Source organism: Metapseudomonas boanensis, from assembly GCF_018704125.1.
Classification (GTDB): Bacteria; Pseudomonadota; Gammaproteobacteria; order Pseudomonadales; family Pseudomonadaceae; genus Metapseudomonas; species Metapseudomonas boanensis.
Genome location: NZ_JAGTIS010000016.1, coordinates 56,571 through 98,656, shown reverse-complemented (window position 1 = coordinate 98,656; position 42,086 = coordinate 56,571). Strand labels below are relative to the sequence as shown.

The 42,086-nt window shown below is 62.5% G+C and carries 37 protein-coding genes, 2 pseudogenes and 1 riboswitch; of the genes and pseudogenes, 14 read left to right on the top strand and 25 right to left on the bottom strand.

All coding sequences use genetic code 11. The features are described 5' to 3' along the window. Positions 1 to 370: 370 nt before the first annotated feature. Positions 371 to 1,206: pseudogene (locus J7302_RS22330) on the bottom strand (alpha/beta fold hydrolase). Here J7302_RS22330 and J7302_RS26685 point away from each other — a divergent pair. After that, a pseudogene (locus J7302_RS26685) lies at positions 1,175 to 1,763 on the top strand (hypothetical protein); the annotation flags it as partial. The pseudogenes J7302_RS22330 and J7302_RS26685 sit on opposite strands and share 32 nt — an antisense overlap. Here J7302_RS26685 and J7302_RS22320 read toward each other — a convergent pair. The 4 genes from J7302_RS22320 to J7302_RS22305 all read right to left on the bottom strand — a co-directional run bounded on the left by J7302_RS22320 (position 1,740) and on the right by J7302_RS22305 (position 9,829). Then, complete coding sequence (locus J7302_RS22320; RefSeq protein ID WP_215379851.1) at positions 1,740 to 4,463, bottom strand: LuxR C-terminal-related transcriptional regulator; 2,724 nt, start codon at positions 4,461 to 4,463, stop codon at positions 1,740 to 1,742. The pseudogene J7302_RS26685 and the gene J7302_RS22320 overlap by 24 nt on opposite strands. Before the next feature lie 148 nt (positions 4,464 to 4,611). Further along, positions 4,612 to 5,979 carry a DUF1329 domain-containing protein gene (locus J7302_RS22315; RefSeq protein WP_215379849.1) on the bottom strand — a complete coding sequence of 456 codons (1,368 nt, stop codon included), beginning with the start codon at positions 5,977 to 5,979 and terminating at the stop codon, positions 4,612 to 4,614. A gap of 31 nt (positions 5,980 to 6,010) precedes the next feature. Continuing rightward, on the bottom strand, positions 6,011 to 7,903 hold the full coding sequence (locus J7302_RS22310) for a DUF1302 domain-containing protein (RefSeq protein ID WP_215379847.1): 1,893 nt from the start codon (positions 7,901 to 7,903) through the stop codon (positions 6,011 to 6,013). A 243-nt stretch (positions 7,904 to 8,146) separates the two neighbouring features. After that, complete coding sequence (locus tag J7302_RS22305) at positions 8,147 to 9,829, bottom strand: fatty acid--CoA ligase (protein WP_215379845.1); 1,683 nt, start codon at positions 9,827 to 9,829, stop codon at positions 8,147 to 8,149. A 181-nt stretch (positions 9,830 to 10,010) separates the two neighbouring features. On the opposite strand from J7302_RS22305, the gene J7302_RS22300 reads away from it, so the two are divergent. Further along, positions 10,011 to 11,186 carry a thiolase family protein gene (locus J7302_RS22300; RefSeq protein ID WP_215379842.1) on the top strand — a complete coding sequence of 392 codons (1,176 nt, stop codon included), beginning with the start codon at positions 10,011 to 10,013 and terminating at the stop codon, positions 11,184 to 11,186. Between the two features lie 463 nt (positions 11,187 to 11,649). Here J7302_RS22300 and J7302_RS22295 read toward each other — a convergent pair whose 3' ends face one another. Further along, positions 11,650 to 12,279 (bottom strand): LysE family translocator, encoded by a 630-nt coding sequence (locus J7302_RS22295; protein ID WP_215379838.1) that lies wholly within the window; start codon positions 12,277 to 12,279, stop codon positions 11,650 to 11,652. 82 nt (positions 12,280 to 12,361) lie between these two features. Here J7302_RS22295 and J7302_RS22290 point away from each other — a divergent pair, with 82 nt between their 5' ends. The 5 genes from J7302_RS22290 to J7302_RS22270 all read left to right on the top strand — a co-directional run bounded on the left by J7302_RS22290 (position 12,362) and on the right by J7302_RS22270 (position 17,543). Continuing rightward, on the top strand, positions 12,362 to 13,324 hold the full coding sequence (locus J7302_RS22290; protein WP_215379835.1) for a 2-hydroxyacid dehydrogenase: 963 nt from the start codon (positions 12,362 to 12,364) through the stop codon (positions 13,322 to 13,324). Positions 13,325 to 13,373: 49 nt separating this feature from the next. Then, positions 13,374 to 14,372 carry a class I SAM-dependent methyltransferase gene (locus tag J7302_RS22285; RefSeq protein ID WP_215379832.1) on the top strand — a complete coding sequence of 333 codons (999 nt, stop codon included), beginning with the start codon at positions 13,374 to 13,376 and terminating at the stop codon, positions 14,370 to 14,372. 103 nt (positions 14,373 to 14,475) lie between these two features. Next, positions 14,476 to 15,936: an amino acid permease gene (locus J7302_RS22280; protein WP_215379865.1), complete on the top strand. Its 1,461-nt coding sequence runs from the start codon at positions 14,476 to 14,478 to the stop codon at positions 15,934 to 15,936. 47 nt (positions 15,937 to 15,983) lie between these two features. Continuing rightward, a riboswitch (yybP-ykoY riboswitch) is annotated at positions 15,984 to 16,092 on the top strand. Between the two features lie 235 nt (positions 16,093 to 16,327). Continuing rightward, complete coding sequence (locus J7302_RS22275) at positions 16,328 to 16,909, top strand: TMEM165/GDT1 family protein (protein WP_215379863.1); 582 nt, start codon at positions 16,328 to 16,330, stop codon at positions 16,907 to 16,909. A gap of 190 nt (positions 16,910 to 17,099) precedes the next feature. Beyond that, positions 17,100 to 17,543 carry an ester cyclase gene (locus J7302_RS22270; protein ID WP_215379826.1) on the top strand — a complete coding sequence of 148 codons (444 nt, stop codon included), beginning with the start codon at positions 17,100 to 17,102 and terminating at the stop codon, positions 17,541 to 17,543. Positions 17,544 to 17,553: 10 nt separating this feature from the next. On the opposite strand, the gene J7302_RS22265 is transcribed toward J7302_RS22270, so the two are convergent. Continuing rightward, positions 17,554 to 18,537, bottom strand: a complete 984-nt coding sequence (locus J7302_RS22265; protein WP_215379821.1) for an NAD-dependent epimerase/dehydratase family protein — start codon at positions 18,535 to 18,537, stop codon at positions 17,554 to 17,556. Positions 18,538 to 18,637: 100 nt separating this feature from the next. Next, a complete protein-coding gene (locus tag J7302_RS22260; protein ID WP_215379818.1) occupies positions 18,638 to 19,453 on the bottom strand; it encodes a M48 family metallopeptidase in 816 nt (271 codons plus the stop codon). A 173-nt stretch (positions 19,454 to 19,626) separates the two neighbouring features. Here J7302_RS22260 and J7302_RS22255 point away from each other — a divergent pair, with 173 nt between their 5' ends. After that, positions 19,627 to 21,768 carry a methyl-accepting chemotaxis protein gene (locus J7302_RS22255; RefSeq protein ID WP_215379815.1) on the top strand — a complete coding sequence of 714 codons (2,142 nt, stop codon included), beginning with the start codon at positions 19,627 to 19,629 and terminating at the stop codon, positions 21,766 to 21,768. A 152-nt stretch (positions 21,769 to 21,920) separates the two neighbouring features. Here the strand turns inward: J7302_RS22255 and J7302_RS22250 are convergent, their stop codons facing one another. Genes J7302_RS22250 through J7302_RS22240 form a run of 3 tightly spaced genes read right to left on the bottom strand, consistent with a single transcriptional unit; the run spans position 21,921 to position 23,000 of the window. Then, positions 21,921 to 22,535: an SOS response-associated peptidase gene (locus tag J7302_RS22250; protein WP_215379813.1), complete on the bottom strand. Its 615-nt coding sequence runs from the start codon at positions 22,533 to 22,535 to the stop codon at positions 21,921 to 21,923. A 22-nt stretch (positions 22,536 to 22,557) separates the two neighbouring features. After that, positions 22,558 to 22,818: a putative signal transducing protein gene (locus J7302_RS22245; RefSeq protein ID WP_215379811.1), complete on the bottom strand. Its 261-nt coding sequence runs from the start codon at positions 22,816 to 22,818 to the stop codon at positions 22,558 to 22,560. After that, positions 22,818 to 23,000, bottom strand: coding sequence for a CPXCG motif-containing cysteine-rich protein (locus J7302_RS22240; RefSeq protein ID WP_215379809.1), 183 nt, complete (start codon positions 22,998 to 23,000; stop codon positions 22,818 to 22,820). The genes J7302_RS22245 and J7302_RS22240 overlap by 1 nt, the downstream gene beginning before the upstream one ends. Before the next feature lie 105 nt (positions 23,001 to 23,105). Here J7302_RS22240 and J7302_RS22235 point away from each other — a divergent pair, with 105 nt between their 5' ends. Further along, positions 23,106 to 24,269: a 1-acyl-sn-glycerol-3-phosphate acyltransferase gene (locus tag J7302_RS22235; RefSeq protein ID WP_394359107.1), complete on the top strand. Its 1,164-nt coding sequence runs from the start codon at positions 23,106 to 23,108 to the stop codon at positions 24,267 to 24,269. 61 nt (positions 24,270 to 24,330) lie between these two features. On the opposite strand, the gene J7302_RS22230 is transcribed toward J7302_RS22235, so the two are convergent. The 4 genes from J7302_RS22230 to J7302_RS22215 form a co-directional block, all read right to left on the bottom strand. Continuing rightward, a complete protein-coding gene (locus J7302_RS22230; protein ID WP_215379861.1) occupies positions 24,331 to 24,618 on the bottom strand; it encodes a hypothetical protein in 288 nt (95 codons plus the stop codon). 394 nt (positions 24,619 to 25,012) lie between these two features. After that, a complete protein-coding gene (locus J7302_RS22225) occupies positions 25,013 to 25,786 on the bottom strand; it encodes an enoyl-CoA hydratase (protein WP_215379804.1) in 774 nt (257 codons plus the stop codon). 34 nt (positions 25,787 to 25,820) lie between these two features. After that, a complete protein-coding gene (locus tag J7302_RS22220; RefSeq protein ID WP_215379801.1) occupies positions 25,821 to 26,762 on the bottom strand; it encodes an iron-sulfur-binding ferredoxin reductase in 942 nt (313 codons plus the stop codon). After that, positions 26,755 to 27,882 carry a GGDEF domain-containing protein gene (locus tag J7302_RS22215; protein WP_215379797.1) on the bottom strand — a complete coding sequence of 376 codons (1,128 nt, stop codon included), beginning with the start codon at positions 27,880 to 27,882 and terminating at the stop codon, positions 26,755 to 26,757. The genes J7302_RS22220 and J7302_RS22215 overlap by 8 nt, the downstream gene beginning before the upstream one ends. 219 nt (positions 27,883 to 28,101) lie before the next feature. Between J7302_RS22215 and J7302_RS22210 the strand changes: the two genes are divergently transcribed. After that, positions 28,102 to 29,625 (top strand): fumarate hydratase, encoded by a 1,524-nt coding sequence (locus tag J7302_RS22210; RefSeq protein WP_215379794.1) that lies wholly within the window; start codon positions 28,102 to 28,104, stop codon positions 29,623 to 29,625. A 131-nt stretch (positions 29,626 to 29,756) separates the two neighbouring features. Beyond that, positions 29,757 to 31,655, top strand: a complete 1,899-nt coding sequence (locus J7302_RS22205; protein ID WP_215379791.1) for an acyltransferase family protein — start codon at positions 29,757 to 29,759, stop codon at positions 31,653 to 31,655. 107 nt (positions 31,656 to 31,762) lie between these two features. Here the strand turns inward: J7302_RS22205 and J7302_RS22200 are convergent, their stop codons facing one another. Next, entirely contained in the window at positions 31,763 to 32,641 is an 879-nt protein-coding gene (locus J7302_RS22200) for a carbon-nitrogen hydrolase family protein (RefSeq protein ID WP_215379789.1), read from the bottom strand. Further along, positions 32,638 to 33,228, bottom strand: a complete 591-nt coding sequence (locus tag J7302_RS22195) for a GNAT family N-acetyltransferase (RefSeq protein ID WP_215379787.1) — start codon at positions 33,226 to 33,228, stop codon at positions 32,638 to 32,640. The genes J7302_RS22200 and J7302_RS22195 overlap by 4 nt, the downstream gene beginning before the upstream one ends. A gap of 113 nt (positions 33,229 to 33,341) precedes the next feature. Here J7302_RS22195 and J7302_RS22190 point away from each other — a divergent pair, with 113 nt between their 5' ends. Then, complete coding sequence (locus tag J7302_RS22190; protein WP_215379784.1) at positions 33,342 to 33,740, top strand: nuclear transport factor 2 family protein; 399 nt, start codon at positions 33,342 to 33,344, stop codon at positions 33,738 to 33,740. A 4-nt stretch (positions 33,741 to 33,744) separates the two neighbouring features. On the opposite strand, the gene J7302_RS22185 is transcribed toward J7302_RS22190, so the two are convergent. From J7302_RS22185 to J7302_RS22155, 7 genes are all read right to left on the bottom strand, one after another. Continuing rightward, positions 33,745 to 34,047, bottom strand: coding sequence for a ribbon-helix-helix domain-containing protein (locus J7302_RS22185; RefSeq protein WP_215379782.1), 303 nt, complete (start codon positions 34,045 to 34,047; stop codon positions 33,745 to 33,747). A 116-nt stretch (positions 34,048 to 34,163) separates the two neighbouring features. Beyond that, on the bottom strand, positions 34,164 to 34,745 hold the full coding sequence (locus J7302_RS22180) for a DJ-1/PfpI family protein (RefSeq protein WP_215379779.1): 582 nt from the start codon (positions 34,743 to 34,745) through the stop codon (positions 34,164 to 34,166). 302 nt (positions 34,746 to 35,047) lie between these two features. Next, positions 35,048 to 36,205, bottom strand: coding sequence for a phospholipase D-like domain-containing protein (locus tag J7302_RS22175; protein ID WP_215379859.1), 1,158 nt, complete (start codon positions 36,203 to 36,205; stop codon positions 35,048 to 35,050). Further along, positions 36,202 to 36,786: a YceI family protein gene (locus tag J7302_RS22170; protein ID WP_215379776.1), complete on the bottom strand. Its 585-nt coding sequence runs from the start codon at positions 36,784 to 36,786 to the stop codon at positions 36,202 to 36,204. Before J7302_RS22170 ends, J7302_RS22175 begins: the two co-directional genes overlap by 4 nt. 286 nt (positions 36,787 to 37,072) lie before the next feature. Then, positions 37,073 to 38,122 carry an alkene reductase gene (locus J7302_RS22165; RefSeq protein ID WP_215379773.1) on the bottom strand — a complete coding sequence of 350 codons (1,050 nt, stop codon included), beginning with the start codon at positions 38,120 to 38,122 and terminating at the stop codon, positions 37,073 to 37,075. A gap of 15 nt (positions 38,123 to 38,137) precedes the next feature. Further along, complete coding sequence (locus tag J7302_RS22160) at positions 38,138 to 39,301, bottom strand: MFS transporter (protein ID WP_215379771.1); 1,164 nt, start codon at positions 39,299 to 39,301, stop codon at positions 38,138 to 38,140. A 44-nt stretch (positions 39,302 to 39,345) separates the two neighbouring features. After that, positions 39,346 to 39,654, bottom strand: a complete 309-nt coding sequence (locus J7302_RS22155; RefSeq protein WP_215379769.1) for an ArsR/SmtB family transcription factor — start codon at positions 39,652 to 39,654, stop codon at positions 39,346 to 39,348. A 130-nt stretch (positions 39,655 to 39,784) separates the two neighbouring features. Here J7302_RS22155 and J7302_RS22150 point away from each other — a divergent pair, with 130 nt between their 5' ends. Then, complete coding sequence (locus tag J7302_RS22150) at positions 39,785 to 40,366, top strand: acyl carrier protein phosphodiesterase (protein WP_215379767.1); 582 nt, start codon at positions 39,785 to 39,787, stop codon at positions 40,364 to 40,366. 71 nt (positions 40,367 to 40,437) lie between these two features. Continuing rightward, positions 40,438 to 41,307 carry a universal stress protein gene (locus J7302_RS22145; protein WP_215379765.1) on the top strand — a complete coding sequence of 290 codons (870 nt, stop codon included), beginning with the start codon at positions 40,438 to 40,440 and terminating at the stop codon, positions 41,305 to 41,307. A 7-nt stretch (positions 41,308 to 41,314) separates the two neighbouring features. Here the strand turns inward: J7302_RS22145 and J7302_RS22140 are convergent, their stop codons facing one another. Next, positions 41,315 to 42,085: a lysophospholipid acyltransferase family protein gene (locus tag J7302_RS22140; protein WP_215379763.1), complete on the bottom strand. Its 771-nt coding sequence runs from the start codon at positions 42,083 to 42,085 to the stop codon at positions 41,315 to 41,317. Position 42,086 lies beyond the last annotated feature (1 nt).

The window sequence follows — 42,086 nt, the reverse complement described above, 5'->3', positions numbered from 1 at the left end:
GAGGTGCTCGCGGCAGCGAAAAAGAGCGTGAAGCGCAACGGATCTGGGTGTTATGGATCGAGTGGACGCTTTCAAAAACGGCAGGCGCTGAAGTTAGCCAGAAACGCATGGCTACTTCAGACCATCCCTAAATGCGAGATATTGCGGCCACGGGCGCAGATGCGTCGCGTAGTAGAAGAGCTGGACATCCTGAAAAGAGCAGCGCGGCACTTTTGCCAGGCGCCAGAATGAAGTGCCGCTTTAGAAAGGAGCATCGCTATCTTGACGTAATTACTGCGATGAGACGGAGAGAAACCTCAAGCCAGATCCTGCTGGCGTCCCCGCCGCAGGCTCAGCCCAACCGACGAGCCAATCTCTCCGCAGGAGCACTTCAGCCCAGCAGGAAGCGCATGGCATCCGCCGACGCCTGCTGCGGAATCTCTTCCATGGGAATGTGCCCTACCCCCCAGGTAAATTTTCACCTGAAGACCGGTCAGGTCGCGCTGCCAGAGTGGCACGTGCTTGAGTGAAATCCAGCGGTCACACTCACCCCACATCAGCAGCGTCGGCGCCCGGATGTTCGCCACCCGCTCGCCGCTGCAATCCAGCTCCTCGCGATTGACCTTCAGCAGCACCCGAAAGATTGCCATCATCGCCCACCGGCTGCCCGGGCGGGGGCTGAGGTCGTAGTAACGATCGATCACCCCTGGCTTGATCCGCCCCGGCTGGCGGTAGACTTCCTTGGTGCCCTGAGCGACCAATGCACGCGGCATCCTCATCGGCATGGCAACGGTCGCCCCGGTCAGCGATCATCCAAGATGCCTTGCGCATCTGGTGGCCGGCCGGGTCAATCAGCACCAGCTTCTCAACCTGCTGCGGTCGGGCCAGGGCAAAGTTCCAGGCGATGTAACCACCGAGCGAACTGCCGGCGATCGAAGCCCTGGTCACGCCAAGGTAGTCCAGAAGCAGGCCGAGGACGCCGATCATGCACTCGCCGGAGTATTCGCCGTTGCGCCTGGGCCCTGTGAGGTCGAAGCCGGGAACGTCGAAGCGGATGATGCGGTAGTGCGGGGCAAAGGCTTCGCCCCAGCCGTCCCAGCTGTGGAGCGAAGCGACCACGCCGTGGATCAATACCAGCGCCGGCTTGTCCCAGCAGACTTCGTCGCGGTAATGGACAGTGGAGCCATCCAGCTCGATGAAACACGAACCGCGATCGGCGCTGGCCATCCTCCTTCTGTTGCTCGCTCAGCGCGTGCCGGCCGCCGAGCTGTTCTACCTCGGCCAGAAGATTCCCGACATCCAGCGCCCTTAGGACAGCGCAGATTACCGGCAGCTGATCGCGGCCCTTCAGGAGATCGATGAAACCCAAGTTGATGCCCTGCCCCGCCGCAACGGTGAGCTCACCGGGTCGATCTACCCGCGGATGGTCAGCGAGGAGAACTTCTGGCCGCCGCTGAACATTTATACGCCTCTTGAGCTACGCCAGTTCAATCGCGAAGACCTGGTGCTTTACAGCGAGGAACTGGCAAAACGGATGCCCGAATTGTTCGAGCATCTGGGTAGCGACGTGCGAGGGCAACTGTTGGCGCAGGTCGCGGAGCTGGCCGAACAAGCACCCCCACGCCGAGGTGCGCACCAGCATGGGCGAACTGCTCCCGGTGCTGGCCGGCATCCAGCAGGATGTGGAAGGCCAACTGGCCCAGCCTGCCGCGCCGAAGAATGCCCACCCAGCGCTTGACCTCAGCGCACCACCCGCAACTTCAGCGCAACAAGCCCAGGGCTTTGGCGCGCGCCACGGCCTGGGTGCGGCGCTCCACACCGAGCTTACCGTTGATATGACGGGCGTGGCTCTTCACCGTGTGCAGGGAGATGAAAAGCTTCTCGCTGATTTCTTGGTTGGAGCAGCCCTGGGCAATCAGCCGCAGGACCGCCAGCTCACGCGAACTGAGCGCTTCCGAAACGGGCGCTTCAGGCACAGTCTCCTGGGTGGCCCCTGGCAGCAGATCGAGCAGTTCGCGAACCGGCCCGGAATCGCGCGCCCCCAACTGCTCGCGCAGCCACTGTGGGTGCTCCTGCAACAGTTGCCGATAGGGCAGCAATGATCCACAGGGAAGTGCATCGAGCGCCATATTCAGGATGGTGGCTGCTTCGCGTTCCCGGCTGGTGCGCAGTAGCGATACCAGCTTCAATTGGACCCACAAGGCCAGATGCTGTGCACCTTGAGCTTCAGCCTTGAACAAAAGGGCCCGCAGGCATCGCTCCGCTTCCGCGTGCTGCCCCTGGGCCTGGGCCAGGACGGCCAGTTGCAGATCAATGAACAAGGGCAATTGCGGGTGAAACTCGGGCGCAGCAGCAGCGTGCTCCCCACCATAGGCTTCCGCCAGACGCGGCAGCCAGGCTTCGGCGAGTTCAATCTGCCCCTGGGCCAGCCAGAGATCGCATTTCGCCAGAGTGATCATCGCTAGGTAATAGACTGGCGGCACGTCCCAGATATGCATAAGCCGCTCAGCCTCGGCCAGTTGCGCGAAAGCTGCAGCGAAGCGCCCCTCACGGCCTTCCAGTCCAGCGAGCACGCAGTGCCCGATCAGCAAGCTGATATCGCGGCAATCCCGCGCCTCGGCAATTCCGGCCGACACACTGGCCCGCGCGGCCTGAGGTTGCAGCCGCACGCTGAGCAGGTAGCCCTGGTACAGCATCAACCGCGCCCGGGCAACAGAGGAACGCGGTGTACGAATGCTGCGCAGCCGCTCCAGGCCTTGATGGACCTCCTGCAGGGCTCGCAATACCTCGCCCCTGGCCTGTAGCACCCGGGCGCGATCATAGTGCACCAACGCTTCGAACAAGGGGTTCGCCCCACGCTGCGCATGCTCCAGCGCTTCCCGGTTGAGCCCGCGCGCGCGCCAGAGATCGCCCCGCACCATCGCAATGTTGGCCAGAGTCGACAGGCAGAGCTGGCGCAGGCCGAAGTTCTCTGGAGGCAGCGCGGACAGGGCTTCGGTGCACATCTGCTCGGCCCGCTGGATATCTCCACGCCCTCGCGCAATGACACCGCTGATAGCCTGCCATTGCACCAGCAGGCTACGTTGCTGCTGGGCATCGGGGGCCGGCAGGAAACGCGCGAGGTTTCCTGCCAGCTCTTCCGCAGCGTCCAGCTGACAAGCCAGGCCCAGGGCAAGACTGTAGAGCACGATCAGCCGGGGAGTGCTGGACAGGAGACTGTCCGGCAGGTCCATCTTCCAGCGCAGCAGCATGGCGATATTCTGGTTGGCCAGCAGTTGCTCTTCCGACAGGTTCTGCACCAGCGAAGCGGCAACGTCTGGTTGGCCGGCGCGCAACGCCTGCTCGATTGCTTCGTCCAGCAGCCCTTGGGCGCTGAACCAGCGACAGGCCCGCAGATGGATGGCTGATGGAGAGACGCTGGACAGCGGGCGCGTGCGCAGAAGATCGGAGAACAAATGGTGATAGCGGAACCAGCGGCCATGCTCGTCCAGCGGCACCAGGAACACCTGGTGGGCCTGCAAGTGTCGCAGGATGGAACTGCTGTCGTGGCTCTCGCGCACGGCATCACAAAGCTCTGCGCAAATGCGCTCCAGGCGTGCCGTTTCGTAGAGGAAGGTCTGGACGTCCGCCGGCTGGCGCTCGATCACTTCCTCGAGCAAGTATTCGCGGATCAAGCTCTCGTCGCCTCGGGGCGTCATGTCCGAGCCATCACAACCCGACTTGTCCTGGCCGGCCAGTAGCCAGAGGCGCAGCCCGGCGACCCAGCCTTCGCTGCGCTGCAGCAAGCCTTCCAGGTCATCGTCTTCCAGCCGGGCGCCCTGGCTGCGCAGCAGGTCCAGGCATTCATCTTCGGTCAGGCGCAGGTCCTGCTCATTGAGTTCCAGCAAGTGTCGCGACAGGCGCAGCCGCGCCAGGTGCCAGTCAGGCCGTTGACGACTGGTCACCAACAGCACCCAGCCGTCTGGCAAGTGATTGAGAAGGAACTGCAGGCAACGGTCCAGGACCGCGTTCTGCGCCAGGTGATAATCGTCCAGCACCAGCAGCAGGGGCTGCCCGGACTCTGGGCGCACGGCCATTTCATCGAGTAAACCGTCCAGCCATTGCTCAAACGCGAACGGTTGGTGCCGCTGACGCATCTTCAGTAGGCCCATGGCCTCGTCGCCAAGCCCGGGATAGAACTGGCGCAAGCCGTCCAACAAGCGCTCGAGGAAGCGCCCAGGGTCGCAGTCGCGACGGCTGAGGCTCAGCCACAGGCTTTTCCAGCCCTGCGGAAGGACCTCGCAAAACTCGATCGCCAGGGAGCTTTTGCCAAAGCCCGCTGGCGCACTGAGCATCAACAGGCGTCCGCTCAGGCCCTCGGTCAGGCGCTCGCAAAGGCGCGGCCGCGACACATAGCCGGCGGGCCGTGGCGGACGGAAGAATCGTGCATCGGCCATCTGTACGGCTACCGACGCTCTGGATCGCGAACTGGAAAGGTCAGTCATCACCTGGCTTCTTGGAATAGCAATTTTCAAGGGCGCGAACCCAATCGAGCCTAGCCGTTACGGAAGGCCAATAGAAGTCCCCAGGGAAACTACAGCCAAGAAAAAGCCGGCCCGCAGGCCGGCTTCCCTGACAAGGTGTTGCGGACTGTTAGCGAACTCCTGCCTGACGCAGCGCTGCCGGGGTGTAGTCGCTTTCACCGGCGGTGTAACTGAAGTCGTAGGACTGTTTCTCCTCGTTCTTCATACCCAACGCCAGGTAGCGGCCGGACAGCAGGTCATAGAGGCTCTCCAGCGTGTACCACGGCACTTGCTTATTGTAGTAGTACTGGGCATGCGCCTCGGCAACGCGCCACAAAGTGCCACGGCCGTCGTAATGGTCAATGGCAGCGGCTTGCCAGGTGTCCTCGTCAATGTAGAAGTCACGCTTGGCATAGATGTGGCGCTCGCCCGGCTTCAGGGTGGCCACTACGTGCCACACGCGGTGCAACTCGTAACGGGTCAGGTCCTGGTTGATATGGCCGGCTTTGATGATGTCGCTGTACTTCAGCTTCGGCGAGTCAAGCTTGTAGGCGTTGTAGGGGATGTAGATCTCCTTCTTGCCTTCCAGCTTCCAGTCATAGCGATCGGGAGCACCGTTGTACAGGTCGAAGTTGTCGGAGGTACGCAGGCCGTCGGCAGCGGTACCCGGGCCGTCGTAGGACACCTGCGGGGCCCGACGCACACGACGCTGGCCAGCGTTGTAGAGCCATGCCAGGCGCGGCTCCTTCACCTGGTTCAGCGTCTCGTGCACCAGCAGTACGTTACCCGCCAGGCGCGACGGTGCAGTCACGCGCTGTTTGAAATAGAACAGCACGTTGCTCGGCTTGCTCGAGTCATAGTCCTTCAGCTGGTCGCGGAAGGTGAACTCGTCCTGGAAGTACACCAGGCTGTAGGAGCCGTTCGGCTGCGGGGTCGCCTGAGTCACCAAGCGGCGCACGCTGCCACCACGATAACGGGTGATGTGGTTCCAGATGGCCTCCAGACCGTCCTTCGGAATCGGGAAGGGGTTGGCGGTGCGGAAGTTCTCCAGCCCGTTACCGCCCTCCACCAGCTTGGTGTTGGTGACGTTGTACTTGGTGGCCTCGATCACCTTGGCCGGCACCGTGGCCGTGCGGTGGGTCTTGTACACCGGCATCTTGTAGGTGTCGGGGTAGCGCTTGAACATCGCCAGCTGGCCGGGGGTCAGCTTGTCCTTGTACTGGTCAACGTTCTGCGCGGTGATGGTGAACAGCGGCTGTTCGTTGGCGAAGGGGTCAGACAGGAAGCCCTTGGCGTCAGCGCTACCGGCGTTCTGCGGCAGACCGCCGGTCCACTCCGGGATGGTGCCATCAGCGTTGCCGGCTTTCTCTGCGCCCAGCGGGGTCAGGCTGGTACCCAGTTTGGCTGCTTCCTCGGCAGATACCGCAGCCATGACGCCGGAGGCCATCAGGGACAGCGCCAGAGCGCCGGTTTGCAGCAGACTCTTTGTTGTTTTCATAGATTTCGTTTTCCTCAAGATTCCAGTCCGCTTAGAAGTTCACGCCGAAGCTGAGCGCAAGAAAATCGCGGTCGATCGAGGTGTTGTACCTGCCGCCGAAGAAGTCGGTGTAGGCCAGGCTGGCGGTGTAGGTGTTCTGGTACTCGGCATCCAAGCCCAGGCTGGCTGCCTTGGCGCCCTCGGTGAAGAGGCCATTCGGACCGTAACCATCGACGTCATGGGACCAGGCGATGCTGGGTTTCAGGTTCACACCGGCGAACACGTCGTTGTAATCCCACACGGCGCGCATGCGGTAACCCCAGGACGTGCTGGTGACAAAACCATCGTCTTCGCAATACTTGCTGACATTCTCTGCGGTGGCGCTACCCAACGTGCTGGTATTCAGAGCCACGCAAGTATTGATTGGCCCAGTGGCCGGCAGCGGACCAGGGCCGAAGACCGGGTCACGGCCATAACGGACCTCGGAGGTGCTTTCCAGGCCACCGACATGAACGACGCCAACCTCACCCACCAGAGTCAGGCGGCTAGCCCCCATGACCTGGTCGAAGAAGTGCGTGAAGGTCGTCTGGAACTGGGTCACTTCCTTGCGGCGATAGCCGTGCAGGTCCTGTCCCGGAACGCCTGGCAGCAGCGAAGCGTTGCCGAACAGTCCGCCAAGGGAGTCGACACCCGCGAAGAGGATATCGGTGGTGTTCAGCTGGACCGGTAGGTTAGGACGGTAGCTGACCTCACCGCTCCAGGCAGTACCGGTGGGCAGAGTGGTGGAGAAGCTCAAGCCATAGAGGCGGACATCCTCTGGGTACTCGACGAAGTAGTTCGAGGAACCGGCGACTGCCAACGGGCGAAGGTTAGCCGGGTTGTTGGCGCCAAGGGCCGGAATGTTCGGCAAACCGGCGTTGATGGCATTCAGCTGCGCCTGGGTAGCGCTCGCGCCGCTGAAAATCGGAGCCCGGCTGTGGTAGTTGATGAAGTAGCCACCAAATTCAGTATCGAGTTGCTCGGCGAAGTAGCGCAGAGCAAGGCCGTACTGGCCGTCGTCATCCGCATCACGGTCCGGCCCGCGACGAACCAGTACCCCTTCCTCGTTGGCATTTACCCCGAACCGGCTCAAGGCGGCGAGAGCAGCGGGACTCAGGCTCGATGCCTTTCTCAATACGCGGAGATTATCGTCGCAGCCATCAGCAATCACGTCAGGCTGGGCGAAGAAGGTGCCGCAGTTGTCGACAACGGTCTGGTCCCACTCCAACTGGTAGAAGGCCTCAGCCGACAGGTTGTCGGTCAGGCTCTGGGACACATAGAACATATTGACCGGAATCAGGCCTTCCTTGATCTCGGCGCCCGGACGGCGGAATGCCGACACGTCGATCGGGTTGATCGAGTTGATGCTGTTGCCGATGAAGGTACTCTCACCCCAGCTGACGACTTGCTTACCCAGGCGGACCGAGCCAGGCAGGTCGGCGATGTCGTAGTTGTGATAGACGAAGGCGTCGAGCAGTTCAGCCCCGGAGGCCTTGGCCCCTTCTTTCCGCCCGTTGTCGTCGATGTCCTTGAACGGACGGCTCTCGTCCTTCAGCTCGAAGTCGTACCAGTACTTGCCGCGTACGAACACACCGGTATCGCCGTACTTCAACTCCAGGTCATGAATGCCCTTGAAGATCTTCGAGAAGGTCTCGCCTTTCTTGAAGTTCAGGTGGGAATCGTCGGAGGTCTGTGAAAGGCCATCGCCACCGTTGTTGACGCCGATCAGATCCGGATCAGCCCCGCGCATCGACCAACTGGCCCCCACGGAGAGAGCCGAGTCGAACTGGCCCTCGATTTCCCCGATGTTGAAGGTGACGCCGAATGCCGGAGCGGCGAGTGTGGAAGCGAGGCTGACGGCCAAGGGCAATCTTGCCAGGCGCCAGAGCTGGGTGGTTTTTGTCATCGACGCTACTCCATGTATGTTTTTTGTTATGGATTGGTACGGACTATAGCCAGCAGGTATTAACGCTTGATCCCTCGAAAGTGTGATTTGCAGCCCCCAGGTTGTCTGGCTCGCTCCTTCCGATGGCCCCGTCCAGTCCTTCGGTAAGAAACATAGCCAAGATTTCTCACAAGTGAGCAATATGTAAGCCAAGCGTTTGCTTGGCTGCGGGCCGCGCCTCTCCAGACAGCGGCCCGCGGGCACTCAAAGTGCGGAGAGGAATGCGCTACCGGCAGCCTGCCATTGTGCGATATCGACGCGAATGCGTTTCTTGTCCAACTTACCGACACTGGTCTTGGGAATTTCGGTAACAAGCGCGATCTGGTTGGGAATGGCCCACTTATTGATGTGACCTTGCTCGACAAAGGGCTTGAGATGTTCCTTTAGCCCTTTAGCGTCCAACGACTGTCCGTCACGCACGATCACCAGGGCGAAGGGGCGCTCCCCCCACTGAGGATCGGGTACACCGACCACCGCCACTTCACGCACGGCCGGGTGCCGGCTGATCAGATCCTCCAGCTCCAGCGAGGAAATCCATTCGCCACCGGTCTTGATCACATCCTTGATACGGTCACGGATGTCGATGAAACCCATGCCGTCCACGGTCGCCACGTCGCCCGTGTGCAACCAGCCGCCTTCCCACAGCTCCTCGCTCTTCTCCGGCTCGTTGAAATAGCCGAAGGTCAGCCAGGGTGCGCGTAGCACCAACTCGCCCTGGGCCTCACCATCGGCGGGCAGCAGTTGGCCGTCGGCCCCCATGATCGCTGCCTCGACCAGAGGGACAGGAACACCAGCCTTGATGCGATAGGTGATGCGCTCATCCTCGCTACCGGCACGCAGCTCCTCGTTGAGGTGGGCAACGGAGATCAACGGGCAGGTTTCGGACATGCCATAGGCCGCGGTGAGCTGGATCCCACGGCTCTTGGCCGTTTCATACAGGGTGCGATTCAGCGCGCTCCCACCGATGATCATTTTCAGCCCACCGAAGTCGTGCCCCTGGGCGTTGGGCGCGTTCATCACCATCTGCAGGATGGTCGGCACGCAATGGGAGAAGGTAACTTTCTCCTCCTTGATGAGGCGGCAAAGCATGTCTGGCTCGTAACGACCCGGATAGACCTGTTTGACGCCGAGCATGGTGGCAACATATGGCACGCCCCAGGCATGGACGTGGAACATCGGGGTGATGGGCATGTACACGTCGTCAGTGCCCATCAGGCGGATGCTGTCCAGGGCGCCAATGGTCGCCGCCATCGACAAGGTGTGCAGCACCAGCTGGCGATGGGTGAAGTAGACGCCCTTGGGATTGCCCGTGGTGCCAGTGGTGTAGAAGGTGGTGGCGACCGAGTCTTCGTCGAAGTCAGGGAAAGCATAGGTTGGGCTGGCCGCCGCCAGTAGCGTCTCGTATTCGCCCAAGAGATTCGGCAGGTCGGCCGTCTTCTCGGGCGCATCAGTGAGCAGCAGCGTCTTGTCCACCGTGGTCAGCTGCGCAGCAATGCCGTTGTACAGCGGCACGAACTCGCTGTTGACCAGCACGAAACGATCCTCGGCATGGTTCATGGTGTAAAGGATCTGGTCGGGTGACAGGCGCACATTGATGGTGTGCAGCACCGCCCCGATCATCGGGATGGCGAACATGCACTCCAGATAACGATGGCTGTCCCAATCCATCACTGCCACCGTGTCTCCAGCCTTCACACCGGCCTCGGTGAGAACATTCGCCAAACGCGCGACCCGCTCGTTGAAGGTAGCGTAACTGTGGCGAACCTTGTCCCGGTAGACGATCTCGCGTGTTTTCTCGTAGCGGCTGCCCGACATCAGCAGGCGTTTGATCAGGAGGGGGTAGGTGTAGGCATTGGCTGCGGGTTTGATGATTCGGGTCTGAAGCATAGGGAGCACACCTGGTGAGGAGTTGTGGTTTTTGGCTTTTCCCGACTTTAGGCTCCTTCGCATGACGCTTAATCAGTCAAAAGAATGATTTTTCCCGTGACCCTTTGGCCAGTTTCAGTCACGAGTTAGAATCGCCGCGCTCGTCCAGTCGCGTCACATCATCCAATGAGGTAGGTTCCAAATGTCCGATATCGTCATTGTCAGCGGCGCCCGCACTCCCATGGGCGGATTCCAGGGCAGCCTGTCCAGCGTTTCCGCAGTGGACCTGGGTACGCTCGCCATCCGCGAGGCCATTGCCCGCGCTGGTCTCCAGCCCGCTGATGTCCAGGAAGTGATCATGGGCTGCGTACTGTCCGCAGGCCTCAAGCAAGGCCCGGCACGCCAGGCTGCGCTGAACGCCGGCCTACCGGCGACCGCTGGCTGCACCACCATCAACAAACTGTGTGGTTCCGGCATGAAAGCCGTGATGCTGGCCCACGACCTGCTCAAAGCCGGCACCAACTCGATCATGGTCGCTGGCGGCATGGAAAGTATGTCCAACGCCCCCTACGTGCTGGAAAAAGCGCGTACCGGCCTGCGCATGGGCCATGCCGAAATCAAGGACCACATGTTCCTCGACGGCCTGGAGGATGCCCGCAGCGGCCGCTTGATGGGATCCTTCGCCCAGGAAACCGCTGACAAGTACGGCGTGACCCGCGAAGAGATGGACGCCTATGCCATCGAGTCCCTGAAGCGCGCCCAGGCCGCCATCGCCGATGGATCGCTGGCCGCCGAGATCGTCCCGGTCAACGTCGTCACCCGCAAGGGTGAGGTCCTGGTCAAGGACGACGAACAGCCTCTGACCGCCAACCTGGACAAGATTCCGAGCCTGAAACCTGCGTTCAAGAAGGACGGCACCATCACCGCCGCCAACGCCAGCTCGATCTCCGATGGCGCCAGCGCCTTGCTGCTGATGACTGCCGAAGAAGCCACCCGCCGCGGCCTCAAGCCGCTGGCAAAGATCGTCGGTCACGCCACCCAGAGCCAGGATCCGAGCGAGTTTACCTTGGCGCCGATCGGCGCCATGACCAACCTGTTCAAGAAAACCGGCTGGAACAAGGACGACGTCGACCTGTTCGAAATCAACGAAGCCTTCGCCATGGTCACCATGCTGGCCATGCGTGAGCACGGCCTCGACCATGCCAAGGTCAACGTCTACGGCGGAGCCTGTGCCCAGGGCCATCCGGTGGGTTCCACCGGCTCGCGGATCATCCTCACCCTGATCAACGCCCTGCGTAACAAGGGCGGCAAGCGTGGCGTCGCCTCGCTGTGCATCGGCGGTGGCGAAGCGACTGCGGTGGCCGTCGAACTGCTGTAACAGCGTAAGCAGAATGAAAAAGGCGCGGTCGATACCGCGCCTTTTTTTGTGGCGAAGCTCTAAGGAGTGTCGGCCTCAGCTCGGATAGGCAACTCCCCCGACAATCCGTAACGTTTTTTTAGTGAGGCAGCCAGCCGGGCCTCAGCCCCCTCTCCGTGTGCAGGCAAACCCATTGGCTCTGTCGGCGTTAGCTGTTGCTAGCCATCAACGGTCGGGCTGAAAGCCCTGTAGGAGCGAGGGGGACGCCGAGTTCTTGCTCGCGAAATGAGCCCGTTCGCCAGCAAGCTGGCTCCTACAAGGGAGCCAGCCAGTGGCAACACTTAACTGGGACAGAGCCAATCCATTTGCCAAGCAGGCTCGAGGCCTGCCCTGGAATTGCATGGGGGCACTGCGTACCCCTCTGCGAATGAATTCGCACCCACAAGGCTTGCCTGCCAAAGTCGTAACTGGGCGATCAACTTTCTTACTTCAGCTCGGTAAATGCCAGCTTGACACCAAGGCTCACCAATACTGCCCCCATCACGCGATCGAACCAGTGCCCCATGCGGGCAAAACCGGCGCGTACGCGGCGCTGACTGAATAGCATCGCCACCAGGCAGAACCACACTGCGGTAGCAAAGGCCAGGTACACGCCATAACCCGCCTGCACCGCCAGTGGCGTATGGGGGTTGATCACCACGGTGAACAGCGAGAGGAAGAACAGCGTCGCCTTGGGGTTCAGGCCATTCGTGACGAAGCCGGTGACGAAGGCCCCGCGCGAGCTGCGCTCGCCGGCAACCAACGCCGCCTCGGCTGCCACCGGATCGGCAGGCTTGGCACGCAGCGCCTTGATACCGATATAGAGCAGATAAGCCGCCGCCAACCACTTCAGCGCATTGAACAGCATGATCGACTGCGACACGATCAGGCCAATGCCCAACAACGAATACGCCACATGCACGAAGATCCCCGTACCCACACCGAACGCCGTCCAAGTGCCCGCGCGACGACCGTGGGCGACGCTCTCGCGCACCACGATGGCGAAGTCCGGGCCGGGGCTGGCCACGGCGAGCAGATGGATCAGGGCAACAGTGAGGAATTCCGTCCAGTACATGCGACCTCCGAAGGTTGGGAACGGGTCTGGTAGGCTGGTCACCTTACGCCTTCAGATGTCTCAGAAAAAGGTACAGCTCAGCATGAACATAAGCCGCGCAGTGTTCCTCGACCACGCCTCCCTCGACCTCGGCGACCTCGATATGGCACCGCTCCAGCAGGCCTTCGATGAACTGCACCTGCACCCGCACACCGCTCCCGACCAGGTGATCGAGCACCTCCAGGGTGCCCAGGTCGCGATCAGCAACAAGGTCCCGCTCGACGCGACGACTCTCGCCGCCTGCCCGGATCTCAAGCTGATCCTGGTGGCGGCCACCGGCACCAACAACGTCGACCTGGCCGCCGCCCGCGCCCAAGGCATTACCGTAAGCAACTGCCAGGCCTATGGCACTCCCTCGGTGGCGCAGCACACGCTGCTACTGTTGCTCGCCCTGGCCACCCGCCTGACGGACTATCAGACCGCCGTACGCGCCGGGCGCTGGCAGCAGGCCAGCCAGTTCTGCCTGCTGGACTTCCCGATCATCGAGCTACAAGGCAAGACCCTCGGCCTGCTCGGCCACGGCGAACTAGGCGGCGCGGTTGCGCGGCTGGCCGAAGCCTTCGGCATGCGCGTACTTTTCGGCCAACTGCCAGGCCGCCCGCCACGCGCGGATCGGATGCCGCTGCACCAGCTGCTTCCACAGGTGGACGCCCTGACCCTCCACTGCCCGCTCAACGACCAGACGCGCAACATGATCGGCGCAACCGAATTGGCCTCGATGAAGCGCGGCGCCCTGTTGGTCAATACGGCCCGTGGTGGATTGGTGGACGAGCAAGCCCTCGCCGATGCGCTGCGCAACGGCCACCTTGGCGGTGCCGCCACCGACGTCCTGACCCAGGAGCCCCCGCGCGACGGCAACCCGCTGCTGGCCGAAGATGTCCCCAGGTTGATCGTCACCCCCCACAATGCCTGGGGCAGCCGTGAGGCGCGACAGCGGATCGTCGTGCAATTGGCGGAGAATGCCCGCGCCTTTTCCGACGGTGCGCCGCTCCGGGTGGTCGGTTGAGGCCCTGGCGTTCTGCTAGAATTCCCGGCTTTTTTCAGGAGCCTTGCCCATGGACCCGCGCAGTGAAGTGCTGCTCCGCCAAGCGGAACTCTTCCAAGGCCCGGTAATGCTGGCCGGCCTCCCCGCCGATGACCTGCTCGGCACCCTGCCAAAGGCCCGCGGCTGGAGCTGGCATGCAGGCGAACAGGCGGCGCTGGACGCGCGTTTTCCCGGCCGCTGCGACTTCGGTACTACAGCGCCTGAAAGCGAGTTCATCGCCGCCGTGTTGTTCCTGCCGAAATCCCGCGAGCTGACCGACTATCTGCTGGCTGCCCTGGCTGCGCGCTTGCCGGCTGGCGAACTGTTCCTCGTGGGCGAGAAGCGCGGCGGCATCGAACGCGCCGCCAAGCAACTGGCCGCGTTCGGCAAGCCACGCAAGCTGGATAGCGCACGCCACTGCCAACTCTGGCGGGTAAGCATCGAACAGCCCCCCGCCGCGCCCGATCTGGAAAGCCTTGCCCAGCGCTATCGCCTGGAGCTGGCGGATGGTCCGCTGGAGGTCATCAGCCTGCCTGGTGTCTTCAGCCACGGTCGACTCGACCGCGGCACCGCGCTGCTCCTGCAGCAGCTGGACGGCCTGCCCGGTGGCCACATGCTCGACTTCGGCTGCGGTGCAGGGGTGCTGGGGGCGGTGCTCAAGCGACGTTATCCACAGAGCCGCCTGACGATGTTGGACGTGGACGCCTTCGCCGCTGCCAGCAGCCGCCTGACCCTGGCCGCGAATGGCCTGGAGGCCGATGTGATGACGGCCGATGGCATCCACGGTGCCCCTGAAGGGCTCAGCGCCATCGTCAGCAATCCACCGTTCCACCAGGGCGTGCACACCGACTACCAGGCCAGCGAAGACCTGCTGCACGAGGCAGTTGCCCACCTGCAGCGCGGTGGAGAACTGCGCCTGGTGGCCAACAGCTTCCTCAAATATCCGCCGCTCATCGAGCGTTACCTCGGTCCCTGCCGCACACTCGCAGAGGGTGACGGCTTCCGAATCTACAGTGCCCGCCACAGCTAATTCGGCGGGCAACCCAACCTGATCCCCAATGGAGCGGCCACTCGCTGGCTGCCTGGCCCGGCATTGACCGGGATACCTGGAGTTTTTAGTGACCAACTTGAATATCGGCAGTGCTACGCCCCCAAGGGAAGGCCTGCACAGGGACCTGAAACCTCGCCACCTGAACATGATCGCCATTGGCGGCTCCATCGGCACCGGCCTGTTCGTCGCATCCGGTGCGACGGTTGCGACCGCCGGACCCGGCGGCGCGCTGCTGGCTTATGCGCTGATTGGCCTGATGGTCTACTTCCTCATGACCAGCCTGGGTGAAATGGCCGCCCATATGCCTGTTTCCGGCTCGTTCAGCACTTATGGCAGCCGCTTCGTCGATGAAGGCTTCGGCTTCGCCCTGGGCTGGAACTATTGGTACAACTGGGCGGTGACCATTGCCGCCGAACTGGTGGCGGCCCAGCTGATCATGAGTTTCTGGTTCCCAGACATCCCGGGAATCTACTGGAGCGCCCTGTTCCTTGGCCTGATGTTCTTGCTGAACGTCGTGTCGGTGAAGGGTTTCGGCGAGAGCGAATTCTGGTTCGCGCTGATCAAGGTGGTCACGGTGGTGATTTTCATCGGCATCGGCCTGGCCACCATCTTCGGCATCATGGGCGGAATCGCGTCCCCCGGTTTCAGCCACTTCACCGAGGGCGATGCACCCTTCGTCGGCGGGCTCCAGGCCATGGTCGGAGTCGCGATGATCGCCGGCTTCTCGTTCCAGGGCACGGAGCTGATCGGCATCGCCGCCGGTGAATCCGAGAACCCGAGGAAGAACATCCCCATCGCCATCCGCCAGGTGTTCTGGCGAATTCTGATGTTCTACATCCTGGCGATTTTTGTGATTGGCGTGCTGATTCCCTACACCGATCCCAATCTTATGAAGAACGATGCAAGCGACATCAGCGTCTCACCGTTTACCCTGCTGTTCGAACGCGCCGGCTTTGCGGCTGCCGCCAGCGTGATGAACGCGGTGATCCTCACGGCCATCCTTTCGGCGGGCAACTCGGGGATGTACGCCTCCACCCGCATGCTCTACAACTTGGCCCTGCAGGGCAAAGCGCCCAGGCTCTTCGCCCGCCTCTCCAACAGCGGCGTGCCGCGCAACGCGCTGTATGCCACCACCCTGGTCGGCGCACTGTGCTTCTTCACCTCCATCGTCGGCGACTCCACGCTCTACACCTGGCTGCTGAACACCTCGGGCATGTGTGGCTTCATCGCCTGGCTGGGCATCGCCATCTCACACTACCGCTTCCGCAAAGGCTACCTGGCCCAAGGCGGCCGCCTGGAAGACCTGCCCTACCGCGCCAAACTGTTCCCCTTTGGCCCACTGTTCGCCTTCGCCCTCTGCCTGACCATCACCCTCGGACAGAACTACCAGGCGTTCTTCGGCGATCACATCGACTGGGCTGGCCTTGCCGCGACGTACATCAGCCTGCCGCTGTTCCTCGTCATCTGGCTCGGCTATCGCGTCAAGAAAGGCTCGCGCCTGGTTCGCTACGACGCCATGGATGTCAGGGCCTGTGAAGACTGAGCCGCGACGACCTGCACTTGCCGGGACCACCCGGCTTGTGCAAAATGCGCCCCGTCCTAGGGGAGTAGTCTCCCGCGAGCGCCCTGCTCGCCCGGCATGCGTCAACACACTTGGTCAGCAGACCATGGCGCATGCGACCCAGCCCTTAATGGGTTTCCGTAGGAAAAAGTAGCCGAGCGAAGATCAGGCAAGGCGAAGGTAAGCGAGGAAGCGGAATTTACGACTGTAAAGGAGCATTCCGAGTCTGCCTTCAACGCAGCCTGAGCAAGCGCAGGCATCTTTTACACGGAAAGCGGTTTGACAAGACCTATGGCACGTTACACCTGACCCGGGGCGGGCAGGTTGTGCGTGTCATGGTGATTAGTCGACCCGCCCCTTAGGAAGCCTGATGCTGGAATCTCTCTTCGTACCTACCCTGATCGTTTCCCTGGCCGAAATCGGCGACAAGACGCAATTGCTCGCCCTGCTCCTGGCCGCGCGCTTCCGCAAGCCCTGGCCGATCATCTGGGGCATCGTTGCCGCCACCCTGGCCAACCATTTCGCCGCCGGCGCCGTAGGCAACTGGGTCGCCAGCTTCTTTTCCGCCGCCACCCTGAGCTGGGTGCTCGCTGCCTCCTTCGCTGCCGTGGCCTTGTGGACGCTGGTGCCCGACAAGATTGACGACGACGAAGCCTCGGGCTTCAAGAAGTACGGCCCCTTTCTGACGACGCTGATCGCCTTCTTCCTCGCCGAAATGGGCGACAAGACCCAGGTCGCCACGGTCATGCTCGCGGCCCAGTACCCGCATTTCATCCTCGTGGTACTCGGGACCACGCTCGGCATGCTGGTGGCCAACGTCCCGGTGGTGCTGGCAGGCAACTTCGCGGCCGACCGCCTGCCGCTGACGCTGATCCGCCGCCTGGCCGCCGCAGCCTTTGCCGCCCTGGCTGCCTATGCCGTGTACCAGGCCTTGAGCCTGAGCGGCGTGCTCTGACCATAACGTAGGTTGGTGCTGGGCCTTGCCGAAGCCCAACAGGCAGGACGACGGGCGGAACGCCCGCACGACGCGCTTGCACGTTGGGCTTCGTTCGACTCAACGCCAACCTACAGTGGCATTACGGCCAATGGCAGTGCGAATCGCGCTGGTAAAGTGCCGCCTGGAATCAGACGCAGGTACGCACCACATGTCACTGGACGATATGAAACGGCGGGTTCGCCAGCACATCGAGCTGTCGTGGAACAGGGGGCACCTGGCTCTCGCCGAACAGCTTCAAAGCAAGGATTTCCTTTACAAGAGTTCTTTCGTCGGTCGGCCACTGGGCAGCGCCGCCTATTGCGAGATGGTGCAGAATATCCGCGAAGCGATGCCCGACCTGGAAGTCGTGATCGAGGAATGCGTTGCCGAAGGCAACAAGGTGGTGACCTGGAGTACGCTGATCGGCAGCATTCAGAAGCCGGCACTCGGCTATCCGCCGAGCGACAAGATCCTCAGTATCTCGGCCATGGCCTTCTGGACCTTCAACAGCCTGGGCGAGGTGCAGGAGATCTGCACCATGTTCGACATGGAAAATTTCCGCGCCCAACTGGGCCTGTCGACTCAACCCTTTGCCGAAAAAGCCCTACCCTGACGCAGTCCGCTCAGAGATAACCGTTGGCGCGGAACCAGCGAATGGTCCGCTCCAGCGTTTCCTCCAGGGGCGTCTCGGCGACAAACCGCAGTTCGTTGCGCGCCTTGCTGCCATCGAGGAACTGCCCCCCAACCATGAACGCGACAGTCACGTCATCCAGGATTGGCGCCTCGCCGGACAGTCGATAGCGCAGACGGCCAAGCACCGCCATGCCACGGGCCAGGGCCAACGGCATGGGTTGCGGCGGCGCTACGCCCAGGAGCTGGGCGATGCGCTCGGTCAGCGCCTTCATTTCGATGTTCTGCCCAGTCAGCAGGTAGCGCTCCCCGACGCGGCCCTTTTCCAACGTGAGCAGCAGCCCGCGCCCTGCATCAGCCGCATCGATCAGGTTGCGCCGGCCCGCCACGTAGTGCGTCATCTGGCCACTGCCAATCGCCGTGATCAGGCGACCGGTGCTCGGCCCGAAGTCCATTTCGCCCAGGCTCATCGCGGGAATCCCGATGATGACCGGCAGGCCGCTACGAGCCTGTTCGCGAGCCTGTTCGTCCAACGCCCACCTGGTCAGCAGGAAGGGATTGCGCCAGCGTGGCATACCCTCATAAAACAGACCTTCGTGCCCAGGTAGGCCCTTCGGATGGCGCGGCAAGGCGATGGAACTGCCGACATAGAGAATGCGCGGCACATGGGCAGCCAGGCAGGCAGCATAGAAATGGTTGGCCTCGTCCAGCGCGCTGGCGACCTCTTCCTGCCAACGACGCGGCTTTTGCGGAAAGGGGTCATCGCACCGGACCACCGCATCAATATCCTTCAACGCCCGCCTCAACCCGACGTAATCAAGCCGCTCGACGGCGTGACATTCCGGCTCCAGGTAGTTCAGGCGTCCGACCCGTGACTCAGGCCGGTGAATCAGCACCAGCTCGTGACCGGCGGACTTCACTGCCCGCGCCGTGTGATGGCCAAGCAGGCTGGTGGCTCCGAGTACGGCAATTCTCACTGCGGCTCCTCGATCCGTTGCAGAACCGTCCCCCGATAGCAACAGGGGACGGCAAGCAGTCTAGGACGGGCATTGCGAGCCCGCCAGGCCATCAACGGGATCAGCGTCCCTTGGCCTGCTCGTAGAGCGGCATGACTTTGGGGATGGCCGCCTGCAGCGAGGCCATGCGCGTGCTGGACGACGGGTGGGTGCTCATGAACTCCGGCGGCGCACCCCCTCCAGCCTTGCTCATTTTCTGCCAGAGGCTGATGGACGCGTTCGGGTTATAGCCGGCACGAGCCGCCAGTTCCAGACCGATCAAGTCGGCTTCGTTTTCATTGCCGCGGCTGTTCGGCAACGTCATCAGATATTCGACCCCGGCATTGGCCATGCCCAAGCCGGCCTGACCCACGCCGAGAACCGAGCCGATCTGGCTGGCCATCTGCACGCCATAGGCTTTGGACATGGCTTCGCGACTGTGCTCGCGCAGGGCATGGGCAATCTCGTGGCCCATCACGGCGGCCAGTTCGTCGTCGGTGAGATTGAGTTTCTCGATCAGGCCGCTGTAAACAATAATCTTGCCGCCCGGGCCGCAGTTGGCATTGAGGTCGTCGTTGTCGATCAGGTTGACGTCCCAGGCCCACTGCGCGGCATCGGGACGGAAGACAGGTGCCTGTGCGATCAGCCGCTTGGCGATGGCGTCGACGCGACGGGCGTTGGCGCTGCTCTTATCCAGCACGCCTTTCTGCGAGGCTTCGCTCAAGGTCTGCTGGTAGGACTGCGCGTACATCTGATTGACCTCTGACGTCGACAGCATGCTGAACATGTACTGTTGGCGATCGACTCCCACTGCCCCACCGCTCGTGGTATTGACGGCCTGGCAGCCCGCCAGGAAAAGGGCCGCGGTCAGTCCGGACAGGTAAAACAGCTTGGCCATGGTGGCTCTCCACAGATACAACGGACGATATGCTACGGCTGCGCTTAAAGACGCGGCAACCGCGTCGCATATGGACACGCAAAACGCCGTTTTTATCTGCATGCCGGACTCAGGAATTTTCAGCTGCCTGCCGATACAGAGGGCCAGGCGTGATTTCTGTATCCGGAGCCCCTATGAAGTTCAGGTCCATTCAATTCTCCATCGCTGCCCTGGCCGGTGCCAGCGTGCTGGCGGTAGTCGCCGCCCTCGTGCTGTATGCCCTGTTTTCCGGTGCGCGCACCCAGGAACTGGTCCAGCAGCGCACCCAGACGTTGCTCGAACAGGGCATCAAGGAACGTCTCGTCGCATTGGCGCGGTCGCAGGTCAGCCAGATCCAGCGGGAATTGGAATACCCGCTCACGGTGGTCAAGGGACTGGCGAACACCAACATGCTGATGGGCCAGCCCGGGACCAATGGCCTACCTGAACTGGAAATCGGCCGGGACGAAATGTCCCGCCTGCTGCGCCAGACCGTCGTGCTGAACCCCAAGCTGCTGGATACCTTCGCGGCCTGGGAGCCCGACGCCTTCGCTGGCAGCGATGCCGAGTACGTCGGTCGCGAAGCCGACGGCTACAGTGCCAGTGGCCGCTTCATGCCCTGGTGGTACCGCAAGGCCGATGGCAGCCTCACGGTTGAGCCGATGGGGGCCACCCTGGAAAGCGAGAAGCAGCTGGCGACAGGAGTCCGCGAGGGCGAATATTACCTGTGCCCGAAAGAAGGCCTGCGTCCCTGCATCGTCGATCCGGCCCCCTACGAAATGGGCGGCAAGATGGTGATGATGTCGTCGTTCAACGCGCCGATCCTGGTCGACGGCAAGTTTCGCGGTGCCGTGGGCGCAGACCTGTCCCTCGAGTTCATTCAGGAACTGCTGAAGAACGCCGACCAGAACCTGTACGATGGCGCCGGGGAAATCGCCCTCATTTCCGCCAATGGTCGCCTGGTGGCCTACACCAAGGACGTGACCAAACTTGGCGAGCTGGCCTCCAGCGTCCTGCCGGCAGAAGAAGTCGCCAAACTGGCCACGCTTGCCGCTGGGCAACCCTCCTACACCTGGGACAGCGAGCACCAGCAGATCCAACTGCTGCTTCCCTTCACCATCGCCGACACTGGCGTGCGCTGGACCCTGCTGCTGCAACTACCGCAAGCGGCGGTATTTGGCGAACTCAACCAGCTGCAAAGCGAACTCAAGGCCCAGCGTGATGCCGATATCGTCGGCATGACCCTGGTCGGCCTGCTCATCGCCGGCCTGGGCCTGCTGGTGATCTGGTTCGTCGGCTACGGCATCGCCCGGCCGCTGCGCGAGATGGTCGGCATGCTCGACGACATCGCCAAGGGCGAAGGTGACCTCACCCAACGCCTGCGCAACGATCGGGCGGACGAGATGGGCGCCATCGCAGGCGGCTTCAACACCTTCCTCGGTAAGTTGCAGGCGATGATCAGCCAGGTCGTCAGCTCGGTGCAGAAAGTCAGCGACTCCTCCGAGCACACCGCCGACATCGCCATCCGCACCAACCAGGGCGTGCAGAAGCAGCTGGCGGAAATCGAGCTGGTGGCCACCGCCGTTCACGAGATGACCGCCACTGCGCAGGACGTGGCCCGCAATGCCACCCATGCAGCGGAAGCCGCCAGCCATGCCGACCAGGCCGCGAACCACGGCAAGCGCATCGTGCAGAGCACTGCAGACGCTATTTCCGTGCTTGCCACGGAAATCAGCCATGCGGTGAGCGTGGTCCAGGCACTGGCCAAGGACAGCGAGAACATCAACGCGATCCTGGTGGCTATTCGTGGCATTGCCGAGCAGACCAACCTGCTGGCGCTGAATGCGGCGATCGAAGCAGCACGCGCCGGCGAACAAGGCCGTGGCTTCGCTGTGGTAGCGGACGAAGTGCGCAACCTAGCGCAAAAGACCCAGCAGGCCACAGAAGAAATCCAGACCATGATCCAGCAACTGCAGAGCGGTACCCACGAGGTGGTCAAGGTGATGCAGGACAGCCAGCAGAAAACCGACGCCAGCGTGCAGCACGCCACCGAGGCTGCCCATGCTCTGGAGTCAATCACCCAGGCGGTCTCGGTGATCAATGACATGAACATCCAGATCGCCAGCGCGGCCGAAGAGCAGAGTGCGGTGGCCGAGGACATCAACCGCAACGTGATCAACATCGGCCAGGTGGCCAACGAAGTCGCTGGCGGCGCTGACGAAGCCTCCCACGCCAGTGCCGAACTGACCAAGCTGGCCGAGCAGCAACGCCGGTTGATCAATCAATTCAGGGTGTGAGGTAAAAGACCCGCGTGTCGGTGGGACGCCCTAATCTGGGTGGGGATTCATTCGCGATGCAGGTCTTGGACCTGCCGGGAAACCGAGAGGCTGCAAGGCAGCCCTTGGCGAATGAATTCGCATCCATGAGATCTGCCGTCATCCCGTTGTCCTCACGCCGGCGTCAGGCACTCCGGCCCATCCAGCTTCGGATCGTTTACCAGGTTCGCCAGGGCACGTTCGCGTAGCTGCATTTGCGGCTTGGCGAGCAGCGTCAGCAGCTCCGACTCGCTGCTTTCAGTGCTCAGCCAGATGCGCTGAGCCTCCTCATCGAGCAACAGGGGCCGGCGCAGGTCCGCAGCGGCCAGAGTCACCAGCGCCACGCTGAGGTACTCGACGCCTCCCGCCGGGTAGGCCTCCCAGAGCGCTCCGAAGTACATCATCCCGCCCTCGGCGCTGATCCAGTAGGGCCGCTTGCGCACCCCGCGCCACTCATAGAAGCCATTGGCCGGCAGCAGGCAGCGCCGGGCGCGGAACGCGTCACGGAACATCGGCTGCTCGGCCACTGTTTCGGCTCGGGCATGGGCGGGCGTCCTGGACAGGTCGGTCAGCCAGGCGGGTGTCAGCCCCCAGCGTGCCAGGTCGATGCGCCGCTCGCATTGTGTCTCGCGGATCATCAGCACACGCCCGCCGGGAGCGAGGTTCCAATGGGGTTGCTGGTCGTCCGGGAATCCGGGCAAGGCCGTCAGCGCGGGCGACCAGCGAAAGAGTGCGAAGCGTCCGGACATGGGAACCAACCAGGGAAGAGGCTCAACAGAGCAGAGTGCCGGGATAGCTGTCAGGCTCTTCGCCCGGCAAGGGTTGCGCGGCATTGTACGCGGCGATCAAGCCCCGCGCCCGTTCGGCCTGCTGGTCCTCGACCAGCAGGCCGAGCAATCCGGCTGGCGGCAACTCGCCAATGGCGCCGAGTAGATGTCCACCAGCCAAATGAGCCTCCACCCCTTCGCTGGCCAGCATACCCAGCAACAGCTCGGCCTCGATCAGGTCTTGCGGCTCATAGATACGCTGCATCAGTCATCCTCCCTCCGGACCTCGAGAGTCCAGTCGACGCCATCGGTCCGGAGGTCGAAGACAATCGGCTGGCAGCAGACCGGGCAATCCTCGATGTACTGCTGATCACCGGCGGAAAGATCGAGGACCGCTTCCACGGGTTCTCCGCAGTAAGGGCACTGATAGTCCTGTGTTTCCAGCATCGCCGCCTCCTGTGTGACTTGCAGGTATAATCGCCGGTCTATTTGAGGCCCTGCGTCCCTGGGCTCGCATCCACCCTCCAGCCGTATCCAGAACAAGAGACCATGATGGGCGAATTTGAAGCCATCCGACCCTACGATGATGCTGAAGTCCCGGCAGTACTGGCGCGCCTGTTCGCCGATGACGCCTTCCTCGGCACACTCACCCGCTACCGCTTCCCCAAGTTGGCGGGCCCACTGGGCTGGCTTCTCAAGCCTGTTATAGCTCATCGCCTGCGTCGTGAGTTCGACGGCATCAAGTCGGTCGCCGCGCTTCAGGATCGCATCGAGCACTATGTGGACAACACCATCATGCGCGCAACCGATGGCGTGACCTATTCCGGCGTCGAACGCCTGAAGCCCGGCACTGCGTATCTGTTCCTCGCCAACCACCGCGATATCGTGATGGACCCGGCCTTCGTCAACTATGCCGTGTACCACGCCAACCTGCCGACGCCACGCATCGCCATCGGCGATAACCTGCTACAGAAGCCATTCGTTTCCGACCTGATGCGTCTGAACAAGAGCTTCATCGTGCACCGTTCGATCAGTGGGCGACGCGAGAAGCTGGCCGCGTACCAGCTGCTCTCGGCCTACATCAACCATTCGATCCGCAACGACGGCCAATCCATCTGGATCGCCCAGGCTGAAGGCCGCGCCAAGGACGGGGACGACCGCACCGATTCGGCGATCCTCAAGATGTTCCACATGAGCCGCAAGGATGAGTCCTTCGCCGCGGTGATCCGCGATCTGCACCTGGTCCCGGTGTCGATCAGCTACGAGTATGACCCCTGCGATCAGGCCAAGGCCCGGGAGCTGCAGATCCGCGCCAGCACCGGCAGCTATGCCAAGTCCCCGGGCGAGGACGATGCCAGCATTGCCCTGGGTATCACCGGCTACAAGGGCCGGGTTCATATCAACTTCGGCAGTGTGGTCGGCAGCGCCAGCGAGGATGCCAAGCAGCTGGCAGCGGAGATCGACAAGCAGATTCTCAGCGGCTACCGGCTGTTCCCGGCGCATTATCTGGCCTATGCAATGTGGGACCAGAAAGACCCGGAGCTGAAGGTACCCGATGCCTCCGCAGTTTTCCCCGCCGACGAGTTGGCAGCGGCCAAGGCCGAATGGCAGAAGCGCCTGGGCGCCTGCTCGGCGGAACAGCGGCCTTTCCTGGTACTGCAGTACGCGACCCCGGTACGCAACCAGTACCGCATCAAGGCGGGCCTGCCGCTTTAACGCGGCCTGCAATGCAAAACGGCGACCCCAGGGTCGCCGTTTTCATGTCTGCGCAAGCGCTTCAGAGTTGGGTGCTTGCCCAGGAGACACCCAGGGCCACCGCCAGGCTGAAGTAGCCGAAGGCGTAGAAGAAGTGGTTCAAGCGTCGAGAGGGCTCATCCTGGAACGCAGCCTCTTCCTCAAGCTCCTCGACCTTGCTGTCGGCCGCAAGTTGCGCAACGCTGCGCTGTTCGCGCAAGCGAGTGGCGACCAGCACCCAAGCACCTGCACACGCAAAGAACATGGCCAGGCCATTCACGACCTGGGCCGGGTGAGCCATAAACATTGACCAAAGCGCCTGCAGCGACATCTTCAACTCCGCTTCAGGGGTGTACCAAAAGCACGCCACCTGTAAAACCAGAACGATCAGGAAGCCCAGAATTCTGGACGACCAAACAAGGTTCGAGAGTCTACCGAAGCCGCCGGCGACTGGGCGGTCATTCCGACGAATGCCGTGCATCAGGTCGCCATACGGCCCGGCTACCTGCGGGAGGGCTTTCATTCGCGAAAAGCTTCACGGGGCGTCTGGCACAAACCGGCCGCCTACAGAAATCCATGGTCACTTGGCTCCCCAGGGGGGCGGCCCCCCGCGAGTGCGAAATCATTCGCAAAGGGCTGCAAAGCGGTCCCCACCCTCTTAAGGGCACGCCCTTGGCCTGCATTGCGAATAAATTCGCCCCCCCAATAAATGCATCACCAAGGCATCAAACGAACCTGGAAAAATCCGGCTTTCGCCGCTGCATGAATGCCGACAAGGCCTCCACCGCCTCGGGTGAGCGCAAGCGCTGGCCGAACAGTTCGCCCTCTTCGGTGATCACCCGGCGTAGTTCTTCACGCCCTGGCGCGCGCATCAGGCGCTTGCTCACTTCCAGCGCCGAGGGGGCCAACTCGAGGAATCGACGTGCCGACTCCAGAGCCTTGGCCTGGGTTGCGGCGCCACTCTCCAGTGCCGCGTTGGCGATGCCCCAGGCTGCAGCCTGTTCGCCAGTGAAGGATTCTCCGAGCAGCAGCAGTTCCGAAGCCTTCGCATGGCCAAGCAAGCGCGGCAGGATCAGGCTGGAACCAAACTCCGGGCAAAGACCCAGGTTGACGAAAGGCATTTTCAGCTTGGCGTCGCGGCTGACATAGACCAGATCGCAGTGCAGCAACAACGTGGTACCGATGCCCACTGCCGGGCCGCTGACCGCCGCCACCACGGGCTTGCTGAAGTCGAACAGCGATCGCATGAACTGGAACACCGGGCTATCCATCCCCGATGGCGGCTCTTGCAGGAAGTCGGCAATGTCATTGCCGCTGGTGAAGCACTCTTCGCTACCGGTAATCAGCACGGCCCGGACACTGCGGTCCTCGTTGGCGCCGTCCAGCACCTCGGCCATACGGCTGTACATTGCGCGGGTCAGCGCGTTCATCTTGTCTGGACGGTTCATGCGCAGCGTCAGCAGACCCTGCTCGCGCTCGACGAGAATGTGCTCGCTCATTGGGATGGTCCTCGGTTCTTATAGGTCCTCGCGCTCAAGGGACGCGAGTCAGGAATACATCAGCCAGCAATTGGTTTCGTGGCAGACCGGCCAGGTAAAGCCGGCGCGCAAATTCATCGACGCTGGCGGGCTGGCCGCAGAGTAAGGCGACGGTCCTGCGGGAAACAAGGCGGAATTGCGCCAAAATCCCTGGCAGCTCCGCCGGAGTAATCAGTTCGACCTGCACCGAGGCATGCGCCGCCGCAAGCACTGCAAGCGGCTCAGCCAGGTAATGCCCGGAGGCATCATGGGCCAGGTGAATGACACGGATAGGCCCCGAATGATGCTGGCGCAGAGCTTCCCGCAAAAGACCCCAGAGCGGCGCCAAGCCAGTGCCGGAGGCCAGCAGCAGCAAAGGCCGGTCATCCCACGCAGGGTCATAGTGCAGCGCTCCGCCATGCAACTCGCCCAGACGCAGCACGTCTCCGGGCCGCAGGCGACGCGCGCGACCACTGAACAGGCCAGGGTCGCGGCACTCCAGGTGGAATTCCAGGAAGTCATCTTCGCCAGGCAGGCTCGCCAGGGAATACGGCCTGGCAATACCCTCGTCGTTCCACAACAGCACATGCTGGCCGGCGCTATAACGAAAAGGTCGCAGTGGAGATAGGCGCAGGCGCAACACGTCTGGAATGAGCCAATCCACAGACAGGACCTCGGCCGCGAGACCATCGCGCAGCGGATCGAATACCTCGACCACCAAGTCCTGCACCACCAGGCACTGACAGGCCAACCGCCAACCCTCCGTGCGTCGCCCAGCATCCAGAGCATCGGGCCGCGCGTCCGCTGGCTCGCCAGAAACGCAACGCACCATGCAGGCATGGCAACTGCCCGCCCGGCAGCTATAGGGCACGTTACAGCCCGCCGCGTTCAGAGCATCCAGCAGATTGGTGGCAGGCTCTACAGTCCAGCGCTTTCCGGCAACTTCGAGTTCAGGCACCCAGCCTCTCCCAAGCAGCATCGCAACGGTTACGTCCGTTGCGCTTCGCTCGATAGAGTGCCTGATCCGCCCGTTGCAGCGCATCATCGAGATCATCGCCCAACCCCACCAGGGTCATCCCGACTGACAGGCTCAAGCTCTGCACATCGACGCAAGCCAGCTCGGCGTTGGCGAACGCCCTGCGCAAGCGCTCACAGCAGGCGGTGATGCGATCGGCATCGCAGTTGGGCAATAGCAGGACGAACTCCTCGCCGCCATAGCGGGCCAGGACGTCACCTTCCCGCAGGCAGCCTCGCGCCACCGTAGCGAACGTCTGCAGCACGCGATCGCCGACAGCGTGCCCATGGCCGTCATTGATCCGTTTGAAGTGATCGAGGTCGATCAGCGCTATGCCGTGCTGATGGCTCGGCGAGAGGTTTTCGAGTTCGCGTGAGGCCAGTCTCAGGAAATGGCGTCGATTGAACAAACCCGTCAGCTCATCAGTGGCAACCAGGTCTTCCAGCTGGCGCATCATGCCGCGCAGGGTGTCCTGGTGCGCCTGCAACGCGAATCGGCGCCGGCGCATCCGCTGCCTCAGGGCCTGGACATAGCTGGCAAACAGGCTTAGCCAGACCATCACCACGAGTAATGCGCACACCTGCAGCAGCGCCAGGTTCGGCGCCACCAAGCGCATCTGATAGGCCTCCAGCAAGTTGAGTCCGGCGAAGGCGAAAAAAGCGAAGGCCGCACAGCGCGCGAATAGCCTGGGCTTCAACTGGAACACGCCGAATAGCATGATCAGCACGTACATCACCAGCAAAGTGCCCCGGGCAGTGTCGACGAGCGAGAGCAACCAGGTATGCCAACAGATCGCGACCAGCACCTGTGCCTCGGTCAGGCTGGGGTCGCTGAATCGTAGATTGCGACCGCTGGTGAACAACGCGAGAAACACCAGTTGCGAAAGGATCACCAGCCCGGTGCTGGCCAGGGCCGTGGACAGCGGGCCCCGAAAGAGTCCGCCGAAAATAGCGATCCAGCACAACGACAGGCTCATGAAATAGGTGGCGGCGGCCATACCGAAGCGTTTCAGCAGCAGGCTTTGCAGCGCTCGATAGCTTACCCGCTGGTTGGATGGGCTCATGGGCTCCTTCCAGTAATGGCACCATGCTATCAATGTAACCTTGTGATCACAAAAAACATAGTCCGTAGGAAGTGTCCGACAACCCACCAAGGTCAACAACCCGCGACTGTGCCCGAGACGGAGCACGCGCTATACTGCCGCGCCTTTTGAGCCTTGAAAGCGCGCCGGGTCGTGGTCCGGCGCTTCCCAGATGTTCCCGTTCGAAGAGGAGCGCACCCCATGACCGTGATCAAGCAAGACGATCTGATCCAGAGTGTCGCCGACGCCCTGCAGTTCATTTCCTACTACCATCCCGTCGATTTCATCCAGGCCATGCACGAGGCCTACCTGCGTGAAGAGTCGCCCGCCGCGCGCGATTCCATGGCGCAGATCCTGATCAACTCCCGCATGTGCGCCACTGGCCATCGCCCGATCTGCCAGGACACCGGTATTGTCACCGTGTTCGTCCGCGTCGGCATGGACGTGCGCTGGGACGGCGCCACCATGAGCGTCGACGACATGATCAACGAAGGCGTACGCCGCGCCTACAACCTGCCGGAAAACGTCCTGCGCGCCTCCATCCTGGCCGACCCGGCAGGGGCCCGCAAGAACACCAAGGACAACACCCCAGCGGTCATCCACTACTCCATCGTCCCCGGTGACAAAGTGGAAGTGGACGTGGCCGCCAAGGGCGGCGGCTCCGAGAACAAGTCGAAGATGGCCATGCTCAACCCTTCCGATTCCATCGTCGACTGGGTACTGAAGACCGTCCCGACCATGGGCGCTGGCTGGTGCCCGCCGGGCATGCTCGGCATCGGCATCGGTGGTACTGCCGAAAAAGCCGCGGTGATGGCGAAGGAAGTCCTGATGGACCCGATCGACATTCACGAGCTGAAGGCACGCGGCCCGCAGAACAAAATCGAGGAGATGCGCCTCGAGCTGTTCGAGAAGGTCAACCAGTTGGGCATCGGCGCCCAGGGCTTGGGCGGCCTGACCACCGTGCTCGACGTCAAGATCATGGACTACCCGACTCACGCCGCATCCTTGCCGGTGTGCATGATCCCCAACTGCGCCGCCACCCGTCACGCGCACTTCGTGCTCGACGGCTCCGGCCCGGCCAGCCTGGAAGCCCCGTCACTGGACGCCTACCCGGAAATCGTCTGGGAAGCGGGCCCGTCCGCTCGCCGCGTTGACCTGGACAGCATCACTCCGGAAGAAGTGCAGAGCTGGAAGCCGGGCGAAACCCTGCTGCTCAACGGCAAGATGCTCACCGGCCGCGACGCTGCGCACAAGCGCATGGTCGACATGCTGAACAAGGGCGAGCAACTGCCGGTGGACCTGAAGGGCCGCTTCATTTACTACGTTGGCCCGGTCGATCCGGTCGGCGACGAAGTGGTTGGCCCAGCCGGCCCCACCACTGCTACCCGCATGGACAAGTTCACCCGTCAGATCCTGGAGCAGACTGGCCTGCTGGGTATGATCGGCAAGTCCGAGCGTGGCCCCATCGCCATCGAAGCGATCAAGGACAACAAGGCCGTCTACCTGATGGCCGTCGGCGGCGCTGCCTACCTGGTGGCCCAGGCGATCAAGAAGTCCAAGGTGCTGGCCTTCGAAGAACTCGGTATGGAAGCCATCTACGAGTTCGACGTGAAGGACATGCCAGTCACCGTCGCGGTCGATACCAACGGCGAGTCGGTGCACATCACCGGCCCGGCCATCTGGCAGAAGAAGATTGCGGAAAACCTTGCGGTGGAAGTGAAGTAAGCTTCAACCGCTGAAGAAAACGCCCGGCCTTTTGGCTGGGCGTTTTTTTGTTGGCGACGGAAGACATCGACAATCCATCAGACTCGATGGTTAAGTCGCAAATCAATTGCTTAACCCGACGTAGTTAGCCTATGCCAAGCGCAAACAAGTACATCGACCAGCCCTCGACAGTGCATCAGCTCTCTCGTTCTCTGGAAAGTGCGAACGCACCGGCGCTATTACAGCGGGACGATATCCAAGGGCTGCGAGCCATCGCCGTAATGGCCGTAATCCTCTTCCACACCAACAAAAACTGGCTGCCCGGTGGATTCGTTGGTGTCGACGTGTTCCTGGTGATATCAGGCTTTCTGATTACATCCATCATCTCGCGCCAGCAACAATCGGGGCGATTCAAGTTCAGTGAGTTCTACCTGAGCAGACTCAAGCGGATCGTGCCGGCTTACGTCGCTTTGCTTGCAATCGTTTCAGGCGTGATGGCCGTTCTGCTTACTCCGGATGACTTCAGGTTCTTTGAAAAGAGCTTGAAAGCAGCCGCCTATTTCAACAGCAACCAATATTTCGCCGGTTTTGGAAACTACTTTGCACCCACCGCGCATGAGCTTCCGCTGATCCACACCTGGTCGCTGGCAGTGGAAATGCAGTTCTATCTGATCCTGCCCCTCCTGTTGGTCGTGGTACCTGCGCGCTTCCATCGACTGTTGTTACCCAGCCTGGCGATGGCCCTGACAGCCTATGTGACCTATCGCCTGAATGATCCCGGCAACCGGCAGGAAATGTACTTTTCCCTAGTGGCACGTATCCCGGAATTCCTGCTCGGCTCATGCCTCGCCATCTTCAAGCCGGGCGATAACTGGTCTCCCCGGCTCGCCAATATCCTGGCCTGCATCGGACTGGGCCTGGTGATGGGAAGCTTCTGCTGGATCAACGAGTCCCTGGCGTTTCCTGGTGTAACCGCCTTGGTGCCCTGCTTGGGCGTGATGCTCATGATTGCAGCAAGGCGCAGCGCCATCAGTTCGGTCTTATCCACAGGCACAATGGTCTGGATTGGCGCCCTGTCCTACTCACTTTACCTCTGGCACTGGCCGATTCTGTCGGCAATGCGTTACTACACCGGTCAATATGAACTCCAACTTGCCTACCTGTTGTCATTCGCACTGCTGACCCTTGGTCTTTCCTATTTGTCTTACCGCTTTATCGAGTGCCCTTTCCGATCCCAAGGAACAGGTCGGTCGACCATCAAACGTATTGCTGTAGTCGGCCTGATCACCGTCCCGATGCTGACCCTGTCTGAAACGCTGAATCGCTCGGTGATCGATCCCCTTCCCCTGGAACAGACTCGCTACGCGCCAAGTGGAACGATCTGCCACGGAACAATTATTGGCGACTGCATCAGGGGGGACCACGATAGCCAGAATACGCTCCTCGTCCTCGGCGATAGCCACGCAGCACAATTGAACGTTTTCTTCGACGTCGTCGGCAGAGCGAACCTTTTGGCGGCCCGAGTCATCACTGGCAGCAGCTGCGTTACCATCCCCGGTTTCGATATCGAACGCCTTCCGGAATGGGCTCAAGCCCCTTGCAGATCGCAGATCGATGCAGCCGCCCCGTTCCTCCAGAAGGCTGACAAAATCGTCATTGCCGCCATGTGGCAATACCAGGCGCAAAGCGACAAGTTCCTGCAAGCCTTTGATCAGTTCCTGGCGAGTACTGACGCGCGGAGTCAGCAAGTACTGGTCATGGCCCAACTGCCCATGTTCAACACCAATATGCAGCGCATGAACAGATTCGAACGCCTCGGTCTGCCAGTAGTAAGAACGCGCAACGAAGAATGGCAAACGGCAAACAGCCGAATCGCCCAGATCGTCGCGCAACACAAGTCAGCCCGCTTCCTGGACCTCTCCGAAAGTGAACTGTTCTCCGCCGCGCCTTTCGATGAGGGCGTACTCATCTACTTTGACAATCATCACCTGAACGAGATTGGTTCGACTCGCTACGGCGAAATGGCTGCACCCTCCTTCAAGGACTTCTGATCGAAGTTCCAGGTGGCCATCTCGGCAACCAGACGAAAACGCCCGGCATTGGCCGGGCGTTTTTATTTGACGAAACGGCATGACTTGAAGGGGAAAACGACGTCCCCCTACCGAAGCCTTGCCTGCCTGAACTGCTCCGGCCAGTCGCGACAGGTGAACACCTGGCCCTCAACACGTACCCTGCGAACTTCGGCCAGGTCCAGGTCACAGAGCAGCCATCGACTGGTTTCGGGACAAAGCTCGGGGCTTTCAGCAATCACGCCGTTACTGGGCATGCCGTAGTCCGGCGGCACGTAGAGGCCGGCGCGGCCGATGTTCTCGTCCAGCGCCGGCGACCAGGGTGCTAGACCGACGGTGGGCGCCTGCAGCACCGCGATCTGGTTCTCCAGTGCACGGGCCTGGGCGCCGATGCGGACGCGGTGGTAGCCAGCCTCAGTATCAGTGCAACTGGGCGCAAGGATCAGGTCGGCCCCGGCCTCGGCCAGGGTCCGCGCCAGCAGCGGGAATTCGTTGTCGTAGCAGATCAGGATGCCCAACCGCCCGAGGGGCGTATCGAAGACCCGCAGGCCTTCTCCAGCAGCGATGTCCCACTGCTCGCGCTCGAAGCGCGTCATGATCAGCTTGTCCTGGCTGCCCAAGAGGCCATCCGGGCCGAACAGCCAAGCGCGGTTGCGGTAAAGGCCATCAGCGTCACGCACGGGCAGGCTGCCAGGAAGCAGATACAGGTCAAACTGCCGGGCAATGTCGGCACACAATGCCAGCCAGCGGCCCAGCAGTGGCTGGATACCGGCAATGGACGCCAGCAGATCGCTGCGCTCTTCGCGAGGCAGCTGCCCGGTCAGCACCAGGCCCGCGTACTCCGGCAGCACCAGCAATTGCGCGCCCGCCTCAGCGGCTTCTCTACATAGTCCGTGTAGATGCGCCGCGTAAGATTCCCACGTCTCGTGCAACTCGATGGCGTACTGGCAAGCGGCGATCCTGATCATGGGGCAAGTTCCTTGAGCCAGAAGGACATGGGTTTGGCGGACTCCTGGGCTTCGTCCAAGTCGCGCCAGTGGTATTCGGTCCTGAGCTGCGGGTAATGGCGATAGCCTCGTCGCTGCCAAAACTCATTGAGCGGCTGGTAATCCAGCGGACGGCGCGGATGATCGAGCGGACGCTCGACCGCGCAGAAGGCGCAGTGTTCGAAACGCCCTAGCCGCCTCGCATAGGCTTCGCGCTCGGCGAAGAAGCGCACGCCCAGCCCGGTTCCACGGTATTCGGGCAGCAGCACCGACTCGCCGAAGTAGAAGATCCTCGAAGGGTCCCAGCCTTGCTCGCGGAACGGCCGCAGGAACTCATCCGTTTCGTCGGCCAGCGGCAAGCCGGTGGATGCCCCCACTACTCGCTCACCGTCCAGCGCCAGGACGAACAGGCTCTCCGGCGACTCGGCATAGGTCGCCAGATACTCGGCTTCGTATTCGAGCGTGCCGTCGTAGAGGTAGGGAAACTCGCGGAATACAGTCAGGCGCAAGCGAGCGAGGTTGTCGGTGTGCGGCGCGATGGCCGGGCCATGTAGAAGACGGATATGCATGGACGCGGTCGTTTTGCTGATGTGGATGACGCCCCTGGCTAAGCCGGGAATGCGGCAAGACCCTATCATGCCCGCCAGGTGACGACTGCCCCCTTTGCGACAGGAAACGAACCATGACCGCAACCGAATTGGTACAAGCCTATTACAACGCTTTCAACGCTGGCGACATGCCGGCCTTCCTCGCTTTGCTCAGCGAAGACGTGGTGCATGACATCAACCAGGGCGAGCGGCAGATGGGCAAGGCAGCGTTTTCCGCCTTCATGGACAAGATGAACCGCTGCTACAAGGAGCGCCTGTCCGACATCGTGGTCATGCAGAATGCCGACGGCAGCCGCGCCGCCGCCGAGTTCGTGGTGCATGGCCAGTACCTGGCCGATGACGAGGGTCTGCCGCCGGCCAAGGGGCAGACCTACGTGCTGCCGGCAGGCGCGTTCTTCCACATCCATTGCGGCAGAATCGCCCGCGTGACCAATTACTACAACCTGAACGAGTGGATCGAGCAGGTCTGTTGAGCTGCTAGCCCTGCATCCGCGCCTTCGGCACTTCATGCAGCGTGGCGCGGCGCTGAGCCAGGTAGCGGGTGCAGCTGACGCGCAGGAACGAGGCGAAGTTCACCACTTCGCCACGGTAGTCCATCACTTCGTCGTAGAGCTTGGTGATCAGCTGATTGGTGGTCATCCCATCGACCTCGGCGATCTCGCGCAGGATGTCCCAGAACTGGTTCTCCAGCCTCAGCGTGGTCACCACCCCGCGAATGCGCAGTGAGCGCGAGCGAGACTCGTAGAGGATCGGATCGGCCTTGACGTAGAGCTCGCACATGGCGCGCCTCCTGGGTTCGAAACGGGTGCCTGGGACTGGTGGGCCTCGCCCGGGCGTAGCCAAACCTGCACACGTGGCATCGCAGGCTCGACTGAGCCCGCGTCCACCCACTGGGTTTACAGCTCGATCCGCGTGCCGAGCAGTTTGAGGAACCCTGCCAACCAGGCGGGATGCGCCGGCCAAGCGGGGGCAGTAACCAGATTGCCCTGCACATGCGCGCCATCGACCGGAATATCCACATAGCTGCCGCCAGCCAGGCGAACCTCCGGCGCGCAGGCCGGATAGGCGCTGCATTCGCGCCCCTCCAGCACGCCCGCCGCCGCCAGCAACTGGGCACCGTGGCAGACGGCCGCGATGGGTTTGCCGGCCTTGTCGAAGGCCTTCACAAGCTCCAGCACCTTCGGGTTCAGGCGCAGGTATTCAGGGGCGCGGCCACCGGGTATCAGCAGCGCGTCGTAATCGTCGGCCTTGGCCTTGGCGAAGTCGAAATTCAGGGCAAAGTTGTGGCCTGGCTTCTCGCTGTAGGTCTGGTCACCCTCGAAATCGTGGATCGCGGTGCGCACGCTCTGCCCGGCCACCTTGTCCGGGCACACCGCATGCACAGTGTGGCCGACCATCAGCAGGGCCTGGAACGGCACCATGGTCTCGTAGTCTTCGGCATAGTCGCCGACCAGCATCAGAATCTTTTTCGCGGCCATCTCGCATCCTCCAGAAGTGGAAGCCCCGGGGCTTCAAAGGTTAGCCAATTATCCGCAGGCCGGATCGGCAGTGGGTAATAGGCCCTTACTACAAGGACATCCCAGATGCCGATCTTGTCCAACGCGCGGCTGACACGGCGCCTGAAGCGGCACTGCGGACGCACGGGCTAGCCGCTGGCAGCGAAACGCTCTCTGGGCTGCACCTCGCGAGTTGCCATGACCTCACTGCGCCCCAGCTCCTCGCCCACCAACTGCAGCGGCCCGTCACCCTCGTTCGGCGGCCCGCCCGTCGAAAGTGCGGGTCAGCGGCGCCGGTCCAGCAGGTTGACCACCAGTCGGTCCAGCCAGCCCCAAAGCCTTTGACGCAGCCGCTTGTGCCAGGGCCGGGCCTGCCAGTCATCAATGCTGATCTCGCGACTGTCGATGAAATCCTGGCGCATGCAGGCATCAGCGGCGGCCGTCAGGGTAGGATCCAGCGCCTCGAGATTGGCCTCCAGGTTGAAGCGCAGGTTCCAGTGATCGAAGTTGCACGAGCCGACGCTCACCCACTCATCGACCAGCACCATCTTCAGGTGCAGGAAGCGCGGTTGGTACTCGAATATCCGCACACCGGAACGCAGCAGACGGGGGTAATAACGCTGCCCGGCAAAGCGCACCGGCGGATGATCGGTACGCCGACCGGTCAGCAGCAACCGGACCTCGATACCACGCCGAGCCGCCTTGATCAGGGCGCGACGCACCTTCCAGCTGGGCAGGAAATAAGGCGTAGCCAGCCAAACGCGTTGCCGCGCGGTGCGTATGCTACGGACTAGCGATTGAACGATGTCCCGGTGTTGGCGGGCGTTCGCATAAGCCACGCGGCCCAACCCCTCGCCCATCGGTGGATATGGCGGCAGATGCGCCAGCCCTGGTGCCTCTTCCGGCTTCCAGGGATGCCGGCCCAGGCTGGCCAGCCATTGATAGTCGAAGATCAGTTGCCAGTGCGCCACCAACGGTCCTTCCACCGCCACCATCACCTCGTGCCAAAGGCTGGTCTGCTTGACCGGGTTCCAGAACTCATCGGTCGAGCCGGTGCCGCCGACATAGGCGACGCGGTCATCCACCACCAGTATTTTGCGGTGATCACGGTGGAAGTTGCGCACGCCGCGGCGCCAGCGCAACGGGTTGTAAACCTGCAACAAGACCCCGGCCGCCAGCAGGCGATTACGCAAGGCGGGCCCCAGGCGCAGGCTGCCGAAGCCATCGAACAGACAGCGCACCCGCACCCCGCGAACGGCCGCCGTGCACAGGGCATCCACCAGCGCCTTGCTACAATGGCCATCCTCCACCAGGTACAGCTCCAGGGCTACCTGATGCTCGGCCCGGGCGATGGCGGTGAGCATGACCGGAAAGAACTGCTGGCCGTCGATCAGCAGTTCGAAGCGGTTGCCGGACTTCCAGGGAAATATCTGCCCCATCAGCGCGCCGTGAAGATCAGCACCGCACCCACAGGAACCGACAGGCTGATACTCGGCACGCCGGCAATCTTGCGCAGCCCCTCCAGGGCATCGGCCAGGCCGAACCGCTCGACTTGCAGCACCAGCGGAGCCAGGGTCACGACCTGGAAGCGCCGATCATCAAGGCGCGTGGCCAGCAGCTCGGCGTTGAATGCCTGCGATTTGTCCTTGAGCTTCACCGTCAACGGCAAGCTCAGCTCCAACTGGGCCCCAGGGGCAAGGTCGGTGATCGGACGAAGATCGAGCTGGGCGCTGATCTCGGCGTTGGGAAACTTGGCGATATCGAAGAATTGCTCTCGCAGACGCTGATCACGCAAGGGCACGCCCGTGCTGACCGATTCCAGTTCGACACGCAGGTTGGCCTTGCCGTTGTCGGCGATCTTGCCGTGCAGGGTGAGAAAACGATGAACCTCGGAGAGGTTGCCAGCCTTGGTGGAAATGAAGGATATCCGTGATGACTCGTTGTCCAGGTACCAGCTCGCATGGGCCGGCAGGGCCAAGGCGCCCAGGAGCGCGAAGAATGTGGTGCGTATCGATCTGTGCATGCAGGCTTCCTTTGGCATGTCGCTGACGGCGGAGAGACTCCGGCCCGGCACCTTTGGTCACACATGCCGGAGCCAGGTTCCGCCAGACCCGGCAAGAATCCGGCCGGGCTGACAATCAATGGCAGCCAAACTACCAGAGGATGGCGCCCGATGCTTGCGGGGAGCCGTGATCGAGTAACTGACACAAGGAGCGCTGCGGCCCGGACTTAAGTCCCGGCCGCAGCTTTCAGGCATGACTCGTCCGTGGGTTGCGCCCGACAGGACGCAACCCTCCCGCCATGAGTCATTACAGACGCGGATAGTCGATGTAACCCACTGGGCCCGAGGCATAGAAGGTTTCCGGCTTTGGCTCGTTCAACGGCGCATCCAGGCGAAGGCGCTCAGGCAGATCCGGGTTGGCGATGAAGGGTATGCCGAAGGCTACCGCATCGGCCTTGCCGCTTTCCAGCCAGGCTTCAGCGCTGCCCTTGGTGAAGCGCTCATTGGCGATGAACACGCCGCCGAAAGCTTCCTTGAGCTGCGGCGACAGGCTGTCCTCGCCTTCCTTCTCGCGGGCGCAGATGAAGGCGATGCCCCGTTTGCCCAGCTCGCGGGCGACATAACCGAAGGTGGCGGCACGGTCGGAATCGCCCATGTCGTGGGAGTCCGCACGCGGGGCCAGATGCACGCCAACGCGCCCGGCGCCCCAGACCTGGATCGCCGCATCGGTCACTTCAAGCAGCAGGCGCGCACGGTTCTCGATGGAGCCGCCGTACTGATCGGTACGCTTGTTAGTGCTGTCCTGCAGGAACTGGTCGAGCAGGTAGCCATTGGCGGCGTGGATCTCGACACCATCGAAACCGGCCGCCAGGGCATTCTCGGCGCCGATGCGGTAGGCCTCGACGACATCGTCGATCTCCTCGGTATCCAGGGCGCGGGGCACGGGGTAGTCGCGCATCGGGCGCAGCAGGCTCACATGGCCCTTGGCAGCGATGGCACTGGGTGCAACCGGGGCTTCTCCGCCCAGATAGCTCGGGTCGGAGATACGGCCAACGTGCCAGAGTTGCAACACGATCTTGCCGCCGTTGGCATGCACGGCCTTGGTAATGTTGCTCCAGCCTTTCACCTGTTCGGCGGACCAGATGCCGGGGGTGTCCGGGTAGCCGACGCCGAGCGGGGTCACCGAAGTGGCCTCACTGATGATCAGGCCGGCCGAAGCGCGCTGGGTGTAGTACTCGGCCATCAGCGCGTTGGGCACGCGGCCTTCGTCGGCGCGGCAGCGGGTCAGCGGCGCCATGATGATGCGATTGGCGAGTTCCAGGTCGCCGATCTTGATCGGGTCGAAGAGCGTGGGCATGTCGTTTACCTCGGGTCAGTCGAGAGCCGCTTGCAGCTCGGGATTACGGTTGCTGAAGGTGAGAACGGTGGCCATCAGGGCGAAGATCGCCAGCACGGCAGCAGCCAGGGGAACAGTGGTGAGGCCGAGGCCCTGGTCGATAACCAGGCCACCGACCCAGGCGCCGAGGGCGTTACCGACGTTGAAAGCGCCGATGTTCAGGGTGGAGACCAGATTCGGCGCGGCGCTACCGAAGGCGACCACGTTGACTTGCAGGGCCGGCACGGCGGCAAAGGCGGCGGTGGCCCAGAGGAACAGGGTGATTTCCGTGGGGATCAGCGCGGCGCTGGTCCAGCTCAACACGGTGGATGCCACGGCCAGGGCAACGAACACGCCCATCAGGGTCGGCGCCAGCTTCCAGTCGGCCAAGCGGCCGCCGATCACATTGCCGAGGGTCAGGCCCAGGCCGATCAGCAGCAGGGACCAGGTGACGCCCTGGGGCGAAACGCCGGTGACCTTGCCCAGCAACGGCGCCACGTAGGTGAAGATGCAGAACACGGCAGCGGAAAACAGCACGGTGGTCGACAGCGCCAGCCACAAGCCTGTCCCGCGCAGGGCGGAAAACTCACTGCGGATATCCGCCGGCTCCTCATCGGCCTGCCGAGGCAGCACGCGCCAGAGGCCAATCAGGGCGGTCACACCGATCAGGGTCACGGCCCAGAAGGTCGAGCGCCAGCCGGCAGCCTGACCCAGGGCTGTGCCGAGCGGCACGCCGAGGACATTGGCCAGGGTCAGACCAGTGAACATAAGGGCCACGGCAGAGGCCTTGCGATTGGCCGGTACCAGGCTCGCAGCCACGACCGAACCGATGCCGAAGAAGGCACCATGGCAGAGTGCGGTGATGACCCGCGCCAGCATCAACAGGTCGTAGTCAGCGGCAATGGCGCAGAGCAGGTTACCTATGATGAAGACACCCATCAGCGCCAGCAGCGCCGCCTTGCGAGGCAGCCTTGCAGTAGCCATGGCCATGAAGGGCGCACCGATGGCTACGCCCAGGGCGTAGCCGGTAACCAGCCAGCCGGCGCCAGGAATGGACACACCCAGATCGGCGGCCACCTCGGGCAACAAGCCCATGATGACGAATTCCGTGGTGCCGATGGCAAACGCGGACAAAGCGAGGACGAGAAGCGAAGTCGGCATGAGCCTGCTCCTTGATCAGAATGAGGTTGTGGCAGGTGCTGCAGTTACAGCTCGTCGCTCATCTGGCGAAGAAATTCAGCAATGACTGCCTCGTTGCGCTTGAAGAAGTTCCACTGGCCCACCTTGCGGCTGGTCACCAGACCCGCTCGCTGCAGCGTGGCCAGGTGCGCCGAGACGGTGGACTGCGAAAGCCCGCAGCGCTGGTCGAACTTGCCGGCGCAGACGCCGGTCTCGAATGGGTGATCCTGCTCGACGAAGTACTTCTCCGGGTCTTTCAACCAGAGCAGCATCTCGCGGCGCAGCGGATGGGAGAGCGCCTTGATGATTTCGTCGATGTCGATGGTCGTGCTCATGTCTGGGCCAGTTCGTATATCGCAATGGAGCGAACTTTATATCGATGAAAGACGATACGCAGATCGTTTGCGCCGATAGTCATCATCGACCGGCATGATGAAACCTCAAGGGCTGGGTTAAGCTGCTCCCATGAACTACCTCGCGCACCTGCACCTCGGCGGCTCGCAGCCGGCCCAATTGCTCGGCAGCCTCTATGGCGACTTCGTCAAAGGCCCGCTGGCCGGAAACTGGCCCACGGAAATCGAGGCGGGCATCCGCCTGCATCGGCGCATCGACGCCTACACCGACAGCCACCCGCTCATCACTCAGGCCAAACTGCGCTTTCCCGCCGAGCGTCGGCGGATGGCCGGCATCCTCCTGGATATTTTCTTCGACCACTGCCTGGCCCGCGACTGGCCGCTCTACGCACCGGAACCGCTCACCCTCTTCACCCACAATGTCTACCAGGTGCTCGGTGCCGAAGCGAACCTGCCTGGTCGGCTGGCGCTGATCGCACCGCGCATGGCGGCCCAGGACTGGCTCGGCAGCTACCGGGATTTCGCCGTACTGGAGCAGGTCATCCAGGGCATGAGCCGACGCCTGTCCCGCCCCGAAGCGCTGGCCGGCGCCATGGACGAGCTGGAGCGGCTCTACCAGCCGCTGAGCGAAGATTTCCAGTGCTTCTACCCTGAACTCCAGGCATTTGCGCAGGACGCCAAGGCCCGCGCTTGATCTGCATCAAGGGCCCCGGCCAGCGGTTGCAGTGCAATGACGAAAGTCACTGTGGCTGCTGAGGTGCCCCGATGAAATCCCTGATGCTGGCGACCGATCTTTCCAATCGTTCCGAACGAGCGCTGCTGCGCGCCGCCAACCTGGTCCGGCGGTTCGATTGCCCGTGGTTCATCCTTCACGTGGTCGATGGCGACCAGCCACAACTCCGCGTCGAACTGGAGGTCGAGCAGGTACGCCGGTATCTCGCCGAGCGTCTGGATTACTTCTCGGAACTGGCCAGCCGCGAGCCCGAGATCTGGGTGGAGGTCGGCGACCCGGCGCAACACATCGGGGACTGCGCGCGCTGGTCCGAGGTCGAGCTGCTGGTGATGGGCAGCCATCGCAAGAATCCGCTGCGCGATATTTTCGTTGGCACCACGCTGGAGCGCGTGATCCGCACCAGTCAGGTTCCGGTGCTGCTGGTCAACCAAGTGCCCGAGGGTGACTACAAGGCCCCACTGCTCGCTGTCGACTGCTCCTCCACCTCTGCCCATGCTGTGCGCAGCAGCCACAATCTGGGCCTGCTGCCAGACTCAGGCGTGCGGACAGTGCATGCCTTCGACCCTCTTGGCAGCACGATGCTACTGGCTGCCGGTGCGCCGGGCGCGCCTGCAGCGATTCCGGGCGACTATGCAGTCGCTGAACGCACCCGGATTACCCGAGAGCTGGATGACTTCCTGCACCGGGAAGGACTGGAGTCTTTGGTTGGGCTACGCCTGGTCGAGGAAGGCCTGCCCATGACCGTACTGCGCCGCCTCGTGAACGACACGCCCACCGACCTGCTGGTGATGGGCACGCGCGGGCTTACGGGCGTCAAGCGCATCATGATCGGCAGCGTCGCCGACGCAGCGATGCGCGAACTTGAATGCGACATCCTCACGGTGCCGCCTGCCAAGCGCTGAGTAGCGCTCAGGCTGCAATGTCCTTCTCGTCTTCACCAAACAGCGCCAGTTGAACAGCTTTCCTGGCGCGCAGGCTCAATTGGGTGCGGCTGAGCCCCGCGCTGGCGATGGGTTCCAGCAATTGGATGTGGACCTCGGCCCGCTCGTTGCGCAACAACCGCAGCAGATGCGAGAGCAGATCGTCGTCTCCGATGAAGGGCGCCACCTCGTCGAGCTGGTCGTCGCGCAGGTAGCGGATTGCTACAGGCTGAACGGCCACGCCGATTTCCACCGCACTGGTGAGCAGGCGACTGTGGAAAACCTTCAAACCGCTGCCGTCCGTGGTCGTGCCCTCAGGGAAGATCAGCAGGTGGCGTCCCAGGCCCAGGTGACGCCCCAACTGCTGGCCAATCAGCCCGCTGTCGCCCGACCCGCGACGAATGAACAGCGTGCCTGCCTTGCGCGCAAGCCACCCTGCCACCGGCCAGGCACGTACCTCGGCCTTGGACAGAAACGACAGCGGCGCCAGCGCCCCCAGCAGCGGGATATCTGTCCAGGACACATGGTTGCTGACCCAGAGCATCGGCTCCTGCGGAACAATTCCGACGACATGGATGCGAAACGGCAGCGCCCCACTCAAGCGCGCCAGGAACCAACGAGTGAGGCGCTGCCGCGTGGGCATCAGGTCACGTCGCAGCAGGCGCTCGAGCATCGTCATCCAACCGGCCAGCAGCAGGCCAACACCGATCACGGCCAGCAATCGGGCGACTCGCCCCTGGAAGCGCAGGCTCTTGAGCATT

Bases quoted from the DNA above. Each gene is read 5' to 3' on its own strand.
- J7302_RS22320 (WP_215379851.1), bottom strand. From the start codon at position 4,463: ATGACTGACCTTTCCAGTTCGCGATCCAGAGCGTCGGTAGCCGTACAG.
- J7302_RS22315 (WP_215379849.1), bottom strand. From the start codon at position 5,979: ATGAAAACAACAAAGAGTCTGCTGCAAACCGGCGCTCTGGCGCTGTCC.
- J7302_RS22310 (WP_215379847.1), bottom strand. From the start codon at position 7,903: ATGACAAAAACCACCCAGCTCTGGCGCCTGGCAAGATTGCCCTTGGCC.
- J7302_RS22305 (WP_215379845.1), bottom strand. From the start codon at position 9,829: ATGCTTCAGACCCGAATCATCAAACCCGCAGCCAATGCCTACACCTAC.
- J7302_RS22300 (WP_215379842.1), top strand. From the start codon at position 10,011: ATGTCCGATATCGTCATTGTCAGCGGCGCCCGCACTCCCATGGGCGGA.
- J7302_RS22295 (WP_215379838.1), bottom strand. From the start codon at position 12,279: ATGTACTGGACGGAATTCCTCACTGTTGCCCTGATCCATCTGCTCGCC.
- J7302_RS22290 (WP_215379835.1), top strand. From the start codon at position 12,362: ATGAACATAAGCCGCGCAGTGTTCCTCGACCACGCCTCCCTCGACCTC.
- J7302_RS22285 (WP_215379832.1), top strand. From the start codon at position 13,374: ATGGACCCGCGCAGTGAAGTGCTGCTCCGCCAAGCGGAACTCTTCCAA.
- J7302_RS22270 (WP_215379826.1), top strand. From the start codon at position 17,100: ATGTCACTGGACGATATGAAACGGCGGGTTCGCCAGCACATCGAGCTG.
- J7302_RS22260 (WP_215379818.1), bottom strand. From the start codon at position 19,453: ATGGCCAAGCTGTTTTACCTGTCCGGACTGACCGCGGCCCTTTTCCTG.
- J7302_RS22255 (WP_215379815.1), top strand. From the start codon at position 19,627: ATGAAGTTCAGGTCCATTCAATTCTCCATCGCTGCCCTGGCCGGTGCC.
- J7302_RS22250 (WP_215379813.1), bottom strand. From the start codon at position 22,535: ATGTCCGGACGCTTCGCACTCTTTCGCTGGTCGCCCGCGCTGACGGCC.
- J7302_RS22245 (WP_215379811.1), bottom strand. From the start codon at position 22,818: ATGCAGCGTATCTATGAGCCGCAAGACCTGATCGAGGCCGAGCTGTTG.
- J7302_RS22240 (WP_215379809.1), bottom strand. From the start codon at position 23,000: ATGCTGGAAACACAGGACTATCAGTGCCCTTACTGCGGAGAACCCGTG.
- J7302_RS22235 (WP_394359107.1), top strand. From the start codon at position 23,106: ATGGGCGAATTTGAAGCCATCCGACCCTACGATGATGCTGAAGTCCCG.
- J7302_RS22230 (WP_215379861.1), bottom strand. From the start codon at position 24,618: ATGTCGCTGCAGGCGCTTTGGTCAATGTTTATGGCTCACCCGGCCCAG.
- J7302_RS22225 (WP_215379804.1), bottom strand. From the start codon at position 25,786: ATGAGCGAGCACATTCTCGTCGAGCGCGAGCAGGGTCTGCTGACGCTG.
- J7302_RS22215 (WP_215379797.1), bottom strand. From the start codon at position 27,882: ATGAGCCCATCCAACCAGCGGGTAAGCTATCGAGCGCTGCAAAGCCTG.
- J7302_RS22210 (WP_215379794.1), top strand. From the start codon at position 28,102: ATGACCGTGATCAAGCAAGACGATCTGATCCAGAGTGTCGCCGACGCC.
- J7302_RS22205 (WP_215379791.1), top strand. From the start codon at position 29,757: ATGCCAAGCGCAAACAAGTACATCGACCAGCCCTCGACAGTGCATCAG.
- J7302_RS22200 (WP_215379789.1), bottom strand. From the start codon at position 32,641: ATGATCAGGATCGCCGCTTGCCAGTACGCCATCGAGTTGCACGAGACG.
- J7302_RS22195 (WP_215379787.1), bottom strand. From the start codon at position 33,228: ATGCATATCCGTCTTCTACATGGCCCGGCCATCGCGCCGCACACCGAC.
- J7302_RS22190 (WP_215379784.1), top strand. From the start codon at position 33,342: ATGACCGCAACCGAATTGGTACAAGCCTATTACAACGCTTTCAACGCT.
- J7302_RS22185 (WP_215379782.1), bottom strand. From the start codon at position 34,047: ATGTGCGAGCTCTACGTCAAGGCCGATCCGATCCTCTACGAGTCTCGC.
- J7302_RS22180 (WP_215379779.1), bottom strand. From the start codon at position 34,745: ATGGCCGCGAAAAAGATTCTGATGCTGGTCGGCGACTATGCCGAAGAC.
- J7302_RS22170 (WP_215379776.1), bottom strand. From the start codon at position 36,786: ATGCACAGATCGATACGCACCACATTCTTCGCGCTCCTGGGCGCCTTG.
- J7302_RS22165 (WP_215379773.1), bottom strand. From the start codon at position 38,122: ATGCCCACGCTCTTCGACCCGATCAAGATCGGCGACCTGGAACTCGCC.
- J7302_RS22160 (WP_215379771.1), bottom strand. From the start codon at position 39,301: ATGCCGACTTCGCTTCTCGTCCTCGCTTTGTCCGCGTTTGCCATCGGC.
- J7302_RS22155 (WP_215379769.1), bottom strand. From the start codon at position 39,654: ATGAGCACGACCATCGACATCGACGAAATCATCAAGGCGCTCTCCCAT.
- J7302_RS22150 (WP_215379767.1), top strand. From the start codon at position 39,785: ATGAACTACCTCGCGCACCTGCACCTCGGCGGCTCGCAGCCGGCCCAA.
- J7302_RS22145 (WP_215379765.1), top strand. From the start codon at position 40,438: ATGAAATCCCTGATGCTGGCGACCGATCTTTCCAATCGTTCCGAACGA.
- J7302_RS22140 (WP_215379763.1), bottom strand. From the start codon at position 42,085: ATGCTCAAGAGCCTGCGCTTCCAGGGGCGAGTCGCCCGATTGCTGGCC.